The sequence below is a fragment of the Streptomyces violaceorubidus genome, from assembly GCF_000717995.1.
GTDB lineage: Bacteria > Actinomycetota > Actinomycetes > Streptomycetales > Streptomycetaceae > Streptomyces > Streptomyces violaceorubidus.
Map to the genome: position 1 here is coordinate 1 of NZ_JODM01000003.1, position 56,931 is coordinate 56,931.

At 73.5% G+C, this 56,931-nt stretch carries 48 protein-coding genes, 1 tRNA gene and 3 pseudogenes (1 of these 52 only partly in view); 25 read left to right on the top strand and 27 right to left on the bottom strand.

The window, feature by feature from the left end; all coding sequences use genetic code 11:
- Positions 1-370: 370 nt before the first annotated feature.
- Positions 371-3,094 carry an FtsX-like permease family protein gene (locus IE94_RS0106590; protein WP_078606424.1) on the top strand — a complete coding sequence of 908 codons (2,724 nt, stop codon included), beginning with the start codon at positions 371-373 and terminating at the stop codon, positions 3,092-3,094.
- 127 nt (positions 3,095-3,221) lie between these two features.
- Positions 3,222-4,181: an ABC transporter ATP-binding protein gene (locus IE94_RS0106595; protein ID WP_030179621.1), complete on the top strand. Its 960-nt coding sequence runs from the start codon at positions 3,222-3,224 to the stop codon at positions 4,179-4,181.
- A gap of 27 nt (positions 4,182-4,208) precedes the next feature.
- Here the strand turns inward: IE94_RS0106595 and IE94_RS0106600 are convergent, their stop codons facing one another.
- Genes IE94_RS0106600 through ettA form a run of 3 tightly spaced genes read right to left on the bottom strand, consistent with a single transcriptional unit; the run spans position 4,209 to position 7,020 of the window.
- The gene (locus tag IE94_RS0106600) at positions 4,209-4,946 is read right to left on the bottom strand and encodes a DUF8185 domain-containing protein (protein WP_030179622.1); all 738 of its coding nucleotides are present in this window, start codon (positions 4,944-4,946) and stop codon (positions 4,209-4,211) included.
- Positions 4,943-5,353: an acyl-CoA thioesterase gene (locus IE94_RS0106605; RefSeq protein ID WP_030179625.1), complete on the bottom strand. Its 411-nt coding sequence runs from the start codon at positions 5,351-5,353 to the stop codon at positions 4,943-4,945. The genes IE94_RS0106600 and IE94_RS0106605 overlap by 4 nt, the downstream gene beginning before the upstream one ends.
- A 2-nt stretch (positions 5,354-5,355) precedes the next feature.
- Positions 5,356-7,020 carry an energy-dependent translational throttle protein EttA gene (gene ettA, locus IE94_RS0106610; protein ID WP_030179627.1) on the bottom strand — a complete coding sequence of 555 codons (1,665 nt, stop codon included), beginning with the start codon at positions 7,018-7,020 and terminating at the stop codon, positions 5,356-5,358.
- 209 nt (positions 7,021-7,229) lie between these two features.
- Here ettA and IE94_RS35245 point away from each other — a divergent pair.
- Positions 7,230-7,559: pseudogene (locus tag IE94_RS35245) on the top strand (hypothetical protein); the annotation flags it as partial.
- Here the strand turns inward: IE94_RS35245 and IE94_RS0106620 are convergent.
- The 4 genes from IE94_RS0106620 to IE94_RS0106635 all read right to left on the bottom strand — a co-directional run bounded on the left by IE94_RS0106620 (position 7,510) and on the right by IE94_RS0106635 (position 13,630).
- The gene (locus tag IE94_RS0106620; protein ID WP_030179629.1) at positions 7,510-8,931 is read right to left on the bottom strand and encodes a Cys-Gln thioester bond-forming surface protein; all 1,422 of its coding nucleotides are present in this window, start codon (positions 8,929-8,931) and stop codon (positions 7,510-7,512) included. The pseudogene IE94_RS35245 and the gene IE94_RS0106620 overlap by 50 nt on opposite strands.
- A 283-nt stretch (positions 8,932-9,214) precedes the next feature.
- Positions 9,215-9,706 carry a single-stranded DNA-binding protein gene (locus IE94_RS0106625; protein ID WP_030179631.1) on the bottom strand — a complete coding sequence of 164 codons (492 nt, stop codon included), beginning with the start codon at positions 9,704-9,706 and terminating at the stop codon, positions 9,215-9,217.
- Between the two features lie 180 nt (positions 9,707-9,886).
- The gene (locus IE94_RS0106630) at positions 9,887-12,019 is read right to left on the bottom strand and encodes a YfjP family GTPase (RefSeq protein WP_037922020.1); all 2,133 of its coding nucleotides are present in this window, start codon (positions 12,017-12,019) and stop codon (positions 9,887-9,889) included.
- A gap of 3 nt (positions 12,020-12,022) precedes the next feature.
- A complete protein-coding gene (locus IE94_RS0106635) occupies positions 12,023-13,630 on the bottom strand; it encodes a dynamin family protein (protein ID WP_030179635.1) in 1,608 nt (535 codons plus the stop codon).
- 329 nt (positions 13,631-13,959) lie between these two features.
- On the opposite strand from IE94_RS0106635, the gene IE94_RS0106650 reads away from it, so the two are divergent.
- A tRNA-Arg gene (locus IE94_RS0106650) sits at positions 13,960-14,032 on the top strand.
- 187 nt (positions 14,033-14,219) lie between these two features.
- On the opposite strand, the pseudogene IE94_RS37715 reads toward IE94_RS0106650, so the two are convergent.
- Positions 14,220-15,440 (bottom strand): annotated as a pseudogene (locus IE94_RS37715) (RNaseH domain-containing protein).
- On the opposite strand from IE94_RS37715, the gene IE94_RS0106660 reads away from it, so the two are divergent.
- The 5 genes from IE94_RS0106660 to IE94_RS0106680 all read left to right on the top strand — a co-directional run bounded on the left by IE94_RS0106660 (position 15,424) and on the right by IE94_RS0106680 (position 20,058).
- Complete coding sequence (locus IE94_RS0106660) at positions 15,424-15,807, top strand: restriction system modified-DNA reader domain-containing protein (RefSeq protein WP_030179637.1); 384 nt, start codon at positions 15,424-15,426, stop codon at positions 15,805-15,807. The pseudogene IE94_RS37715 and the gene IE94_RS0106660 overlap by 17 nt on opposite strands.
- Positions 15,808-15,832: 25 nt before the next feature.
- Entirely contained in the window at positions 15,833-16,774 is a 942-nt protein-coding gene (locus tag IE94_RS0106665; protein ID WP_051777329.1) for an ABC-three component system protein, read from the top strand.
- Positions 16,771-17,061, top strand: coding sequence for an ABC-three component system middle component 6 (locus tag IE94_RS0106670; protein WP_030180352.1), 291 nt, complete (start codon positions 16,771-16,773; stop codon positions 17,059-17,061). Before IE94_RS0106665 ends, IE94_RS0106670 begins: the two co-directional genes overlap by 4 nt.
- A complete protein-coding gene (locus IE94_RS0106675; RefSeq protein WP_030179642.1) occupies positions 17,039-18,790 on the top strand; it encodes an ABC-three component system protein in 1,752 nt (583 codons plus the stop codon). Before IE94_RS0106670 ends, IE94_RS0106675 begins: the two co-directional genes overlap by 23 nt.
- A gap of 125 nt (positions 18,791-18,915) precedes the next feature.
- On the top strand, positions 18,916-20,058 hold the full coding sequence (locus IE94_RS0106680) for a Fic family protein (RefSeq protein ID WP_030179644.1): 1,143 nt from the start codon (positions 18,916-18,918) through the stop codon (positions 20,056-20,058).
- A gap of 13 nt (positions 20,059-20,071) precedes the next feature.
- Here IE94_RS0106680 and IE94_RS0106685 read toward each other — a convergent pair whose 3' ends face one another.
- Positions 20,072-21,454 carry a tyrosine-type recombinase/integrase gene (locus IE94_RS0106685; RefSeq protein ID WP_030179646.1) on the bottom strand — a complete coding sequence of 461 codons (1,383 nt, stop codon included), beginning with the start codon at positions 21,452-21,454 and terminating at the stop codon, positions 20,072-20,074.
- 406 nt (positions 21,455-21,860) lie between these two features.
- Here IE94_RS0106685 and IE94_RS0106690 point away from each other — a divergent pair, with 406 nt between their 5' ends.
- On the top strand, positions 21,861-22,850 hold the full coding sequence (locus IE94_RS0106690) for a D-2-hydroxyacid dehydrogenase family protein (protein ID WP_030179648.1): 990 nt from the start codon (positions 21,861-21,863) through the stop codon (positions 22,848-22,850).
- Between the two features lie 6 nt (positions 22,851-22,856).
- Here the strand turns inward: IE94_RS0106690 and IE94_RS0106695 are convergent, their stop codons facing one another.
- A complete protein-coding gene (locus tag IE94_RS0106695; protein ID WP_030179650.1) occupies positions 22,857-23,414 on the bottom strand; it encodes a DUF2087 domain-containing protein in 558 nt (185 codons plus the stop codon).
- A gap of 418 nt (positions 23,415-23,832) precedes the next feature.
- Between IE94_RS0106695 and chpF the strand changes: the two genes are divergently transcribed.
- On the top strand, positions 23,833-24,105 hold the full coding sequence (gene chpF / locus IE94_RS0106700) for a chaplin ChpF (RefSeq protein ID WP_030179652.1): 273 nt from the start codon (positions 23,833-23,835) through the stop codon (positions 24,103-24,105).
- An 86-nt stretch (positions 24,106-24,191) separates the two neighbouring features.
- Here chpF and IE94_RS0106705 read toward each other — a convergent pair whose 3' ends face one another.
- The 6 genes from IE94_RS0106705 to chpG all read right to left on the bottom strand — a co-directional run bounded on the left by IE94_RS0106705 (position 24,192) and on the right by chpG (position 28,055).
- Positions 24,192-25,058: a tyrosinase family protein gene (locus IE94_RS0106705; RefSeq protein WP_030179654.1), complete on the bottom strand. Its 867-nt coding sequence runs from the start codon at positions 25,056-25,058 to the stop codon at positions 24,192-24,194.
- Positions 25,042-25,590, bottom strand: a complete 549-nt coding sequence (locus tag IE94_RS0106710) for a tyrosinase family oxidase copper chaperone (RefSeq protein WP_030179655.1) — start codon at positions 25,588-25,590, stop codon at positions 25,042-25,044. The genes IE94_RS0106705 and IE94_RS0106710 overlap by 17 nt, the downstream gene beginning before the upstream one ends.
- Positions 25,591-25,709: 119 nt before the next feature.
- On the bottom strand, positions 25,710-26,225 hold the full coding sequence (locus IE94_RS0106715; RefSeq protein WP_030179659.1) for a hypothetical protein: 516 nt from the start codon (positions 26,223-26,225) through the stop codon (positions 25,710-25,712).
- A 98-nt stretch (positions 26,226-26,323) separates the two neighbouring features.
- Positions 26,324-26,626 (bottom strand): hypothetical protein, encoded by a 303-nt coding sequence (locus tag IE94_RS0106720; RefSeq protein ID WP_030179660.1) that lies wholly within the window; start codon positions 26,624-26,626, stop codon positions 26,324-26,326.
- 180 nt (positions 26,627-26,806) lie between these two features.
- Positions 26,807-27,541: a hypothetical protein gene (locus tag IE94_RS0106725; protein WP_030179663.1), complete on the bottom strand. Its 735-nt coding sequence runs from the start codon at positions 27,539-27,541 to the stop codon at positions 26,807-26,809.
- A gap of 274 nt (positions 27,542-27,815) precedes the next feature.
- Positions 27,816-28,055 carry a chaplin ChpG gene (gene chpG, locus IE94_RS0106730; RefSeq protein WP_030179666.1) on the bottom strand — a complete coding sequence of 80 codons (240 nt, stop codon included), beginning with the start codon at positions 28,053-28,055 and terminating at the stop codon, positions 27,816-27,818.
- 279 nt (positions 28,056-28,334) lie between these two features.
- Here chpG and IE94_RS0106735 point away from each other — a divergent pair, with 279 nt between their 5' ends.
- Genes IE94_RS0106735 through IE94_RS0106770 form a run of 8 tightly spaced genes read left to right on the top strand, consistent with a single transcriptional unit; the run spans position 28,335 to position 38,099 of the window.
- The gene (locus IE94_RS0106735; RefSeq protein WP_030179668.1) at positions 28,335-29,642 is read left to right on the top strand and encodes a glycosyltransferase; all 1,308 of its coding nucleotides are present in this window, start codon (positions 28,335-28,337) and stop codon (positions 29,640-29,642) included.
- The gene (locus tag IE94_RS0106740) at positions 29,639-31,087 is read left to right on the top strand and encodes an exopolysaccharide biosynthesis polyprenyl glycosylphosphotransferase (protein ID WP_030179672.1); all 1,449 of its coding nucleotides are present in this window, start codon (positions 29,639-29,641) and stop codon (positions 31,085-31,087) included. Before IE94_RS0106735 ends, IE94_RS0106740 begins: the two co-directional genes overlap by 4 nt.
- 5 nt (positions 31,088-31,092) lie before the next feature.
- On the top strand, positions 31,093-32,409 hold the full coding sequence (locus IE94_RS0106745; RefSeq protein ID WP_078606415.1) for an O-antigen ligase family protein: 1,317 nt from the start codon (positions 31,093-31,095) through the stop codon (positions 32,407-32,409).
- Positions 32,406-34,337, top strand: a complete 1,932-nt coding sequence (murJ, locus tag IE94_RS0106750; protein ID WP_245235191.1) for a murein biosynthesis integral membrane protein MurJ — start codon at positions 32,406-32,408, stop codon at positions 34,335-34,337. The genes IE94_RS0106745 and murJ overlap by 4 nt, the downstream gene beginning before the upstream one ends.
- Before the next feature lie 31 nt (positions 34,338-34,368).
- Positions 34,369-35,058, top strand: coding sequence for a polysaccharide deacetylase family protein (locus IE94_RS0106755; RefSeq protein WP_030179680.1), 690 nt, complete (start codon positions 34,369-34,371; stop codon positions 35,056-35,058).
- Between the two features lie 10 nt (positions 35,059-35,068).
- Positions 35,069-36,241 carry a glycosyltransferase gene (locus tag IE94_RS0106760; RefSeq protein ID WP_030179683.1) on the top strand — a complete coding sequence of 391 codons (1,173 nt, stop codon included), beginning with the start codon at positions 35,069-35,071 and terminating at the stop codon, positions 36,239-36,241.
- Positions 36,238-36,954: a YveK family protein gene (locus IE94_RS0106765; RefSeq protein ID WP_030179686.1), complete on the top strand. Its 717-nt coding sequence runs from the start codon at positions 36,238-36,240 to the stop codon at positions 36,952-36,954. The genes IE94_RS0106760 and IE94_RS0106765 overlap by 4 nt, the downstream gene beginning before the upstream one ends.
- Positions 36,951-38,099: a GNAT family N-acetyltransferase gene (locus IE94_RS0106770; protein WP_037922026.1), complete on the top strand. Its 1,149-nt coding sequence runs from the start codon at positions 36,951-36,953 to the stop codon at positions 38,097-38,099. Before IE94_RS0106765 ends, IE94_RS0106770 begins: the two co-directional genes overlap by 4 nt.
- Before the next feature lie 37 nt (positions 38,100-38,136).
- Here IE94_RS0106770 and IE94_RS0106775 read toward each other — a convergent pair whose 3' ends face one another.
- Positions 38,137-39,333 carry a glycoside hydrolase family 26 protein gene (locus IE94_RS0106775; protein ID WP_030179691.1) on the bottom strand — a complete coding sequence of 399 codons (1,197 nt, stop codon included), beginning with the start codon at positions 39,331-39,333 and terminating at the stop codon, positions 38,137-38,139.
- A gap of 193 nt (positions 39,334-39,526) precedes the next feature.
- Between IE94_RS0106775 and IE94_RS0106780 the strand changes: the two genes are divergently transcribed.
- Positions 39,527-40,837: a carboxylate--amine ligase gene (locus tag IE94_RS0106780; RefSeq protein ID WP_030179694.1), complete on the top strand. Its 1,311-nt coding sequence runs from the start codon at positions 39,527-39,529 to the stop codon at positions 40,835-40,837.
- Between the two features lie 63 nt (positions 40,838-40,900).
- Here the strand turns inward: IE94_RS0106780 and chpA are convergent, their stop codons facing one another.
- The 3 genes from chpA to rdlA all read right to left on the bottom strand — a co-directional run bounded on the left by chpA (position 40,901) and on the right by rdlA (position 42,790).
- Entirely contained in the window at positions 40,901-41,728 is an 828-nt protein-coding gene (gene chpA / locus IE94_RS0106785) for an LAXTG-anchored chaplin ChpA (RefSeq protein ID WP_030179697.1), read from the bottom strand.
- A gap of 151 nt (positions 41,729-41,879) precedes the next feature.
- Entirely contained in the window at positions 41,880-42,107 is a 228-nt protein-coding gene (gene chpD / locus IE94_RS0106790) for a chaplin ChpD (RefSeq protein ID WP_011028536.1), read from the bottom strand.
- A gap of 287 nt (positions 42,108-42,394) precedes the next feature.
- Positions 42,395-42,790 (bottom strand): rodlin RdlA, encoded by a 396-nt coding sequence (gene rdlA / locus IE94_RS0106795; RefSeq protein ID WP_030179702.1) that lies wholly within the window; start codon positions 42,788-42,790, stop codon positions 42,395-42,397.
- 262 nt (positions 42,791-43,052) lie between these two features.
- Here rdlA and rdlB point away from each other — a divergent pair, with 262 nt between their 5' ends.
- Positions 43,053-43,454: a rodlin RdlB gene (gene rdlB / locus IE94_RS0106800; protein WP_030179703.1), complete on the top strand. Its 402-nt coding sequence runs from the start codon at positions 43,053-43,055 to the stop codon at positions 43,452-43,454.
- A gap of 76 nt (positions 43,455-43,530) precedes the next feature.
- Here the strand turns inward: rdlB and IE94_RS0106805 are convergent, their stop codons facing one another.
- From IE94_RS0106805 to IE94_RS40875, 7 genes and pseudogenes are all read right to left on the bottom strand, one after another.
- Positions 43,531-45,459 carry an AMP-dependent synthetase/ligase gene (locus IE94_RS0106805; protein WP_030179707.1) on the bottom strand — a complete coding sequence of 643 codons (1,929 nt, stop codon included), beginning with the start codon at positions 45,457-45,459 and terminating at the stop codon, positions 43,531-43,533.
- Positions 45,460-45,603: 144 nt separating this feature from the next.
- On the bottom strand, positions 45,604-47,181 hold the full coding sequence (locus IE94_RS0106810; protein ID WP_030179709.1) for a vWA domain-containing protein: 1,578 nt from the start codon (positions 47,179-47,181) through the stop codon (positions 45,604-45,606).
- 146 nt (positions 47,182-47,327) lie between these two features.
- Complete coding sequence (locus IE94_RS0106815; RefSeq protein WP_030179712.1) at positions 47,328-48,227, bottom strand: ABC transporter permease; 900 nt, start codon at positions 48,225-48,227, stop codon at positions 47,328-47,330.
- On the bottom strand, positions 48,224-50,875 hold the full coding sequence (locus IE94_RS0106820) for an alpha/beta fold hydrolase (protein WP_030179715.1): 2,652 nt from the start codon (positions 50,873-50,875) through the stop codon (positions 48,224-48,226). The genes IE94_RS0106815 and IE94_RS0106820 overlap by 4 nt, the downstream gene beginning before the upstream one ends.
- A gap of 147 nt (positions 50,876-51,022) precedes the next feature.
- A complete protein-coding gene (locus IE94_RS0106825) occupies positions 51,023-52,444 on the bottom strand; it encodes an APC family permease (RefSeq protein ID WP_030179716.1) in 1,422 nt (473 codons plus the stop codon).
- A gap of 310 nt (positions 52,445-52,754) precedes the next feature.
- Positions 52,755-54,257 (bottom strand): CoA-acylating methylmalonate-semialdehyde dehydrogenase, encoded by a 1,503-nt coding sequence (gene mmsA, locus IE94_RS0106830; protein WP_030179720.1) that lies wholly within the window; start codon positions 54,255-54,257, stop codon positions 52,755-52,757.
- Between the two features lie 14 nt (positions 54,258-54,271).
- A pseudogene (locus IE94_RS40875) lies at positions 54,272-54,481 on the bottom strand (hypothetical protein); the annotation flags it as partial.
- Between the two features lie 550 nt (positions 54,482-55,031).
- Between IE94_RS40875 and IE94_RS40285 the strand changes: the two are divergent.
- From IE94_RS40285 to IE94_RS0106850, 4 genes are all read left to right on the top strand, one after another.
- Entirely contained in the window at positions 55,032-55,223 is a 192-nt protein-coding gene (locus IE94_RS40285) for a helix-turn-helix transcriptional regulator (protein WP_030179723.1), read from the top strand.
- Between the two features lie 59 nt (positions 55,224-55,282).
- Positions 55,283-55,873 (top strand): GNAT family N-acetyltransferase, encoded by a 591-nt coding sequence (locus IE94_RS0106840; RefSeq protein ID WP_209441042.1) that lies wholly within the window; start codon positions 55,283-55,285, stop codon positions 55,871-55,873.
- 78 nt (positions 55,874-55,951) lie between these two features.
- Positions 55,952-56,194: a heavy-metal-associated domain-containing protein gene (locus IE94_RS0106845; RefSeq protein WP_030179727.1), complete on the top strand. Its 243-nt coding sequence runs from the start codon at positions 55,952-55,954 to the stop codon at positions 56,192-56,194.
- A gap of 35 nt (positions 56,195-56,229) precedes the next feature.
- Positions 56,230-56,931 carry the start of a heavy metal translocating P-type ATPase gene (locus IE94_RS0106850; RefSeq protein ID WP_030179730.1) on the top strand. Its footprint extends 1,575 nt past the window's final position, so 702 of the gene's 2,277 nt are visible here — the first part of the coding sequence; the start codon lies at positions 56,230-56,232; the stop codon falls past the right edge of the window.

Consider the following 56,931-nt stretch of genomic DNA (forward strand, 5'->3'; position numbering starts at 1 on the left):
CGTGCCCCCGCCCCTACGTGCGGCCACCACCGCCGCTCCGCCCCCGGCGACCCCGCAGGACCACCGGACCACCCCGACCGCCACCCCGCCCGCGCCACCACCACACCGCACCGACACCCCGGCGAGCCTCAAGGACGGCGGCGGCAACCGACAGGTGAGCCCCGCGACCGCGTCCCCGAGACCCGCTCGCCCGCACGACCCCACCCCGCCGCACCACGGGGCCCCCGTGCCCCCGCCCCTACGTGCGGCCACCACCGCCGCTCCGCCCCCGGCGACCCCGCAGGACCACCGGACCACCCCGACCGCCACCCCGCCCGCGCCACCACACCCCGGCGCGCCCCAAGGACGGAGGCACCCCACGGTGAACCCCGTGACCGCGCCCTGGGTGCGTACCCGGCTGCGGGCCGCGCCCGGCGCCGCCGTCGCGCTGGCGGTGCTGGTGGCGCTGACCGCGTGTCTGGCCGCCGCGTTCCCCCGGGCGCTGGACCGGTACACGGACGCCGGTCTGCGCCAGGCCGTCGAGCACGCCCCGGTCGACGAGAGCAGCATCCTGGTCACCGCCGGGCCCGACCTCGACGGAGGGGTGGCCCACACGGAGGAGAGCGTCCGGCCCGGACACCTCACCGAGCTCTACGAGTCCGCCCTCGACACGGTCGGGCGGCCGCTCGTCGTCGACGCGAAGCGGTCCTCCTACGGCGTCCGCACCACCGAGACCCTGCCCTCGCCGGAGACGTGGCTGCCCCGCCCCGACGGCCTCCCCGCCCAGATGCTCCTCGCCGCCCCGAACGCTCTCGCCGACCACACCCGGCTGCGCTCCGGCCGGCTGCCCGAGGTCCCCGGCAAGGAGGCGACCGTCTCGACCACCGAGGTGCAGGCCGCGGTGACCGAGGAGACGGCCCGCACACTGCACATCGAGGTGGGCTCGGTCATCCACCTGCCCGGCCGCCAGGACCTCACCGTCCACGTCACCGGCATCGTCGCGCCCGAGGACCCCGACAGCCCCTACTGGTCCGTCGACTCCCTGCTGCGCACTCCGTCCCTGCGGCGCACACCGGGACCGATGGGAGCCTCCAACCCCACCTACTGGGTCGGCGGCCTGCTGCTCGCCCCCGAGGCGGCACCCGCGCTGCTGAGCGTGGCCCCCACGGTCCGCTACTGGCACCTGACCCCCGACCCCGACGCCCTGCACAGCCGCGACCTCGGCCCCCTCGCCTCCGCCGTGGCCTCCCTGGAGTCCGGTCCCGGCCTGGAGGAGCTGCACGCGCGGATCAGCCCGCTCACCGACGTCACGACCGGTCTCGACGCGGCCTTCACCACGTACGGGGAACTCCGCGGCGACATCGGTCCGCTGATCGTCGTCGCCGCCTCGGGCGCGGGCACGGTCGCCGCCGTCGTCCTGCTGATGGCGGGCGGCCTGGCCACCGACCGGCGCCGCGCCGAACTGGCCCTGCTGCGCGCCCGCGGCGCCTCCGTACGGGGCCTGGCGGGCCGGCTGCTGGCCGAGACGGCGGTCGTGGCCGTGCCCGCGGGCGCCCTCGGATACGGCGTGGCCCTGCTCGCCCTGCCCGGCGCCCGGCCGCTGCCCGCGCTGTGGGCCGCCGTCGCGGTCACCGCCGTGGCCTGCCTGGCGCTGCCGCTGCGGGCCGCCGCCGCGCACCGTGCCGTACGGGTCCACGACGGCCGGCGGGACGCGGCCTTCGCGCGTGCCTCCCGGCGCCGTACCGTCGCCGAACTGACCGTGGTGGTGCTGGCGCTCGGCGCGGTCGAGACACTGCGCCGGCGCGGGGCGACGAACGGCGCCGGTGACCTGGTGGCGCTGGCCCCGGTCCTGGTCGGGGTGATCGCCGCGCTGGTCCTGGTGCGCCTGTATCCGCTGCCGCTGCGCGGGCTGGCCCGCCCCGCCCGGCGGCTGCGGGGCGCCGTCGGGCCGCTCGCGCTGGCCCGGGCCGGCCGGAGCTCCGCCTCCGCGGTGCTGCCCCTGCTCGCGCTGCTGACCGCGTTCACCGTGGCGGCGTTCGGCGGCTCGGTCCTCAGCGGTGTCGCCGACGCCCGCGACCGGGCGGCGCTGGTCTCCGTCGGCGCCGACGGCCGGGTGGAGGCGGAGACCGCCCTGCCCGCCGGGCTGCCGGGCCGTCTCGGGAAGGCGCCCGGGGTGCGGGAGGTCACCGAGGTCGGCCTCGACTACCGGGCCAGAACGAACGACGGCCGCCAGTCGCTGCCGCTCGCCGCGGTGGACCCGGTCGAGTACGCGGCACTGGCCGGGCGGACGGATCTCGGCGCGTTCCCCGCGGGCGAGCTGAGACGGCCGGGCGGCGCCGAGGGCGGCTCCGAGGACGCCGTGCTGCCGGCGCTGGCCTCGCCCACGGTCGCCGAACGGTTCGGCAACGACGCCTTCCAGCTGCGCCTGGCCGACGGCAGCGTCGCCACGCTGCGGATCGTGCTGGTCCGCGACCGCACCCCGGCCGTGTACGGCGACGAATTTCTCGTCGTGGACCGCGCCGGACTGGCGCCCGGGGCGGTCCGGCCGAACGTACTGCTGCTGACCGGCGGCGACCTGGACGCGGGCGCGCTGCACCGGGCGGCGGACGACGCCGGCGCCGTCCAGCTGCGGTCCGAGAAGCGGGGCACGTACGTCGACTCCCCGCTGCAGTCGGGCGCCGAGCACATCTACACGGCCGCGGTGGCCGCGGGCGCCGGCTACGCCGCCCTGGCCCTGCTGCTGTCCCTCGCGAGCACCGCGCCCGAACGCGCCGCCCTGCTCGCCCGGCTGCGCACCATGGGCCTCACCCGCGCCCAGGGCCGCCGCCTGCTCGTCCTGGAGTCCCTGCCGCAGGCCCTGCCCGCGGCCCTGGGCGGCGTCCTGACCGGCTGGGCGGCGGTCCGGCTGCTCTCCCCCGGCATCGATCTGACGACCATCGCGGTGTCGGCGACGACGTCCCCGGCGGGGCGCGCGGAGCTGAGCGCCGACCCGTGGTCGCTGGCCGTCCCCGCGGTGGCGGTGCTGGTCCTGGCGGTGGGGGTGGCGGCGCTCCAGGCGTGGTGGTCGGGCCGGCGCACGGCGGTGGCGGAGCTGCGGGCGGGCGACGCGCGGTGAGGCCCCACCGGATGCACGGCCGACCGGTGACACCGGAGACACGGCCGACGGGAGACATGGCCGACCGGAGTCCTGGAGGGACGGGGACGGGGACGGGGACGGCGGACCAAGACACGGAGGAGACGCCATGACGACCGACCCGACCCTCGCCGACCTGGCCGACCGCGCCACGGCGTCCCGGGACCGGCCCGCGTACGGCCACGACGCCCTGATCACCTGCGACCGCCTGGTGCGGATCTTCAGCGCGGACGGGGTGGAGGTGCAGGCGTTGCAGGGGCTCGACCTGCTGGTCCGGGAGGGGGAGCTGATGGCGCTGGTCGGTGCCTCGGGCAGCGGCAAGTCCACGCTGATGAACATCCTGGCCGGTCTGGACACGCCGACCGCCGGGGCGGCCCGGGTCGCGGGGCGCGACCTGCTCACGATGACGGCGAAGGACCGCCTGGCCTACCGCCGCACAGTGGTCGGCTTCGTGTGGCAGCAGACCTCCCGCAACCTCATGCCGTACCTGACGGCCGCGCAGAACGTGGCGCTGCCCATGCAGCTGGCCGGCAGCGGCGGACGCCGGGCGGCGCGCACCGAGCGCGCGCTGGAGCTCCTGGACCTGATGGGCGTCGCGGACTGCCGCGACCGGCGCCCGCGGCAGATGTCGGGCGGGCAGCAGCAGCGGGTCGCCATCGCCGTGGCCCTCGCGGGCAACCCGTCCGTGCTGCTCGCGGACGAGCCGACGGGCGAGCTGGACTCCCACACCGCGGAACAGATCTTCGGCGCGTTCCGCACGGCCAACGAGCACCTGGGCACCACGATCGTCATCGTCACCCACGACCAGGCGGTGGCCGGTGAGGTCCGCCGCACCGTCGCCATCCGCGACGGCCGCACCTCCACGGAGGTGCTGCGCCGCAGCGAGGTGGACGCCGAGACCGGCCACGAGACGGTGGTGGCCCGCGAGTACGCCATGCTCGACCGCGCCGGGCGGCTCCAGCTGCCCGCCGACTACACCGCGGCCCTCGGCATGCGCGACCGCGTCGCCCTGGAACTGGAGTCGGACCACATCGCCGTACGTCCGGACGACAGCGAGCCCACTCGTTGAGCGAGGGCCCGGACCGCCCGGACGACCTCAGCGCACGCTGAGGCCCAGGGCCCCGGTCCCCGCCCGCCGCAGCGCGACGGACCCGAAGGGCGTGCGCAGCCGCAGCCACGCTCCGGAGGACAGAAGTTTCGGAGCGTCCTCGCCCGAACCGGAACCGGAGCCGGAGCCGGAACCCGAGCCGGAGCCGGGGGCCGAGGCCGGTGTTCCGCGGGGCCGCAGGAACCCGAGCGACTGGGCCGCGTGCACGGCCCGCACCGGCAACCCCGTGTCCCCGACGGTGCGGGACCAGATCTCGCGCCCCACCCGGTCCAGCTCGGCCCGTGTCCGCTCCTCGGGGGCCAACTCCCCCGTCCGCGCGCGAAACTCGGCCACCGCGGCGGCGACCAGTGCGCGCAGGGCGTCCGGGGCGGGCAGTCCCGCCTCGGTCCGCCAGCCACCGCGCGGGGGCAGCACCCCTGCCCAGGGCGGCCCGGTCACGGCCTCCGGCACGCCGGAGGTCGCCGCGTGCTCGTCCACGGTCTCCAGCAGTTCACCGGCGGAGACGGTCGCGTCGAGGGTGGCGTCGAGCCCGTTCTCGTACGGTTTGGCCAGCCGTACCGCGCGCACGGCCAGCACCTCGAAGGAGGGTGGCCGCCCGAAGACGGCCAGGGCCGTGCCGGCCGCCTGGAGGCGCACCGCGGCCGAACGGTCGTAGTGGAGCAGACGGGAGAGGAAGGCCGCGAGATCCGCGGCCTCCCCGTCGTCGGCCAGGTGGAGCACCGTCATGCGGCGACGGCCTCCTCCTCGGCGTCCGTGTACTCCTGGAGGAACTCCCGTTCCTCGGCGGTGAGCCGCCGGGGCCGCTGCGCCTCGAAGTCGAACGGCACGATCACCGTGGAGGCGCGGACGTAGATCTCGTCCCCGTCCTTCACCTCGTAGGTGAGGGTGAAGGAGGCGGCCCTGATCTGCGTGACCCACAGCTCGATGTCGACCGGGTGGTGCCGGTGGACGAGCTGCCGCTTGTAGTCGATCTCATGGCGGGCCACCACGGACCCCTGCTTGAAGTCCTTCTCCGGGCGGAACAGGAAGTCGATACGGGCCTCCTCCAGGTAGCGGAGGAAGACCACGTTGTTGACGTGGCCGTAGGCGTCCATGTCCGCCCAGCGCAGTGGGCAGCGGTAGATGTGCCGCAAGATCAGCCCCGGGTCAGCTTCTTGTGGGTGGCGCGGTGCGGACGGGCGGCGTCCGGCCCGAGCCGCTCGACCTTGTTCTTCTCGTAGGACTCGAAGTTGCCCTCGAACCAGAACCACTTGGACTCGCCCTCGTAGGCGAGGATGTGGGTGGCGACCCGGTCCAGGAACCACCGGTCGTGGGAGACGACCACGGCGCACCCGGGGAACTCGAGCAGCGCGTTCTCGAGGCTGCCGAGGGTCTCGACGTCGAGGTCGTTGGTCGGCTCGTCGAGCAGGAGCAGATTGCCGCCCTGCTTGAGGGTGAGCGCGAGGTTCAGCCGGTTGCGCTCACCGCCGGAGAGGACCCCGGCCGCCTTCTGCTGGTCCGGCCCCTTGAACCCGAAGGCGGACACGTAGGCGCGGGAGGGCATCTCGACCTGGCCGACGTTGATGTAGTCCAGCTCGTCGGAGACGACGGCCCACAGCGTCTTCTTCGGGTCGATGTTCTCGCGGCTCTGGTCGACGTAGGAGATCTTGACGGTCTCGCCGACCCTGATGTCGCCGGAGTCCGGCTCCTCGAGCCCCTGGATCATCTTGAACAGCGTGGTCTTGCCCGCGCCGTTGGGCCCGATGATCCCGACGATCCCGTTGCGGGGCAGCGTGAAGGACAGGTCGTCGATCAGCACCTTGTCGCCGAAGGCCTTGCTGAGGTTGTTCACCTCGACCACGACGTTGCCCAGCCGCGGGCCCGGCGGGATCTGGATCTCCTCGAAGTCCAGCTTCCGCATCTTGTCGGCCTCGGCGGCCATCTCCTCGTACCGCGCGAGACGGGCCTTGGACTTGGCCTGCCGCCCCTTGGCGTTGGAGCGCACCCACTCCAACTCGTCCTTGAGCCGCTTCTGCCGCTTGGCGTCCTTCTGCCCCTCGACCTTGAGGCGGGTGGCCTTGGTCTCCAGGTACTTGGAGTAGTTGCCCTCGTAGCCGTGCAGGCGGCCGCGGTCGACCTCGCAGATCCACCCGGCGACGTTGTCCAGGAAGTACCGGTCGTGGGTGACGGCCACGACGGTGCCCTCGTACTTGGCGAGGTGCTGCTCCAGCCAGTTCACCGACTCGGCGTCGAGGTGGTTGGTGGGCTCGTCGAGCAGCAGCAGGTCGGGGGCTTCCAGGAGCAGCTTGCACAGCGCCACACGCCGCTTCTCACCACCGGACAGATTGGACACGGGCCAGTCACCGGGCGGGCAGCCCAGCGCGTCCATGGCCTGCTCCAGCTGGGCGTCCAGGTCCCAGGCGTTGGCGTGGTCCAGCTCCTCCTGGAGCTTGCCCATCTCCTCCAGGAGCGCGTCGGAGTAGTCGGTCGCCATCTGCTCGGCGATCTCGTTGAACCGGTCGAGCTTGCCCTTGACCTCGGCGACACCCTCCTGGACGTTCTCCAGGACGGTCTTGTCCTCGTTGAGCGGGGGCTCCTGGAGCAGGATGCCGACGGTGAAGCCGGGAGACAGGAAGGCGTCCCCGTTCGAGGGCTGCTCGAGTCCCGCCATGATCTTCAGAACGGTCGACTTACCGGCACCGTTCGGTCCGACCACACCGATCTTCGCGCCGGGCAGGAAGCTCAGCGTGACGTCATCAAGGATCACCTTGTCGCCGTGCGCCTTGCGCGCCTTGCGCATGGTGTAAATGTACTCAGCCAAGAGAAACCGTCCGGCAGCTTGATCAGGCAGTGGGCAGATACACCCCATCTTGCCGCACCGCCACCCCAGGGCGGAAACCCGTGTGGCGCGACCTCTGTGACCTGGGATTTCGTGCGCCGCGTTAGCGTGCCGTCGTGACCAGCGCGACGGAGCGTCCCCTCCTGTTCCTCGACGTGGGCTGTGATCTCGTCCGGGCGACGACGTAGGGAGGGGAAGAGGCGAACGAGGCCGTCGCCCCGCGCATCGGCCTCCCGGGGCTGCCCGTGCTGGACCTGCCGGACACCGGCGGGCGGGAAGGCCCGCGCGGACTGCACTGGAAGACCCGTCCCCTGGTCGAGTGGGCCGACGGCCGCCCCTTCCTCTGGGTCGACGACGAGATCAGCGCCGTGGACCGCCAGTGGGTGGCGGCCGCTCACCCCGGCCCGTACCTGCTCCACCGTGTCGATCCGGCCGAGGGTCTCACCGACGGCGACTTCACCGCGCTCGCCGTCACTGTTCGTTCCTTCGGCGGACGAAGAGGAGGACCGCGCCGCCGATGACCACGAGGCCGATGGCCGCGCCGCCGATCAGGGGGGTCGCGTCGGAGCTGCCGGTCTCGGCGAGGTTGGGGCTGGAGGAGGGGGCGACGACCGGGGTGGGCATGGGGGCCGCTTCGCCGAGGGTGTGGGTGGTGTCGGACAGGGTGGCGCTCTGGGTGCGGCAGTCCAGGACGCCGCTGAAGCGCTGCTCGAAACCGGCCGGGCCGCGGATCGTGAAGTCGTAGGCGCGGTCCTCCGGCAGCGGGACCGGCACCATGCGGGTCTCGCCCGGCGCGATGGTGTACTCGGCGTCCAGCAGTTGGAAGGTGAAGGGCTCGTCGCCCTTGTTGAGCGCGGTGATGTCGAGGGTGCCCTCGGCGCAGTTCTTCTCGGCGGACAGGGCGGGTATCGCGCCCTCGGCGGCCCAGGTGGCGGTCGCCGTCGCCGCGACCGTCGACTCGCTGGAACCGGCCAGGATCTGCGTCTGGCTGCGGCTCTCGGAGGCGAAGGCGCGGCCGACCGGCACGGTCGTCGACGCCTGGACGGACAGCTGGGCGGTGCCGGCCTCGGCGTCCTCGGGCACGTCGAAGAAGAGCTGGGTGCCGTCGGTGACCTCGGTGACGGGCTCGCCCTTCTTGTCGACGATCCGTACGGCGTCCTCGCCGGTGGCGTCCACCGGGGGCGTCACCGTCGCGCCGCCCGCGTTGGTGTGGACCGTCACCGGGCCGAGCCGCTCACCGGGGCGGCCCGAGACGGCCGGCGGGTCGAGGGCGAGGGACGCCGCGGGCTCGGCCAGGTCGCGGGCGTTCTTCTCCAGGTAGTCGGCGAGCCGCTCGGCCTGCGGGTCGACGGCCTCGACGTCCGTGTCGTCCGAGTACCGCCAGATGGCGACCTGGGTGCCGGCCGCGGCGTCCTCTTCGGTGAGCCCGCCCCCGACGCCCGCCTTCTTCGCGAGCGCGGCCAGGTCGTTGACCTGCGGGTAGGAGTTCCCCAGGATCCAGCGGACGCGGCCGGCGTCCTTGTTGGTGCCCAGCGACGTCCCGCTCCAGGGGGTCTCCTGGTACTTCGCGTCCTTCTGCGTCGGGTTCTGGATGTCGACGCAGTACGTCTGCAGCATGCCGCCGCCCTCGACGGACATCTCGAACAGTCCGGCCGGCACCTGCTGGTCGCCGTCCTCCGTGTGGATGACCGCGGTGCCGTGCGTCTTCAGGCCGCCTATGGTCGCCGTCGCCCCGCCCTGTCCTCGCGCGCCGTCCGGTGCGCCGTCCTGGGCCGCGGCCGGTGCCGCGCCGGTCACCACACCGGCGACCGCGAGCGCGGACGCCAGCGCCCCGGCGGCGAGACGCGTCGCCCTTCGACCGGGCAGAGACGGCGCAGCGAGCGAAGAAAACACGAATTCCCCTTCGAGCAGGACCCGTTGGCGTGGGGGGTACGGTCCCACCAGCAGAATCAGCAGCCATACATGGCTTGTTCGGCATCCTAAGGACGTGACGGAGCGGGCTTGCCGGTGATCGTCGTCCCCGCGGTGATCCGAATCGGAATCGTTATCGCCGAGACCGCCCTTGAGCAGGACTTATCGACAAATCCACCCGGGCTCACTCGGACCCGTGCGTGGACGAGCCGCCGTACTCGGGACGGTTCGGGCGGGCTGACACCGGCACGGGCCGCCCGCGATGTCAGCCCACCGGGACGGGCTCCGGTCGCTGTTCGGGCACCGGACCGGCCGGCCGCCCCGCCGGCTCCCCCGTCGGTCCCCCGGGCGCCACCTCCCAGTTGGGTTCCGGCTGGGGCGGCGAGGTCGATGCCTCGGTCCTGCCGGTGCGCCGGAACGCCGCAGTGCCGCGGGCGAGGTCGTGGCCGATCGCCACCGCGTCGATGTCGGCCGAGGTCCGGCTCTGCCCGTCGCGCACATCGGTGCGCACCTTCAGCCTGCCCTGCACCACGACGGGGTCGCCGACCGTCAGCGACCCCGAGGCGTTGGTGGCGAGCTGCCGGTTGGCCCACACCGTGAAGAAGTTGGTGTGTCCGTCCGTCCACGCGCTCTTCTCGCGGTCCCAGTAGCGCGCGGTGACCGCGAGCCGGAAGCGCAGCGAGGCGCCGTTCGCCAGGTCCCGGAAGACCGGCTGGGTGGCCACGTTCCCCACCGCGCAGATCATCGTCTCGTTCATCGCGAGTCCTCCCTCCCGCACGGGCCCCTCCCGTACGGCGGCCGGGGCGACCGCGTCCCTCGCGATCGCCGTGGAGGCCAGATTGCCCGCCGTCGGCCCGGTCCGCCGGGGGCTGTGGACCGGCCGTGGCCTGTGGAGAACTCCGTCACCCGCACGGGTGGCAGCCGTGGACGGGGGCGGCTACCTCGTCACGGCCCCGACCCCCGTCCCCACCCCCGTGACCCGCGCGTACTGTTCCCGCACCTCGCGGTACCGCAGCAGTTCCGCCGCCAGCGGATCCAGCACCCTGGCCCGGCCGCACCCCGCGGCCGCCTCCCGCAGCAGGCGTTCCGCCTCGTGGCCGTAGCGTCTGGCGGGTCCGCGGGCCGCCAGGCGGCAACTCCACTCGATGAGGGGGCCGCCGACGATGCCGGCCAGCATCAGCAGCACGGGCACCCCCAGGTTCGGCGGCACGACGCCGATGATCTGGCCCAGCAGCCACAGGCCGCCCACCACCTGGAGCAGCGTCATGGTCGCCTGGGCGAGGACGGCCACCGGCCACCAGCCGGGCCGCGGCGGACGCCCCGGGGGCAGCCCCGCGCGCCCCGCCAGCTCGTCGAGGGCCTCGGGGAGCCCCTGGGCACCGCGGACGGCCGCCTCGCGCATCGCCAGCGCCCACGGCGCCGGCAGCCCGGCCGACGCCCGCTCCGAGACCGTACGCACCGCCTGTTCGACGCGCTGACGGGCCGTGGCCTCCTCGTCCGCCTGGGCGCGGGTGGACAGCCGCCCCGTGACGGGATCGCGCCGGTCGTGGTACCAGCGCCACAGGCGCAGCCAGGGAGTGCCGCACGCGCGGTTGGCGTTGCGCAGCCAGGCGCGTTCGGCCGCCTCGCCCGCAGCGGTGGCGCCCACCGCGTCGGCCAGCCGGTCCGCGAACTCCTCCCGCGCCTCCTCGCTGAGCCCGGTGCGCCGCCCCGTGACGTACACGGGACGCAGGTGCCGGGCGGCGGCGTCCACGTCGGCCGCGATGCGCCGGGCCGGGGCCTGCCGCTCGGCGACGAACTGGCCGAGCGTCTCGCGCAGTTCGCCGACGCCCTCTCCGGTGAGCGCGGACAGGGCGAGCACGGTCGCGCCCGGTTCGCCGTACTCGCCCAGCGCGATGCCGTCCTCGTCGAGCAGGCGCCGCAGGTCGTCGAGGACCTGCTCGGCGGCCTCCCCGGGCAGCCGGTCGATCTGGTTGAGGACGACGAAGGTGACCTCGGCGTGGCCCGCCATCGGCCGCAGGTAGCGCTCGTGGATCAGGGCGTCGGCGTACTTCTCCGGGTCGACGACCCAGATGACGGCGTCGACCAGCGCCAGGATGCGGTCCACCTGCTCGCGGTGCTGCACGGCCGCCGAGTCGTGGTCGGGCAGGTCGATCAGGACCAGCCCGCGCAGCGGCGACTCGGAGTCCGGGTGCTGGAGCGGACGGCGGCGCAGCCGGCCGGGGATGCCGAGCCGGTCGAGGAGGCTGGCGGCGCCGTCGCTCCAACTGCACGCGATGGGCGCGGCGGTGGTCGGCCGGCGGACGCCGGTCTCGGAGATCGTCACCCCGGCGAGGGTGTTGAACAGCTGCGACTTGCCGCTGCCGGTCGCGCCGGCGAGGGCGACGACGGTGTGCTGTCCGGAGAGCCTGCGCCGCGCGGCGGCCTCGTCCAGGACCCGGCCCGCCTCGGCCAGGGTCCCGCTGTCGAGCCGGGTCCGGGACAGGCCCACCAACTCGCGCAGCGCGTCCAGGCGCGACCTGAGGTTCCCGTCGTAGGCGAGCGGCATCAGGGCGGCCGAGGAGGCGGGGGGCCTGCTCGGGCGGACGGCGAACTGCTCGGCCCCGCCGTTCTCGTCCACCCGCCGTGCGATCAGCCCGTCGCCCCAGGCGGCCTCCCCGTCCCCGGAACCACCCGTGGCTCCCGTACCGCCCGTACCGCCGCCACCACCCGTACCGCCGCCACCGCCGGGCCCACCCGTACGACCGGTCGAGCCCTCGGTACGGTCCGCGCGGGGGCGTGCCCCGGTGGTGTCGTCCCCCGCGCGCGCGGGGGAGCCGCCCGAGCGCTCGCTCCCGCGTTCCCGCGGACGCCTCCCGCGCCCCGTGTCCTCGGCCTCGCCCACCTCCCCCGCCGCGTCCTCGCGCGGGGCGCGCTCACGGTCGGCTGCCCGCTCCGCGCGGTGCTCCGCCCGGTCCTCCCGGTCCGCGCGCTCCGCCTCCTTCGTCGCGGCGCCGGTGCGCTCGACGGGCTCGGTGCGCTCGGCGGGCTCGGTGTGCTCGGTGGGGTCCTGGTCAGTGACGGCGGTCACCGGTCACCTCTCCTTCTGCAGTACGGACAGCGCGGCGATGAGCTCTGCCTGCGGCTCGGGGTGCACTTCGAGCCCGTCGAGCGGCGCCAGCCTGCGCTCCCGCTCGAGGTGCATGACCCGGTCGACGTGTTCCTCGAGCAGCCGCCCGCCCCGGTCGCGCAGCCGCAGCGCCCCGTGGGCGCCGATCCGCTCGGCGAGCCGCTCCCCGGCGGCGCGCGCACGCCGCCCGCCCAGCAGCACCGTGGCGACGAGGCCGGCCACCACCCCCGGGTCGGGTGCCAGGTTCCGGTCCAGCTCGCGCACCTCGTCCTCGGCGTACTCCTCCAGTTCGCGCCGCCAGCGCCGTACGGCCATTCCGATGCGGTGCTCGGCGCTCTCCGGCTCGGGGGCGCGGTCCGCGAGTTCCGGGGCTGCCGCCGCCGCTTCGTGCCGCCAGGCCTCGTCGACGCGCTCCTCGGCGGCCGTGACGGCACACAGCAGCAGCGCGCTCAGGCTCTCCACCAGCGAGTCGAGGAGCTCTTCCGGCGAGCAGTCGAGAGGGAAGGCCCGCCAGCGCTTCAGCGCGTCCCCGGCGAGCACGGCGCCCGCCTGCAACCGCCCCCGTACGCGCGCGTGCTCCCCGTCGTAGGCGCTGTCGACGGCGGCGGTGAGCCGCAGCGCGGCGGCGTACTGGGCGGCGGTGGCGCCCGCCAGCTCGGGCATCCGGGACTTGAGCGAGTCGAGGATGCCGTGCGCCGTACGGGCCATGGCGTGGTGCCGGGCGTCGAGTTCCTGCGCCCGGTGGACGAGCCAGGAGCGCAGCGGCGCCACGGCGCTGGCCGGCAGCAGGCCACCGCCCCAGGCCGACTCGGGCAGTTCGGGGACCGTGAAGCGCGGGACGTCGCCGAGCCCCGCCTTCGTGAGCAGCGCCCCGTACTGCCGCGACACCTCGGACACCACCTGGTGGGGCACCCGGTCGAGCACGGTGACCAGGGTGGCGTCGTACTCCTTGGCGGTGCGCAGCAGGTGCCAGGGCACCGCGTCGGCGTACCGCGCGGCCGTGGTGACCATCACCCAGATGTCGGCGGCGCAGATCAGCTCGGCCGCCAGGACGCGGTTGTCGGCGACGAGGGAGTCGATGTCGGGCGCGTCCAGGAGGGCGATGCCGGGCGGCAGGCTGTCGGCGGTCTCGACCCGCAGCACGCGCGCGGGGTTCTCCCCGGGCAGCAGCAGGTCGTCGTCCGGGTCGCGGTGGGGCACCCACACGCGCGTGAGGTCAGGCAGCACCCGCATGCCGCTGAACCAGTGGTGGTCCTCCGGGTGGCACACCAGCACCGGCGTGCGGGTCGTGGGCCGCAGCACACCCGCCTCGCTGACCCGGCGTCCCACCAGGGAGTTCACCAGGGTCGACTTCCCGGCGCCGGTGGACCCGCCCACCACGGCCAGCAAGGGGGCTTCCGGCTCTTTCAGGCGGGGCACCAGGTAGTCGTCGAGCTGCGCAAGCAGTTCGTCGCGGTTGGCACGCGCGCGTGGGGCCCCCGCGAGAGGCAGCGGGAAGCGTGCGGCCGCGACACGGTCGCGCAGGGCGGAGAGTGCGTCGAGCAGCTGAGGCCGTACGTCCAAGGTCACCACATGTGAAGAATGCCCAATTTTGAGGGAATTCTGAAGCATATGAGCATGATGAGCATGTCTGCGCCCCGCCTGGACACTCCGGACGGAAGGGACTACTGGGGCGCGAGGACGGTCCAGGCATAACGAGTGGACAACACCCGATGCGCCGGACGCCAAAAGCGATGCACGATTCGCACCTGCCTGCGATTATCGGGATCGCTTCACCGAACCTCCACATCGAGCCACGGAGGGGAAGCATCCGGGACATGGAGCCGGGAGCCCTATCCTTGTCCCGGCAAGGTCACGGACCGGCCCACACCCGGGCACCACAACCGAGGCCACCACACCAGGCCCCCGTAGCTCAGTGGATAGAGCAGGCGCCTTCTAAGCGCTTGGCCGCAGGTTCGAGTCCTGCCGGGGGCGCACGTTTATGCAGGTCAGGGGCCATTTCGAGCCCTCCGCAAGATCACTTGCGGAGGGCTTTTTCGTTGCCCGGGAGAACGTTTTGCCCCGCTTTACCCCCTAGTTTTGAGCCGCCCGTCCCACATACATCCCCCGCTTCAGGGGACATTCCACGGTCAGCCTCCAGTCGCGAGAGAGTAATACCCGGTCAGAGCCATTCTGATGGCCCATCGGGGACACACAGAGCGAGCGTCAAAGCGGCGCCTGCCCTGTTCGTGACTGCTGACTCAAGCCGCTCCGCCTCGGCGCAACCACCCGACGTGGCACCGCCACCGGACCACGCAGATCGCGGAGCCAGCGGCTGCGTATCGGCCGCTGCCCCGAAGAACCGCTTCGCCCCAGGGCCCCGACGGAGACGAGTCTCACCCCTCGTCGCCTCCCCCTTCGGGTTCCGTAGCCAGCCCCGCAGCGTCCGTGAGGTCCGGGGCCGAATCGTTGTCCGTCGCGCTCGCCAGCTCTGCTCCGCAGTTGACCCCACCGTCGCCCCTATTGAAGCCTCATCACTCTGTACGAGCATCGGGAGGACATACGTCTGGGCCAGTCCGGCCAGGTGAAGCGGGAGCGGCAGGGGCAGCGCCGCCGCATAGTCCGGTGCCTGGCGCAGTTGGTGTACGGCGAGGGCCAGAGCCTCGGCCTCGTCCGGCTTTCCCAGCGCAAGGGTGCCTGGCTCGTCATCCCTGTGACAGCCGAGCACCGCGATCTCGAGCGAGGTCGGGTTCTAGGCACTGGTGCCCGACTGCGAGGTGCGGTTGCCCACGGCGTTGACCCTGGCGACCAGGCGGTCGAGAGCGGGTGACACGGCGTGGGTACCGGGGCGTTCCATAGTGCTGCAGAAGACCCGGCCTCCCGATGAGGTCCTGCCCTGCGACGGGATGGTCTGGGCCCGGGAGCCGGCAGGCTGGCCATGCGGCTTACCGGGGTCCGCCAGGCCGCACCACTGCGCGGCCTCCCGCCCGCCACATCCTCGGACGCGCACAGGGCGGAGTTCATCGTCGAGCCAGCACGCAGGGGCGTGCCCCTCCGGATCAGGTCCCGCTCGATCCGGCCGTCCGGCAGTCACCGTCAATACAGCCTGCTGTTCTATGCGCGAGTGATGTCGCACAACGCAACACCTGCCGCAAGGCACGCCCCCACCATGCACACAACGGCATCGGACTCGGCCGCATTCCGTCCCGTCCCCTCGTACACGGGCTACCCCCGCGAGCGGCGAGATCCTAGACCGACGGCCCGCCAGTCGCCGGAACTGCCCCATCGCCCCGCACACAGCTGTTGACAACCCAGCACGAGATCGATACAACTTTTTTTCTCGACTAAAGACGGAGAGAAAAAATTCTCCGAGGGAAGGGGGGGGCATGTCCGAGCACAGCATCACCGTTGACGCAGAAGTCTTCGCGCGCCTGCAGCGCGAGGCCAAGCCTCTGGTCGACACACCAAACAGCGTGCTACGACGCCTGCTTGCCCTGGACGAGGTGACGGTCCAGCCAGGCGCCCTCGCCAAGTTGATCGCTTCAGGACTGCTACAGCCGGGGCAGCGACTGACCTGGCGCCGCCGCAACCTAGGCCAGGAGCACCGCGCACACATCACCGCCGAAGGAAGTCTTCGGCTGGATGACGGCCGGATCTGCACCTCACCGTCCGGCGCGTGCGAGGCGGCGACCGGGGCAAAGGCCAACGGTTGGGATGCCTGGCGCACGGACGATGGCACTTCCTTGAGCACTCTTCGCGGCAGGGCCTGACCACTTCGACGGGGGGATCGACCACGTGGACTTCACTCAGCGCATGTTGGCGCAGCTCACCCTGCGCCAACAGCTCACCGACATGCCAGGCGAGAGCTTCGAGCAGCTGATCCACAAGCTGCTGAGCCTGCGGCACCCCGACTTCGTGCCCGTACGCACACACGGAAACCTCGGCGACATGGGCGCCGACGGGCTCCTCCTTTGGGACCGGGTGCTCTGGGCGTGCTATTCACCGCAGACCGACGACATCGCCCGGGTCAAGCGCAAGTTCGCCTCGGACCTGGAGAAGGCGCTCGTGAAACGGCCGGATGCCTTCGACACGTTCCGCTTCGCGGTCAACGATCTCAAGGGTGTGCACCCAGAGTTGAGCGTGATGATGTCCGAGGCTCAGGAGAAGCTGCGCCCGCGCCGAGTGGAGCACTACGGCTGGCACCGCCTATGGAACGACGTCATGCGACTGGACAGGATCGCCACGGAAGATCTCCTCGGCTGTGAGCTGCCGGTCCAGGACAAGACGTACGGCATCGGACTCACCGATCTCGAGGTGTTGCTTGCCCGGCTCGGTGAGCAGCGGCGCACGACGCAGCCGCTCGCGGCCCTCCCTGAAGTCAACAAGTACAAGATCGAGTGGAACGGTCTTTCCGGTGACGTCCGCGGCGCGCTGATCCAGGGGATCGGGCACAGCCATATCGTCGAGGGGTACTACGCCGGGCTCGGCGCACCGGACGAGGCGGACCGGGTCGCCCAGGGGCTCCGGGTGTACTACGAGCAGGTCCGGGCCAATACCGACGACCAGGACAAGCTATGGGCCGCACTGCAGGAGTACATTCTCGGAAACGCCGCACCGAGCCTGAACTCAATGTATTGCGCATGGATTGTCATCGCCCACTTCTTCCAGCGGTGCGACGTCTTCGACGTGCCACCCGACGGCTGGATCCCGGGCACAGCGGACCGGAGCGCCGCGTGATCACTCCGACGAAAGGGATCTCCCCGGACCGCTCCCTGCTCGCCATAGGTGCGCAGATCCTGCGGGTCCTCGACACGCCGGTGACCGTTACCCAGACCTGGTCGAGATTCCGCGCCGAACGTGTCCGGCTTGGCCACCATTCTCCGGTCTCTTTCCAGTGGTTCGTCCTCGGGCTCGATGTGCTGTATGCGCTCGGTGTGATCGAGTTCCGCGACGATCTGCTGACGAGAAGGCGAGCCGACTCACCGACCAGAAGGAGGGACGATGCTGCGTCGTCTGAGCGCTGACGATCCTCGGTTCCGCCCCGTTGAGTTCCGGCGCGGCCTCAATCTTCTGGTCGCCGAAACCCACCCCGGAGCAAGGAAGACGGACAGTCGCAACGGCACCGGTAAGTCCAGCCTGGTAGAGCTGCTGCACTTCACCCTGGGGGCTCAGGCCGGTAAAGGCAGCCTGCCCGGCCACACCCTGCTTCGGCGCACTCTCTTCACTCTGACCTTGGACTGGCCCGGGCGCGAGGAGCCGGTAAAGGTGAGCAGACGCGGTGCCCAGCAAGGAGTCGTCCTGACCGACGCTCCAGACGGCACCGAGGGCGAGGCCGGAGAGCTCTTCGCGTTCAACCACGCCCGTGAGATGCCTGTGACGGAGTGGAGAACACGGATCGAGACGAACCTCTTCCGGCTGCCCGCCGACCATCCCGGCATCTCGGGGCGGGCCCTGCTGTCGCTTCTCGTACGCCGCGTCGGATCACACGCCTTCAACGACCCGGTGCGGACCCATCCGCAGCAGCCGACGGCCGAGGCGGCGGCCAACCTCGCCTATCTCCTCGGCCTGGACTGGCGACTCGCCGCCGGCTACCGCGACATCGCCGCACGAGAAGCGACCCGACGGCAGCTGCGGTCGGCGATGAACGATCCGTCCTGGCACCAGGTCGTCGGCACGACGGCGGACCTGCGCGGACGGATCATTGTCGCGGAGGGCGACGTGAACCGGCTCCGCGAGCAGATCGCTTCCTTCCACGTTGTGCCCGCGTACGCAGAACTTCAGGCGCGAGCTGACGGGTTGGACAAGAGAGTCCGCTCGCTCCCGGAGCAGGACGTGATCGACCGTCGAAACCTGGCGGAACTACAGCGGGCAGTGGAGGAGGCAAACGAACAAGACACGGCATACGTGGACGCCATGTACCGGGAACTGGGCGTTGTTCTGCCCGACCGGGTACACCGCTCCTTCGAGGACGTACGTGGCTTCCACGCGTCCATCGTCCGCAACCGCCGCCGCTACCTCGCCGACGAGATCGAGGAGACGCAGGCCAGACTCACAGCTCGCGAACACGAGCGCAACCGTCTCGGTGAGGAGCTCACCGAGACACTAAGCGCATTGCGCGACGGAGGCGCCCTCGATGGCCTCACGGCGCTCCAGCAGTTGCTCGCTCAGAAGCAGGCGGCACTCGAAGCGCTGCGCAAGCAGCATGAGACGGCGCAGTTCATGGAGGCCAGCCAGCGGGAGATCACGGCGCAGCGCGTCGAACTCCAGGAGGAACTGGAGCTCGACCTGGAGGAGCGCGGCGAGCAAACCCGCGAGGCCACGTGGCTCTTCGCCCGCTTCGCTCGCCGCCTCTACGGGCAGGACCGGCAGGCATACCTCACCATCAGAGCCGGCACCAGCAGCTTGGAAATCTCTGCACATGTCGACAGCCAAGGCAGCGTCGGCATTAATAAGATGGTGATCTTCTGCCTTGATCTCACGGCCGCAGTGATCGCCCTCCGCCACGACCGTGGGCCCGGATTCCTGGTCCACGACAGCCATCTCTTCGACGGGGTGGACGACCGCCAGGTGACTGAGGCGTTGACGCTGGCGTCCGAGGTCGCCGAGGAAGAAGGTCTCCAGTACATCGTGACGTTCAACTCGGACAAGCTGGAACGCACCCGCCTGGGCGGCTTCGACCCCTCTCCCTACCTCATCGAGCCCCGCCTAACCGACGCCTACGACGAAGGCGGACTGTTCGGGTTCCGCTTCTGACTCGGCAGAGGGGAGGCTGCACGCCACAGCTAGAAGCTCACAGCAGCGACGGAGCTGCAGGCCAAGGCAAGGAATCACATCAGCGCCAGGTTGACTCCGTGACACAATTATCATGTCATTGAGTCATGCTGTACGTAACGCCCTCCCTGAACGCCGACGACCGCCGAGCCCTCGACGAGATCGAGAGCATGCGCCGCTCCCTGCGGCACATGCTCCGGGCCACCCCGCGCTGGACCCGCCAGCTGCGCCGCAACCTCACCGCCCGCGCCATCGCCGGATCGAACACCATCGAGGGGTACGCGGCGACGGTCGATGACGTGGAAGCCCTCATGTCCGGCGAGGAACCCCTGGAGACCGGAGAGAAAACCCGTGCCGAGCTGGAGGGCTACCAGCGCGGCATGACCTATATCCAGGCCCTCGCCGACGCCGGAGACGACTTCCGTTACGACGCCGGCCTGCTCAACGGCCTGCACTTCATGCTGCAGGGCCACCACCTCGACAAACGCCCCGGCCGCTGGCGCGACGGGCCCGTCTATGTCACCAGCCCCGACGACCCTCTCGTCCCGGCCTACACCGCCCCGGGCCAGACGGACGTCCCCGCTCTGATGGCGGAGTTCATCGACTGGCTCAACGAGGGCGACCTCGATGCCCCCGTCCACGTCCGCGCCTCCATGGCCCACCTCAACCTCGTCAAGATCCATCCATGGAAAGACGGCAACGGACGTATGTCCCGCGCTCTGTCCACGCTCGTGTTCTCCCGCGAGGCTCTGATGCCCCCCGAGTTCTCCTCCATCGAGGAATGGCTCGGCCGGGGACAGAACACCTACGCCTACTACCAGATTCTGGAAGAGGTGGGCGGACCGCACTGGAGTCCCGAGCGGGATACTCGCCCCTGGATCCGGTTCTGTCTGACCGCCCACCACCGCCAGGCCCAGCAGGCCCAGCGCCGCTTCGATGTCATGTCGCGGGCCTGGACCCGTCTGGTCGAATGTGTCGAGGCCGCCGGCATGGACGAGCGGGTCGTCTACGCCCTGCTGCCCGCGTTCTCGGACGCGAAGGTCCGCCGCACCGTCTACCAGCAGGACGCCGACCTCAGCGACCAGCAAGCCATCCGCGACATACGGGAGCTCGTGGCCCGCGGCTGGCTCGTCCCCCATGGAAAGGCACGCGCCCGCTACTACGCCCCCGGACCCCTCATGGACCCAGTCCGGGACGAGGTCCGCCAGTCCATGGAGCCGTACACGGACCCCTACCGACGGGAGCGGTGACCCTCACCTGCGGTCACGCGACCAGGGTGGCCGAGGCGTCCGGCATCTCGTCGAGTCGCTGCCGCAGATCCTGCTCTTGACCACTGATGCACTGCGCGTACGTGGCGAACAGCATGGCAACGCTGGTGCCGGCCCACTCGGCCACCTGAGCAGGCGGAATGCCGTTGTTCAGCCACATCGTCAGCCTGGTGTGCCGAAGGTCGTACACGCGTTGTCCTGTCGGTGACGCGTACACGTGGGGTGGCAGGGTTGCCCTGCGGGCGTGGTCCCACATTCGGCGGTAGACGGAACCGGCGAGAACTCCGCCGTGTTCCCCGGGAACGAGCCGATCGTCGGGGAGCAGGCCCGCCTCCTGGATACGCGACCGCAAGAGGGTGGACAAGGTCGGAGGGCACGGCACTATGCGCGTTTCGCCCTCTCCTCTGGTTTTCAGACGTCGCTGATCGTGCCGGGTTCCACTGTCGGTCCACGTGCGCCCGATCTCGGGCTCGGCAGTGTGGACCACGATGTCGGCCCACCGCCCTATCACCGAGGCAGGCAGGACAAGGTCCGAGACACGCAACGCGACCGCTTCTTCCGGACGTAGCCCTGTGAAGTACAACGTGGCGAAGAATGCTTGCAGTCTTTTCCCGCTGCGCGGGCGGTCGCGTATCCAGTCGAGCAGCTGCGCAGCCTGCCGCTCGTTCAGCAGATGGCGTCGGTCGATCGCACTGCCAGACCGCTGGGTGAGGCTCCGCGACTCGAGAACAGGGTCGGACGGCAGAATGCCGCGAACGATCGCATACCTCATTAGCAGATGCAGGACCCGTCGATGCCGCTTCACGGACGAAGCGGCCGCCCGTCTCCCGTCCAGCAGCGTTCCCAGTACCAGTAGCACGTCCTGGACGATGAGCGGATCGGTCCAGGCGTCCATGGTCGGAGTGTGCCGTCGCACCCAGCCGAGTACCGCGGCCACGTCATCCGGGGCCTCGTCGCGGCGGTTGGTGTTGAAAGCCCAGTCGCTCAGGGCCGTACGGACCCGGCGGGAGGGGACGCCCGGTGGATCCCGGTCCAGCAGCACAGTGGTGACGATCATCAGCGTGCGCGCCGTGTTCTTCCGGTGATTCGCCGACACACGTGGCCACTGAGCGTCCGCGAACTGGACGGCGAAGTCGTACCAGCCGACCGAGGAAGCTTTCGGCTCATGTCGGTCCGGCAGGCCGGTCGAAATGTTGAACGGCTCTCCGGCGTGCGTCGCGGTCACCAGCTCCGCTCGGAAACCGTCGGCCAGCGCGAATGTCTGGAACGTCTTGCGATGGCGCCTTCCAGCGACGGCCCAGCGGACCCCGTAGGACTCGCGCAGCTTCCCGGAGCCCCGCTCGATCTGCCAGACCCTGACGTCAAAGGTGGTATCCATGGTCGGCACCTCGATCGGTTCTCGCCCGTGGCGCCCCTCGTCAAGGAAACGGGTCCTTGAATCGCTACGGACTCTCCCTCCATGGTCCCACCAGCAGTCGGCGAGCAAGATCGTCCCACATGCGTCCCCCAAAACGGCTGACGATGCATCACTGGGTCACAAAATGCCAGGTCAGGGCGGTAGAGATAACGTTGGAGTAAGTGCCTTCTAAGCGCTTGGCCGCAGGTTCGAGTCCTGCCGGGGGCGCCGGACTCCCTCCCTCCGGGAGGGCATCTTCTCGGTGCGGACACGACCGGTCCCTTCGGCGCGGGCATCACCGGTCCCTCCGCGCGGGCCGCACGGGGTGCCGCCCGCCTCGGTAGACTCGGCGGCCGCCACTGCCCGTTCGGCGAGAGGGACCACCACCGTGCGCCTGCGCTGCGCCGTGCTCGACGACTACCAGCGGGTGGCGACCGAGGTGGCCGACTGGTCGCCGGTCTCCGACTCCGTGGACGTCATGTCCCACGACACCCACTTCCCGGACGAGGACGCCCTCGCCGCGGCGCTCGCGGACGCCGACATCGTGGTCACCCTGCGAGAACGCGTGCCGTTCCCGGGCTCGTTGCTCGCCCGGCTGCCCCGGCTGAAGCTGATCGTCGCCTCCGGCATGCGCAACAGCGTGATCGACTACGCCGCCGCCGAGGCCCACGGCGTCACGGTCTGCGGTACGGCCTCCTCCTCGACCCCGCCCGTCGAGCTGACCTGGGCGCTGCTGCTGGGGCTCGCCCGCGGCATCGTCCAGGAGGGCAACGGACTGCGCGAGGGCGGCCCCTGGCAGCAGACGGTGGGCGCCGACCTGCACGGCCGCCGGCTCGGACTGCTGGGCCTGGGCCGGATCGGCGGGCGGGTGGCCCGGGTCGGCCTGGCCTTCGGCATGCGGGTGAGCGCCTGGAGCCAGAACCTCACCCGGGAGCGCGCCGAGGAGGTCGGCGTCGAACTGGCCCCCTCAAAGGAAGAGCTCCTGCGCACCGCCGACTTCGTCTCCGTCCACCTCGCGCTGGGCGAGCGCACCCGGGGCCTGCTGGGCCCCGCCGAACTCGCCCTGCTCAAGCCGACGGCCTACGTGGTCAACACCTCGCGCGCGGCCGTCGTCGACCAGGAGGCACTGCTCGCCGCGCTGCACGAGGGCCGTATCGCCGGTGCGGGCGTGGACGTCTTCGACACCGAGCCGCTGCCCGCCGCGCACCCGATGCGCACCGCCCCGCGGTTGCTCGCCACGCCCCACCTGGGCTATGTCTCGCGCGCCAACTACGCCACGTACTACGGCCAGGCCGTCGAGGCGATCGCCGCCTACCTCGCGGGGTCCCCCGTACGGCGGCTGCCCGTGCCGGCGCCGCCAGGTCCGGGCCCGGCGTAAGGACGCTCAGGCGGTGCCGGTCCGGGGGGCGTCCGCCGGGCGCGCGTAGATTCCCTCGCTCCGGCGCAGGTGGCCGAAGTCCACCAGGTGGCGCCGGAGCGTCACATGGTCGACCTCGCCGTCCTCGCACCAGGCGCGCAGCTTCTCGTCGACGGTGCGCTCCGGGTACTCCACCCCGGGGGCGAAGGTCTGCTCGGCAATGTGCCGCAGCACCACCTTCTTGCGCGTCCAGCGTGCGGGGAGACGGACCAGCCGGCCGTCCCTGACGAAGGTCCGCACGATCATGTCGGCCCGGCCGTCGCCGCCCGCCGCGGCGGGGTCCCCGGGCGCCCGCGAGGCCGGACGGCCGGCGCGGGCCAGCTCCCTGAAACGGTCGTGGACGACGACGAGTCCGCCGTCGTCCCCGGAGGCCACCACGCCCTGCTCCCGCAGCCTGCGCAGCGCGCCGGCCGTCTCCTTCGCGGAGAGGCCGGCCGCCCGAGCCACCCGCGCGGCGTCGCCCGCGCCCAGCGCCACGGCCGCGAAGGCCCGCACCCGGCTCTCCTCGGCGAAGAGGGCGGGCAGCGCGGCAAGCGCGGCCGACGGCGACGCGGCCTCGGCGGACGAGGCGCACGAGGCGGAGGAGGCGGACGAGGCGGAGGAGGCGGACGCCTCAACCCGCTGGGGCGACAGGGGCGACAGGGGCGACAGGGACGGCTGGGACGGCTGGGACGACTCGGACAACTCGGACGACTGGGACGACTGGGACGACTCGGAATCGTCGACGGACGCGTCGACTCGGTCATTCGGCATGCCGGGAGGCTAGTGGACGCAGCGGCGCGCACGGGAGCGGTTTTCCGCGGGCCGCCGTCCCCCGCGGCCCGCGCGCTCAAAAAGGGTGATCCGTACATTCCCCCCGTGACCCGCTGCGACCAGGTGCGTTGAACCGGCAGTGCGGCGGCGCGTCCTGCCGCCGTGCTCCCCGAGTCAGAAGGAGAACGTGATGTCTCGCATCGCGAAGGCCGCGGGTGTCGCCCTCGGCGCCGGTGCCGTGGTGCTCAGCGGCACCGGCATGGCCATGGCGGACGCGGGCGCGGCGGGCGCGGCCGTCGGCTCGCCCGGTGTCCTGTCCGGCAACGTCGTCCAGATCCCGGTGCACGTCCCGGTCAACGTCTGCGGCAACACCATCGACGTGATCGGCCTGCTGAACCCGGCCTTCGGCAACTCCTGCGAAAACGGCGACGACGACGAAAAGGGCGGCGGCTACGGCGGCTGAGCCCCCAGTCAGCGAGGAGCCCCGGCCTTCCCGGCCGGGGCTCCTCGGCGTTTCCGGAGACGGACCCGCGGACGGGCCGGGTCCGCTCAGGCGTACCGGTAGATCCGCCCGACGTCCTCCAGCTCGTCCGGCGTCACGTCCCACGGCGGCAGCTTCTCGTGCCGTGCGACGATCCGCCCGCGCTGCGCGCTGCCCCGCCCGGGCGGCTGGGCGGGCAGGTAGCGGGCGCCGCGGTGGCGGGCCTGCCAGCGGGACCACTGGAGGTCGACGAAGGCGTGGTGCAGCCAGAACACCGGGTCGTTGACGGAGGCGCCGCCGACCATGGCGCCGCCCACCCAGCGGTGCACGCGGTTGTGGTTGCGCCAGGAGACGCTGCCGCGGCCGGTCCCCCACCCCTCCAGCTTGTTGCGGAAGCCCTTGCGGACCGTGGAGTCGTAGGGCGAGGTGTCGTACTTGGGATCGTCCAGCGCCCATTCCAGGTCGCTCCTGGAGGGCAGGCCGAGGGGGTCGCCCGCCCGTCCGAGGTCCCGGGTAAGGTAGTTCGTGTCGGTGACGTTCACCTTGATGGTCCAGTTGCCCCCGGAATGGGCGAAGGGACCGGTGGTGACCCGGTGGTCGGAACGCCGCCCGGTGCCGCCCAGGAGGTCCGCGGTCCAGGGCGCCGAGGTCGCGGTGCGGTCCTTGGTCCAGTCCCAGTACGGCACGGTGACCGACGAGTCGACCCGGCGCAACGCCTCCTCCAGGTCCAGCAGGAACCGGCGGTGCCAGGGCAGGAAGGACGGCGCCATGTGCGCCGTACGCAGTCCGTCCTCGCCGTCCGAGACGTAGTACTCGATGTGGGTGCGCACGAACTCGTCGTACTCGCCGCGGCGCTTGATCTCCAGCAACGCGTTGACGAACCGTCGCTTCTCGGTCCGGGTCAGGGTGCTGACGTCCTTACGCGTGTACGCCATGCCGCCCCCCGGTGTGCCGGTCGTGGTCCGTGGACGGGGTGTCGCTCAGGTGCTCGCCGGGGCCGAGTTCGTCGACGGCGCCGCGGGCCGCGGCGAGCGGGGTGGGGTACGAGCGGTAGTGGTCGACCATGCTCAGCCAGCTGCCGTCGGCCCGGCGCATCAGGTGCAGCGGACGGCCGTCCACCGTGACCTGCCAGGTGCCGGCGCCCACGGCCCGGCCCGCGGCAAAGCGGATGCCCCGGATGCGCCGACCGCGGTAGGTCTCGTCGAAGGCCGCGCTCTCGGCGCCCTCGGCGAGGTGCGGCCCGGGGTGGCCGGGCCGCGGGCCGGTGGTGGCGGCCTCGGCGGCCCAGGAGGGGCGCGAGGCGGCGATCAGGGGCGCCAGGCCGACGGCGAGGGCCGGGGCGAGCAGCCCCCGCACCACCTGCCGCCGGGTGCCGGACGCCGGCCCGCCTCTCGCCGCGTCCTTTCGCCCGCGCCCCGCGCCGCTGCCTGGCGCGCCGTTCGCTGTGGCGCCCGCGTTGCCGACCATGGCTCACTCCTCGTCCGATGCGGTTGGTCCGCACCGCTAACCGAACGGCGGGCCCGTCGGTCACCGCGCGCAGGGCCAGTCGGAGCACGGCCCTCCCGCCGGGCGGGGCCGCCAGGCGGTTACAGACCCGGTCCGACGCCCAGGTCGGCCACCGGGACCGTCTGGACCACCGGGGCGAGCACGCCGGCCTCGGGGAGCTTGGGTGCCGGCAGGCCGAGGGCCGCGGGGTCGGGCGCGGTGAGCGGAGCGTCCAGGGACAGTCCCGGCGCCAGGGTGCGCAGCTCGGCGGCGGGGGCGTCGAGGGCGGCGTGGTCGAAGTCGTCACCGAGGACGTGCGGCAGCGGCTGGCGCAGGTCGACGCCGGGCAGCCCGGCGCGCACCGGCAACTGCGGCAGCGTCCGCTCCGGCAGCAGCCGGCCCTCGACGTACCGGGGGCCCTCCGGCGCGCCCGCCGTCGGCACCGGCAGCTCGCCGGCCACCTCGGGCAGTTCCATGCCCAGGGCCGTCTCGGCGCCGCCCAGCGGCACCGGCACGGGGACAGCGCGGGCCGCGGCGGCGGGGGTCGCGGCGACACCCACGGCGGCGGCCACACCGGTGACGACGGCGGCCAGGGTTCGTCTGGTGGTCGGCTTCATGACAGGCACGGTCCCTTTCGAGCAGGCGGGAGGTACGGCTTCGGGAAGGGGGAGGTACGACCCCGCACGGCGGGGGTACGGCGGGGAGCCGGGGTGGGTCAGCCGCCCAGCGGGAGGCCGCCCAGCAGGCCGTTCGCCGAGTTCAGCTTCGTGGTCGCGCCCTTCACGGTGTGCAGCACGGAGTCCTTGTTCTCGGTGTCCAGCGCGTTGGACCGCCCTTCCGACTGGTGCTTGATCGGCATCACGTCGATGGGCTCCGCGGTCAGCGCGTTCACGGCGCCGTTGAGGCTGGTGGGCGTGAGCGCGGCGGCGTCGGCGGCGTCGTAGGCGAACGCGGGCACGGCGGAGCCGGCGGCGACCAGGGACCCGGCGACGACGGCGGCGGCCTTGAGGGACTTCATCGTGTTCCTTTCTTCGGCGACCCGTGTCACCGGAGGTATTGCTGACGCCCTCCCTAACGACCTGTGCCGGAGCCGGAAACTCCGCCGTCCGGAAGACATATGAGATCTCCGGACGCGGAAAGGGCCGTCCCGCCTCCGCGGGGGAGGCGCGACGGCCCGGGACGCCCGAAGGGCTCGGCGTCAGGAGGGGTCCGCGGGTGCCGCGGCCTCGGGTGCGGCGGCCTCCGGCGTGGTGGACTCCGGCGCGGTCGGTACGCCGGGCAGCCCGGCCAGGTCCGCGGCGGGCAGCCCGTTGCCGACCAGCGTGGCGGCGACGACGTTGACGATGCCGGTCATCACGTCCTTGACGGCCGGGCTCACCTCCTCGGCGGTACCGGAGGTGGTGGCCTTGACCAGGGCGTCGACCTGCTTCAGCAGGGCGGCGTTCGCGGTCGCGGACAGGTCGGACGCCGCGGCCGTGCCGTCCTCGTCCTGCGCCGTGACGGGCGCCGGGAGCGTGACCGGGGTGTCGCTGCCGGTCTGCGGAGCGTTCACGGCCGGCGGCTGGGCCGCGGTGCCCGCGTCGGGGGTGGTCGCCGCGGCGTCGGCGTCCGTGTCCGCCGCCTCCGCCTTGGCGAGGGCGTCCTTGGCTGCGTCGGAGAGCTTGTCCGCGTCCATGGCGGAGAGCTGGCCGTTGTCGGCCTTGAGGACGGCGCCGAGCAGGTCGGTGACGGGCGTGAGCACTCCGCCCAGGCCGGCCAGGCTGCTGACCTGGCTCTGCAGTTCCTCCGCGTCGGGGAGGGGTGCGTGGGACGCCGCGTGGGTGCGTTCCCGGACCGAGTCGCCGTCGGCCGCCATCACCGCCGGCCCGGAGAGGCCGATCAGCAGGCCGGCGCAGAGAGCGGAGGTGGCGATTCGCCGTGCGGGCAGACGCATGGGGGTTCCTTTCGGTGGTGCGTGGGACGTTGTGCCCACCGTGGAATCGCCCTCGCCGCTCTGCAACGCAGGCGCCGACCCCGCGCGCCCGCCCGTCCTCCTCGCGGGCCGCGTCCTACCTGGTGAGACGCCCTGTCAAGGTCCGTGCGCCGTGTCGCAGCCCCGGCCCCCATTCGGGGCAGCACACCGCCGTCCGCGCGGCAACGCGAACCGGCCGCCCGCTCGCGGAGGAACCGCGGTACGGACGGCCGGTGCGGCGAGTGGTGAGCCGACGTCAGTCGTTCTCGCACTCGTTGCCGAACGCCGGGTTCAGCAGGCCGATGATGTCGATGGTGTTACCGCAGACGTTGACCGGGATGTGGACCGGGACCTGCACCACGTTGCCGGACAGGACGCCCGGGGAGTGGGCGGCGGCGGCCTGCGCGCCGCTGTCGGCGGCGGCGACACCGGCGGTGCCCGCCACCGCGGCGGCGGCGACGGAGGTCAGGGCCAGGCCCTTCGCGATACGCGACATGGAGAAGTGCTCCTTGGGGTTGTACACACACCCGGGCGGCTGCCCGGCTCTGTGTCAACGCGTGGCGCGGGCGCGAGTTGTGCCGCCAAAGGGGTGATCTCGCGAGAGACAGGTGTTCACAAATCCAACACACTTATCCGGTTTCGCCGTATTAGTACGGATAGCGGCTAGAGTCCCACACCATTCGACGCGCCCGTTTACCGCGTCGCGGCCGGCGCCCCGCGGCCGGGCGCGTTCCCGCCCGTGTCCCGAGCAATCTCCGTGAGCGAGGAAACGCGCATGCATCTGCCACCGACCGGCTTACGGCCCCGGGTTCTGCACCTCACCCAACCGGTGGACGGCGGGGTCGCCCGGGTGGTGACGGATCTGACGCGGGCCCAGCTCGCCGCCGGACTGCGCGTCGCGGTCGCCTGCCCCGGCGGGGACCTCGCCGACCGGCTGCGTTCGCTGGGCGCCGACGTGCGGCACTGGCCGGCGACCCGCTCGCCGGGCCCGGCGCTGGGACCGGAGGTACGGCGGCTGCTCCGCGTGGTGGAGGACGTACGGCCCGACCTGGTGCACGCGCACAGCGCCAAGGCCGGCCTGGCCGGACGGCTCGCCGTACGGGGCCGGGTCCCGACCGTGTTCCAGCCGCACGCCTGGTCCTTCGAGGCGGTCGGCGGGGCCGCCGCGCGCCTCGCGCTGGGCTGGGAGCGGTGGTCGCAGCGGTGGACGGCACGGACGGTGTGCGTGAGCGAGGCGGAGCGGCTGCGGGGGGTGCGGGCCGGACTGCGCGGGCCCTGGGCGGTGATCCCGAACGGCGTCGACCTCGCCCGCTTCCCCGCCGACGCGACCGAGGACGCCTGCGAGGACACGGCCGACCCGCGACCGCGGCACGGTGTCGATCCGCGACCGCGGCACGGTGTCGATCCGCGTGCCCCGCTGGTGGTCTGCGTGGGACGGCTGTGCCGGCAGAAGGGGCAGGACGTCCTGCTGGACGCGTGGGAGTCGGTCCTCGCCCGGGTGCCCGGCGCCCGGCTGGCCCTGGTGGGCGAGGGTCCGGACCGCGCCCGGCTGGCCGCGCGGGCCCCGGCCTCGGTGCTGTTCCCGGGGGCCGTCGCCGACGCCGCCGCCTGGTACCGGGCCGCCGACGTGGTCGTCCTGCCGTCGCGCTGGGAGGGCATGGCGCTGGCCCCGCTGGAGGCGATGGCCTGCGGACGGCCCGTGGTGGTGACCGACGTGGACGGCGCCCGCGAGGGCCTGCCGCCCGCGCTCGCACCGCACTGCCTGGTGCCGCCGGAGGATCCCGCGGCGCTGGCCGGCGCCACCACCGCGCTGCTGCTGGACGCGCCGCTGCGCGCCTCGCTCGGTCGCCGGGGGCGGACACACGTCCGGTCCGCGCACGACGTACGGCACACGAGCGCGGCCGTCGCGGCCCTGTACCGCGACCTCCTGGACGGCGGCCCCTCGGACGGCGTACGGCCCCCGGCCGCGGCGCACACCGGCGACGGCCCCGGCGACCGCGTCGGCGTCATCGGCGACCGGCCCGCGGCCGTGGGGCGGTCGGCCGTCGTGCCCATCGAGCGCAGGGAGTCCACCCAGCCGTGACCGCCGAAAGCACCGTCCCCTCCCCCGCCGGCCAGTCGCGCGGCCTCGGCTCCTCCCCCGTCTCGGTGCTGCCGCGGCGCGAGGGCACCGCGGGCCCGCGGCTGCCCGCCCGGCGCCCCGCCCCGCGGCCGGACTCGCCGCTGCCGCTGCTCGTCGTGGACGGCACGGCGGCCCTGCCGGGCTCGCTGGTCCTCACCGGCACGCCGCACCAACCGCTGCTCATGGCCCTGCTGGTGGCCGCCTCGCTGCTGCTCGGCCCCCGGCCGCGCCCGGCCCGGCGGACCTCCGGCGCGCTGGACGACCTGCCCGCCCTGTGCGGCCGGGTCGCGGTGGTGTGGCTGGCGCTCGCGGCGCTCGTCGCGGCGTACGCCCCGGCGCACGCGCTGTCCCCGCGCACCCTGGTCGCCGGTTTCCTGCTGCACGCGGTGACGGGCTGCGCCGGCCGGGCCGCCGTGCACCGCAGACGCCGTACGGCGTTGCTGAACCACCCCCGCGCCGCCCTCGTCGTCGGACCCGCCCAGGCCGCGCAGCGCGTGGCCTCGGCGCTGCTGCGCCACCCGCGCTGCGGGGTGCGCCCCGTCGGCATCGTCACCGACGACCCGGGCGGCGCCGCGGGCCTGCCGGTGCTGTCCACGGACGAGGAGGTACGGCGGGCCGTCGTGCAGAACGGCGTACGGGACGTCCTGGCCGTGGATCCCTCCGTACGGCTGCGGCAGGCGGCGCTGCTGCGGGGGCCGGCCGAGTCGGGCTGCACGGTGTGGGAGCTGGACGCCGAGGCCCCCGCCTGCGACGACGCTCCCGCCCGCCCGGGCGGGGAGCGGATCGCCGGGTTCTCCTGCCGGCGCCTGGAACCGGCGCGGCGGCGGCCGGGCGGCGCGGGCAAGCGGGTCCTGGACGTGACGGTGTCCGGGGCGCTGTTGCTGCTGCTGAGCCCGCTGCTGCTGGCCTGTGCGGCGGTGCTGCGGGTGGTGGGCGGTCCCGGCGTGCTGTTCCGGCAGGAGCGCGTCGGGGAGGGCGGCAGACCGTTCACCCTGCTGAAGTTCCGCACCCACCGCCCGGCCGACGAGCACGAGGCGGCGACCCGGTGGAGCGTGGCGGACGAACACCGGATGCCGTGGTTCTGCCGCTTTCTGCGGCGCACCTCGCTGGACGAGCTGCTCCAGCTGTGGAACGTCTTCCGGGGCGACATGAGCCTGGTCGGCCCGCGTCCCGAACGCCCCTACTTCGTGGCCCGGTTCAGCCAGGCCCACCCCGGCTACGCGGCCCGCCACCGGATGCCGGCCGGGATCACGGGCCTGGCCCAGATCAACGGGCTGCGCGGTGACACCTCCATCGAGGACCGGGCCCGCTTCGACAACGCCTACATCGACGACTGGTCGCTGTGGCAGGACGTCTGCATCCTGCTGCGCACGGCCGCCGCGCTCGTCCGCCCCACGGGGAGCTGACCGACGTGGCCCACGCCCTGCTCCTGCGGCCGACGGCGCGCGTACGGCGGCTGCCGCCCGTGCTCGCCGTGGTCGCCGTCGTCGCGCTGCTCGCGCTGCCCCTCGCCCCGGACGACGGGGGCGGCGCGCACCCGGCCGACGCGGTCTCCGCGCTGGCGGTGCTGTACTGCGCGCTGCGGCTGGTGCGGGACCGGCGGCGCCCGCTGTCCCGCACGGCGGCGGTGGTGCTCGGTCTGCCGGTGCTCGCACTGGCCGTCGCCGCCGTGGGCGCCGTGTCGCCGGGGGCGGGGCTGGCCGGCCTCGGCCGTTACCTCCAGGTCTTCGTCCTGGTCCCGGCCGCCGTGCTGCTGCTCGTCCGCGACCGGGCCGACGTACGGCTGCTCAGCTGGTCGTTGGTGGGTTTGGCCCTGTGGCAGGGGGCGGTCGGGGTGCACCAGTACGTGACCGGCACCGGCGCCTCCTACCAGGGCGAGCGGATCCGGGCCGTGGGCACCTTCGGGCCGCAGGACGTGATGGGGATGGCGACCGTGGTCTCCCTGGGGCTGGTCTGCGCGGTGGGACTGGCCCTGGGACGGACGCCGGTGCGGCACCGGCTGCTCGCCGCCGGGTGCGCGCTCGCCCTGCTGCTGCCGCTGGCCCTGTCGTTCAGCCGCGGGGCGTGGATCGCGACGGCGGTGACGTGCGCGGTGCAGTTGCTGCTCGCGGGGGTGCGCGGGGCGGTGACGGTGGGTGCGGCCGTGGTCGCGGCGGCGGTGGTGCTGGTGGGCGGCTTCGGGATCGGTACGGCGATGCTCCAGGAGCGGGTCGGCAGCATCACGCGGGTCGCCGACGCCCCCGACCAGTCGGTGACCGACCGCTACACGATGTGGGCGGCGGCGTCCGGGATGTGGCGGGAGCGTCCGCTGACCGGCGTGGGACTGAAGGGCTTTTCCGAACACCGTGACGCGCACGCCTCGTTGGCGCTGTCCTCGGGCAGCGAGACCGACGGCGCGGGCGCCGGGTACCGCAGGCAGCCGCTGCTGTCCCCGCACAACATGTACCTGCTGGTACTGGCCGAGCAGGGTCTGATCGGGCTGCTGGCGCTGGCCGGGAGCTGGCTGGCGCTGCTCGTGCTGGGCCTGCGCCGGCTGCGTGCCCTACGGCGGGAAGGGAGCGCGGTGCCGGACTGCGCGTTCGTCGCCTGCGGGCTGCTGGTGTGGCAGCTGACCGACTTCGCGTACGCCGACATCGGCGGGCCGTCGACGGTGCTGACGGCGGTGTGCCTCGGGCTGGCGGCCTGGTGGGCGCTGGGGTCCGGCGCGCGGGAGGTGCCGAAGCGGTGACGACGACCTCGCCGCACACGGCGGGCGAAGCGGGCGCCTCCCCCGGTGCGGGCCCGGCCGGCGCCCTCGGCACGGCCCCCCGGGCCGAGACCCCGCACGCGGGGACCGCGCCCGTCGCCGAGGGAGGCTCCTCGGGACGGTTCCTCGCCCGCGCCGCCCTCGTCACGGCGGTGCTCTCGGTCGCCGGGTCGGTGCTCGGGCTGGCCCGGGACCAGGCGCTGGCCCGGCTGTTCGGGGCCGGGAGCGAGACGGACGCCTTCCTGGTGGCGTGGACGGTGCCCGAGTTCGCGGCGACGCTGCTGATCGAGGACGGGCTGGCCTTCGCGCTGGTCCCGATGTTCAGCCTCGCCCTGGCCCGCCGCGCGCAGGGCGCCCCCGGCGACCCGGTCCGCGCGCTGGTCGCCTCGACGCTCCCCCGGCTGGCCCTTGCCTTCGCCGGGGCGGGGGCGCTGGTCGCCGTCGCCGCGCCGGTGCTGGTCCGGTCGCTGGCACCGGGGCTGGCCGACCCCGCCCTCGCCGTGGACTGCACCCGGCTCACCGCCACCTGCGTCGTCAGTTTCGGGCTCGCCGGGTACTGCAGTGCCGCGCTGCGGGCGCACCGCCGGTACCCGGCACCGGCGGCGATCTACGTCGCCTACAACACCGGCATCATCACGGCGATGTTCGTACTCGGCGGGCGCTGGGGGGTGCGCTCGGCGGCGGTCGGGGTCGCGGTGGGCGGCGCGCTCATGGTGGCGGCGCAACTCCCTTCGCTGGTGTCGCAGGTGCGCCGAGGGGGCGGCGGCGAGGGTACGCCGGGCATCACGGCCGGGGCCGGAGAGCGCCTTGCGGACACCGCGGACGGCGCGCGTACGTCGAGCTCCGCGGACGGCGCCCACCCACCGGGCAGCACGAACGGCACACACCCGCTCGCCCTCGCCCTGTTCGGCACCGTCCTGCTGTTCGCGCTGTGCCGGCAGTCCCAGGTCCTCATCGAGCGGTTCCTGGCCTCCGGGCTGCCCTCCGGGGCCATCTCGCACCTGAACTACGCGCAGAAGGTCGCCCAGATCCCGATGACGCTGTCGCTGATGGTGTGCACGGTCACCTTCCCGGTGGTGGCCCGCGCGCTGGCCGACGGCGACACGGAGCGGGCCCGCGACCGGGTCGAGCGGGACGTGGCGCTGGCGGCCTGCCTGGTGCTCCTGGGCGCGGCCACCGTGATCGCCTGCGCGCCGCAGATCGTCCACCTGCTCTTCCAGCGCGGCGCGTTCACGGCGGCCGACACGGCGGCGACCGCGGACGTGATGCGCGTGTACGCGCTCGGGCTGCTCGGCCAGACCGTGGTGGGCGCGCTGGCCCGCTCGTACTTCTCGGCGGGCCGTGCCTCCTGGTACCCGTTCGGCGCGATGGCCCTCGGCGTCCTCGCCACCGGCGTCGTGGGCGCCCGCGCGGTCGGCCCGTGGGGCGTGACCGGCATCGCCGCCGCCAACGCCGCCGGCATCACCGTGACCGCCGCCCTGCTGCTCGCCGGGATGGGCCCGCGCAGCGTGCCGGTGCGGGTCCGGCGGGTCCTGGGCGACCTGGTCCGGCCGCTGCTGGCGGCGGCCGGGGCGACCGGCGCGGGCGCGCTGGCCGCGGCCCGGGTCACCGGCGCCGGGGGCCTGCCGTCCGATGTCGCGCGGGCCGCTCTCCCGCTGGCCGTCGGCGCCGCGACCGTCGGCGGCGTCTTCGTCGTCCTCGGCCTCGCCCTGGGCGTGCGGGGGCTTGGTCCCGCCCTGGGGTCGGTCCGCCCCGTCCGTTTCCTCCACCCCGTCACACGAAGGCTCCCTCATGGCCGTTCCCGCTTCCGGTTCCCCCTCCGCGACCCGTTCCGCCGCCCGTTCCGCGACCCGTTCCGCCGCCCGTTCCGCGACTCGTTCCGCGACCCGTTCCGCGACCGCGACCGTTGACGCCCGCCCCGCCCCCGTCCCCTGGGTCGCCATGTACCACTCCGTCGGTGACTGCTCGGACGACCCGTACCGCGTCACCGTCACGCCCGAGCGGCTGGACGCACAGCTGGGCTGGCTGCGGCGGCGCGGGCTGCGCGGCGTGCCGGTCGGCGAGCTGCTGGCCGCCCGCGCCCGGGGCGACGGCCGGGACCTGGTGGGGCTGACCTTCGACGACGGGTACGCCGACTTCGTCGAGCACGCGCTGCCGTGCCTGCGGCGCTGGGGCTGCGGCGCGACCCTCTTCGTGCTGCCGGGGCGGCTCGGCGGCGACAACGCCTGGGACCCGCTGGGCCCGCGCAAGCCGCTGCTGACCGCCGACGGCATCCGCCGCGCCGCCGCCGAGGGTGTCGAGATCGGCTCGCACGGTCTCACCCACGTCGACCTGACCACGGCGGACGACGCCGCGCTGAGCGCCGAGACCGCCGAGAGCAGAGCGCTGCTCTCCGAGCTGATCGGCGCCCCGGTCGGCGGGTTCTGCTACCCCTACGGCACGGTCGACGCCCGCGCCGCCGACGCCGTGCGCGCCGCCGGTTACACCTACGCCTGCGCCATCGACCCCGGCCCGCTGACCGGCCCGTACGCCCTGCCGCGGGTGCATGTGGGCCAGAACGACACCTCCGTACGGCTGCTGCTGAAGACCCGGCTGCACCGCCTGCGCCGCCGGGCCCCGGCGGGAGTGTGAGGTGACCGACGTGAAGGCCCTGCACATCATCACCGGTCTCGGCGTCGGCGGCGCCGAGCAGCAGCTGCGGCTGCTCCTGCGCCACCTGCCCGTCGACTGCGACGTCGTGACGCTCACCAACCCCGGCCCGGTCGCCGACGGGCTGCTGGCCGACGGCGTGCACGTCGTCCACCTCGGCATGACCGGCAACCGCGACCTGGCCGCGCTGCCCCGCCTGGCCCGCCTGATCCGCACCGGCGGCTACGACCTCGTGCACACCCACCTCTACCGCGCCTGCCTCTACGGCCGCCTCGCCGCCCGCCTCGCCGGGGTGCGCGCGGTCGTCGCCACCGAACACTCCCTGGGCGACTCCCAGATGGAGGGCCGCCCGCTCACCCCGGGCGTCCGCGCCCTGTACCTGGCCGGGGAGCGCCTCGGCAGCGCCACGGTGGCCGTCTCCCCCACCGTCGCCGACCGGCTGCGCCGCTGGGGCGTGCCCGCGCCCCGCATCGAGGTCGTCCCCAACGGCATCGACCTGGCCCGCTTCCGTTTCGACCCGGTCCGGCGGTTGCGCACCCGGCGCCGCCTCGGCCTGCCCGAGGGCGCCTACGTCGTGGGCGGCGTCGGCCGGCTGACATCGGCCAAACGCTTCGACGTGCTGGTCCGCGCCCTGGCCCTGCTCCCGGCGGACTGCTGGCTGCTGCTGGTCGGCGGCGGCCCCCAGGAGCACCTGCTGCGCCGCACCGCCCACGAGGCCGGGGTCGCCGACCGCGTCCTGCTCACCGGCGAACGCCCCTACCTCCCCGACGGCTCCCCCGGCCCCGACCTGCCCGCCCTCGCCGCCGCGATGGACGTCCTCGCGTCGCCCTCGCCGGAGGAGGCCTTCGGCCTGGCCGCGGTGGAGGGGCTCGCGTCCGGGCTGCCGGTGCTGTACGCCTCCTGCCCGGCGATCGAGGACCTGCCCCGCGCGTCGGCGCCCACGGCACGGCGGGTCGTCGGCGGCGCCGGGGAGTTCGCGCGCGCCCTCGCCGAGACCCGCGCGTCCCGGGGCCCGGTCCCCGGCACCCGCACCGCACCCGAGGCGGCCCGCCACTACTGCGTCACCCGCAGCGCCGCCCGGCTGATGGACGTCTACGCGACCACCCTCACGCGCCCGCTGCCCCCGTCACCGCCCCCGGCATCCCAGGGAGTCACCTCCGCATGACCGAGCCCCTCACCCAGACCCCGGCCGCGTCCGCCGCGGAGCCCGAGCCCGAACCCTCCGCCCGGCCGCGCCGTGTCCCGGCCGCCCTGCGCCGCGCCGTACTCCGCCTGCGCGCCCTGCCGCCCTGGTCGCCGCTCGCGGCCGGCGTCCTGGCCGGCGGCCTGCTCGGCGCCGGGTACGGCCTGCTCTCCACCCCGCAGTACACGGCGACCGGTTACGTCGTCGCCGTCCCCGCCGACGCGTCCGACCCGGCGTCCGCGCTGGGCTTCGCGCAGGCCTACGGCCGGGTCGCCACGCAGCTCGCGGTGCTCGGGGACGCGCAGATGTGGGCCCACGTGCCGGTGGCGACCCTGGAGCGGAGCGTGCGCACCGCGACCTCGCCGGACGCCCCGATGGTCTCCGTGACGGCCACCTCCTCGGACCCGGAGGAGGCCGCCGACATGGCCAACGCCGTCACCCGCGCCCTGACCCGGCACGCGGCGGCGTCCGCCGACGACACCCACGTGGAGCTGCGGCAGTTCGCGCGGGCGACCGAACCCACCGAGGCGTCCTCGGCCTCGGCCGCCGTGACGGGCCTGGTGGGCGCGAGCGCGGGCGGACTGCTGGGCGGGCTGGCCCTGCTGGTGGGGCCGCGCCGTGGCGCACGGGGGCCCGGCCGCGCGGCGGCGGTGCCCGGACCGGCGTCGGCCGCCGACGGCCGCGGACAGCTGTGACGTACCCGGGGCCGCCGTGCCCGCCCGCACTCCCGCCCGGCCACACGGTCGAACTGGTCACCGACGAGGCCGCCTTCGCCGAGCTGGCCCCGCAGTGGCGACGCCTGTACGACCGGTGCGCCACCGCGACCCCCTTCCAGAGCCACGCCTGGCTGCTGTCCTGGTGGCGTTCCTACGGTGCGGCCGGACGGCTGCGCCTGGTGCTGGCCCGCGCGGGCGGCGACCTGGTCGCCGCGGCGCCGCTGACCCTCGTACGACGGCCGGTTCCGGCGCTGGTGCCGCTGGGCGGGGCGATCTCGGACTACGGGGACGTCCTGCTGGACGACGAGCGGGGCCGGGACGCGGCGGGCGCGCTGGCCGCGGGCCTGGCCGCGGCGGCCCGCACCGCGCTGGTCGACCTGCGCGAGGTGCGGCCGGGCGCCGCCGCCGAACGGGTCTACGCGTGCTGGCGCGGGCCCCGGCACCGGCTCGCGGACTCGCTCTGCCTGGAACTGCCCGCCCTGCCCATGGACGACCTGGTCGCCCGGCTGCCCTCGGCCAAGGCCAGGCAGCGGATCCGCGCCCAGCTGCGCCGACTGGACGCGCTCGGCGTCAAGGCCCGCCCCGTCCTGCCCGACGAGACGGACGCGGCGCTGCGCCGGCTCCTCGACCTGCACCGCCTGCAGTGGCGGGGGCGGAAGGTGACCGGCGAGCACCTGCGGCCCCGTTTCCGCGAGCACCTGATGCGGGCGGTGGGACCGATGGTGCTAAGCGGGGACGCGCTGGTCACCGAGTTCCGGATGGGCGACGAGGTGGTGGCCGTGGACGTGACGCTGCTGTCGCACCGGCTGGCCGGGGGCTATCTGTACGGCGCGCATCCCGCGCTGCGGGAACGGAAGGCGGACGTGGCGGTGATGCTGCTGGCCGCGTGCGCCGAGTACGCCCGTGCCCCGGGACGCTCCACGCTGAGCCTGCTGCGCGGCGACGAGCCGTACAAGCACCACTGGCGCCCGGAGCCGGTGCCGAACCAGCGGCTGCTGCTGGCCCGCCGCCGCACAGCCCCGCTGCTGGCGGCGGCCCTCGCCGACGCCGCCGCACGACGGCGGGGCAAGGAGCTGCTGCGGTGGCGGGCGGAGCGGAGGGAGCGGGCCGGTGGCGGCACCTGACCGGGCCCGCCGCCACCGAGGCACCCTCCGCACTCCGCTACTTGTTCCGCGCGTACCAGTCGAGGCGCATGCACAGCTTCCCGCCGAGCCAGTACTCGACCCAGTCGCCCAGCTCCAGCGGCGAGCAGCCGGCCGGGGGCTCGGGGACCGTGGACGGAGCCGGGGGCAGGGGCGGCGCGGTGGGCGTGGCGGGCGTGCCGGGTTCCGCGGGCGTCGGGACCGTCGGCTCGGGCTCGTCGGTGCGGCCGAAGAGCACGGACCGGTAGACGGCCGTGGACCGGGGGTTGTCGTCGCACTGCCACACGCCGTGCGGGCAGTAGTCGGTGACCGTGTTGTACACGGGCTTGTGCTCGTCCATCCAGGCGAGCATGCGCCGCATGTACGCGGCGTTGTCCCCGTTGCGGAACAGCCCCCACTCCGGGTAGGAGACGGGCTTGCCGTGCGCCTTCGCGAAGTCCACGTGCGCCTGGAGCCCGTACGGCTCCTTCACCTGCTCGTCGAAGGACATCCCGCGCGGCTGGTCGTAGGCGTCCATGCCGATGATGTCGACGGTGGCGTCGCCGGGATAGCACTGCGTCCAGGGCACGGCGTCCCGGCCGCGGCTCGGCGCGAAGTCGAACCGGAACTTCTGGCCGGGCACCGCGCGCATGGTGGTGACGATCCGGTTCCAGTACGTCTTCCAGGCCTCGGGGTCCGGGCCGCAGCGGTGGGTGTAGGTGGTGCCGTTCATCTCCCAGCCCAGCACCAGGACCGTGTCCGGGACCTTGAGCGCGACCAGGTGTTCGGCGAGGGCGCGGAAGTGGTGGTCGAAGCGCCCGGCGGCGCCCTGGCGCAGCAGCTCGCGCACCTCGTCGTCGTCGACGTGCTCCTCGTTGCGCTCCATCATGGGCACGTTGAGGACGAGCATCCGGTCGGCCTCGCGGGTGCGCCAGTCGGCCCACACGTCGAGGAAGCCGGGGGCGCCCTCGATGTTGCTCCAGCGGTCGCCGGGCAGGTAGGTGTGGCCGACGCGCAGCTCGGCGCCGCCCAGCCAGTGGCTCAGCGCGGCCATCCGGGCCACACCGCGGGGGCCGTAGTCGAGGTACGCGCCGAAGGCGGGGACGGGTTCGGGCGCGGCCGGTTCGCCGGCGGCGACGCCGGGGCCCGCGGCGAGGAACGCCGCCGCCGCGATCGCCGCCGCCGCGGCGCGTGCCGGACGCCGCCTGGACCGGGCCCGTGACTGCCGTGCGGCCATGCCGCCTCCCTTGGTCTTTCGTTGGGTCTACCGACTGGTCTTCCCACTGGCCGTCCGGCTGGTCTCTCGACGCCGTGAACGACTCCCGTTACTGACACCCAGTCATATGAAATGCCATCACGCCACCGCCGTTACGGCTTTCGAGTGCGTTGATCGCCCGCACCGGTGAACCGAATCGGAAGGAAGTCCTCCCGTGTCGCTGTTCGACACCCGTGTCCCCGCCGTCGTGCTGCGGATCGACCGGAATCCCTTTCACCACGGAACGCTGGGTGCCGTGCGTTCGCTCGGCCGCGCGGGGGTGGACGTGCACGTGGTCGCCGACTGCGCGCAGAGCCCGGTCGGCGCCTCCCGTTACCTGAGCGGGCTGCACACCCCGCCGCCGCCCGGCGCGTCGCCCGCCGAGATCGCGGCGGTCCTGCACCGTGTCGCCGCGCGGATCGCCCGGCCCGCGGTGCTGATCCCGATGGACGACGCGTGCGCCGTGGCGGTGGGCCGGGCGCGGGCGGAACTGGCGCCCGCGTTCCTGCTGCCCGACCAGCCGGGCGAGTTGCCCGCGCGCGTGGCCGACAAGGCGGAACTGGCCGGTGTGTGCGCGTCCCTGGACGTCCCGCACCCCGAGACCCTGGTCCCGGACGGCGCGGCGGAGGCGGCGCGGGCGGCGTGGCGGCTGGGCCTGCCGGTGGTGGCGAAGTGGAGCAGGCCCTGGCTGGTGCCTTCGGGCGGCGGGCTGCGCAGCACGGTGCTGGTGCGCTCGGCCCAGGAAGCCGGGGAGCTGTTCCTGCGGGCCGAGGAGGCGGGCAGCCGGCTGCTGCTCCAGGCGTTCCTGCCGCCGGGTGCCGATCGGGACTGGTTCTTCCACGGGTACGCAGACCGCTCGGGCGCGGTCCGGGCGGGCGGTCCCGGCCGCAAGACGCGGGCCAGGCCGCGCGGCGCCGGTCTGACGGCGGTGGGCCGCTGGACGCCGAACCCGCAGGTGCGGGCGCTCGCCGAGCGGACCACCGCGGAGCTGGGCTACCGGGGCGTCTTCGACCTGGACTTCCGGCGCTGCGGCACGACGGGCCGCTATCACCTGCTGGACTTCAACCCGCGCCCCGGCGCCCAGTTCCGGCTCTTCACCGACACCGCCGGCCTGGACGTCGTACGCGCCCTGCACCTGGACCTGACCCACCGCCCGCTGCCCCAGGGGGCGCCGCGGTGGGGGCGGAGGTTCGTGGTGGAGAACTACGCGCCGCTGAGCGCCCTGCGTCCGGAGCGCGAGGCGCAGGGGGGCCGTGAGCTGGCCTGGCACGCCCGGGACGACCGGGCGCCGGGCCGGGCGCTGTGGGCCCTGTGGGGCCGCCACGTGGGCGCCCGGCTGCGGGACCGCGCCCACCGGGGCCGCGACGCCCGCCCTGACACCGCGCCCCCGGCCCGCGCCCGCGTCGTGCGCCAGGCGTCCGCCCCGGCCACGAACCGCACGGGCGTCCCCGACCGCCCGGACGAGGACCGAGCCGGCAGCCACTGAACCGACGGCGCCCCCGGCGGCCCGTGAGGGGGCCGCCGGGGGCGCCGGGGTGAGCGGGAGGGATCAGCGGCCGGTGAGGGCCCTGCCCCGGCGGTACAGGATGGCTCCGCCGGTGATCAGCACGGCACCGGCGGCCGCGGCGCCCAGCGTGCCCTCGCTGCCGGTCTCGGCCAGGACGGGCGGCTGCTCGGTCGGGGGAGCCGGCGGGGGGTGCTCCTCCTCGGACGGCGGCGGGGGCTCCTCCTCGTGCGAGGGCGGCGGGGGCTCCTCGTGGGTGGGGGGCGGGGGCTCCTCCTCGCCGTAGCCGGGCGGCGTGGTCGGGGGCGGCGGCTCCTCCTCGCCGTAGCCCGGGGGTTCCTCGGCGGCGTTCTCGCAGCCGTTGCCGAAGACCGGGTTCAGCGCGGCGATCACGTCGACGGTGTTGCCGCAGGCGTTCACCGGCACGTCGACCGGGACCTGCGCGTTGTTGCCGGAACCGACGCCGGGCGAGCCCTCGGTCGCGCCGTCCGCGTGGGCACCGGACGACGAGGACGAGGAGGAGGACGACGAGGAGGACGTGTCCTCGCCGTACCCGCCGCCGTCGCCCTTGTCGTTGCCGTCGCCGTCGCCCTTGCCGCTGTCCTTGCCGTTGCCGTCGGTCTGCTCGTCCGAGGTGTTCTCGCACTCGTTGCCGAAGGCCGGGTTCAGGGCGGCGATCACGTCGACGGTGTTGCCGCAGGCGTTCACCGGCACGTCGAGGGGGACCTGGAGGGCGTTGCCGGACACGGCGCCGGGCGAGTTCGTGGCGGCCCCGTCCGCATGCGAGTCGGCAAGGGCGGGGCTGCCGCACAGGGTGAGGATGCCCGTCGCGGCGGCAGCCGCGACCATCCCCCTGCTCAGGGTCTGTCGCACTCTGGTTGTCTTCCTGCTTGGAGAGATGAGAGATGAGAGATGGCCGGAGAACGCTCCGGTGGGGGCGGCTGCAGAAAGGGGAAAAGCCGGCCCCGAACCAAACGAGTTGGCCAAGGCCGGCCGTGACGCAGCCGGTCGGTGCGGAACGACGTCAGTCGTTCTCGCACTTGTTGCCGAACGCCGGGTTCAGCAGACCAACGACGTTGATGCTGTTGCCGCACACGTTGACGGGAACGTGCACGGGAACCTGGATGACGTTGCCGGACAGGACGCCCGGGGAGCCTACGGCGGCACCCTCGGCGCCGGCGTCGGCGAAGGCCGGGGCGGCCATGCCGAGGGCCATGATCGCGCCCGCGACGACAGCAGCGCTCTTCTTCATGAACTTTCCCTTCTCTGCGGTCATGCCTGAATGACGGCCGAAACCGCGCGAGCACAGCATTGACGGCTCGCACCATGACCTGCAGCCTGCAAACGAGGAATTGACGGCCGGAGAAACTACCGAACGTGGGACACCCCGGAATTCACTCGGATGCCTCACGAACCGGTCCGGCCGTTCCCCCAGGAGAGCGACGACGTCATTCCGCTCCCCGGCGAAATCCCGTCCCGTTCACGGCCGGACGGCCCGCGCGGAAGTCAGCGGGCCGCCCGTACCGGGTGGGGCTGGGCTCAGCGGCCCTCGCCGTTCGCCGACAGCACCGACAGGTCCTCGAGGACGTGCGACAGGGCGCCGTCCCGCTTGGCCTGCGTGGAGTTGTCCGCGCACTGCTGGTTCAGGTCGTCCGCCAGGACGTTGACGTCCTGGATCGGGACGAGGTTGATGACGGCGACGTTGACGTCCTCGACACCGAGGCACGGCTTGTTCAGCGTGCCCTCGACCAGCGACAGCTGGGGGCTCATGTCGCCCTTGGTGGCGGAGTTGCCGAACGCCGACTCGGCGCCGTTGCCGTTGGCCACGGCCGGCCCGTTGTCGTCCCCGATGGCCAGAGCCTGGGGGGCGGCAGCAGCGGACATGCCGATCACAGAAGCGGCAGCCGCCGCGGCGACCATTGCCTTCTTGAGCACTTCGCGTTCCTTTCGTCGTAGCGACGCACTGTCCTACGGCCTCATCAACCCGGTGCGCGGTGATTGGTTGCGGGCGTTCACCCGGTTGGCCCGCACGGCGTCACGAAAACGCCGCGAAAAGCGCCGGAATCCCGGGGGGAAACGCGAACCCGTACACATTTCCCGTTGTCCGCCGACGGAGTGAACGGGAGAAACCCGACCGGACTCACGGAGTTGACCAGAGCGCTCCGGTGGACGGGGTTTCCTCAGAAAGGACTGGCCAGTGATCAAGAAGGTAGTTGCCTACGCGGCGATCGCCGCCTCCGTCATGGGCGCCTCCGCTGCCGCGGCACCGCAGGCGATGGCGATCGGCGACGACAGCGGGCCCGTCTCGGCCAACGGGAACGGCGCCTCGCAGTACTTCGGCAACTCGATGACCACGGGCAACATGAGCCCGCAGATGGCGCTCATCCAGGGCTCGTTCAACAAGCCGTGCATCGCGGTCAGCGACATCCCGGTCAGCGTCATCGGCCTGGTGCCGATCCAGGACCTCAACGTCCTGGGCGACGACATGAACCAGCAGTGCGCGGAGAACTCCACGCAGGCCAAGCGCGACGGTGCGCTGGCCCACCTGCTGGAGGACGTCTCGATCCTGTCCTCCAACGGTGAGGGCGGCGGGCACTGACACCGCGCCGGGGGCGGGTCGCCGAGCAGATCGGCGGCCCGCCCCTTTCGCGTGCCCTGGGCGCGGTGGGGGCCGATCAGCGCCGCGGTGTCGCGTACAGCGCTTCGATCTCGTCCGCGTACGCCGCGACGGCCGCGTGCCGCTTCACCTTCAGGGACGGGGTCAGCAGCCCGTTCTCCTCGGTGAACTCGCCCTCGACCAGCCGGAAGGCGCGGATCGACTCGGCCCGGGAGACGGCCGCGTTGGCGTGGTCCACGGCCTTCTGGACCTCGGCGCGCATCCGTTCGTCCCGCACCACCTCGGACATCGGTGTGCCGGCGGGCAGCCCGCGCACCGCCAGCCAGTGGGCGACGGCGTCCGGGTCGAGGGTGACCAGGGCGGCGACGAAGGGGCGGTTGTCGCCGACGACCAGGCACTGGGCGACGGGTGGGCGGCTGCGCAGGCGGTCCTCCAGGACGGCCGGGGAGACGTTCTTGCCGCCGGAGGTGACCAGGAGGTCCTTCTTGCGGCCGGTGATGGTGAGGTAGCCGTCGGCGTCGAGGGAGCCGAGGTCGCCGGTGGCGAACCAGCCGTCGGTGAGGGCGGCGGCGGTGGCCTGCGGGTTGCCGCGGTAGGAGCCGAAGACGATGCCGCCCCTGACCAGTACCTCGCCGTCGTCCGCGATGCGCACGGCGGTGCCGGGGACCGGCGGGCCGACCGTGCCGGGGCGGGGGCCGAGGGGAGGGACGATGGTGGCGGCGGCGGTGGTCTCGGTCAGGCCGTAGCCCTCGTAGACCATGATGCCGGCGGCGTAGAAGAACAGGTTGAGGTCGCTCTCCAGCGGGGAGCCGCCGCTGATGGCGTAGCGCGTCCGGCCGCCCAGCTCCTTGCGGACCCGGCGGTAGACCAGCAGGTCGTACAGGGCCCAGCCCGCCCAGAGGCCCGGGGTGGGGCCCCTGCCGCGGCCCAGGAAGCGTTCCATGTGTGCGGCGCCGAAGCGGACGGCGAGGCGGTGGGCGCGTTCGAAGGAGGCGCCGCGGCCGATCTTCTCGGCGGTCGCCCGGCCGGTGTCGTGGATCTTCTCGAAGAGGTAGGGGACACCGACCAGGAAGGTCGGCCGGAAGGACTTGAGGGCGGGGCGCAGTTCGTCGGGCCTGATGCTCGGGAAGTGGCCGATCTCGATGCGGGCCAGCAGGCAGGAGATCTGGATGGTGCGGCCCAGGATGTGGGCGAGCGGCAGGAAGAGGAGGGTCGAGGCCTTCTGGCCGGTGACCTCCTTGAAGATCGGGTGCAGCAGCTCGACCGTGTTGGCGGCCTCGGCGTGCAGGTTGGCGTGGGTGAGGACGCAGCCCTTGGGGCGGCCGGTGGTGCCGGAGGTGTAGCAGACGGTGGCGACCGAGTCCGGGGTGAGGGCGGTGCGGCACTTGGTGACCTCGTCGTCGCCCACGCCCCGGCCGAGGGCGGTGAGGTCGGCGAGGGCACCGGCGTCCAGTTCCCAGACCTGGGGGCGCTCGGGGTGCCCGGCCGTGCCGGTCAGGACGGTGGCGGTGTTGGCGGCGGTCTCGGTGACGGCGTACCGGGCGCCGGAGTCGCGGACGATCCACTCGACCTGGTCGGCCGAGGAGGTGGCGTACACGGGGACGGTCTGTCCGCCGGCCGCCCAGATCGCGAAGTCCAGGACCGTCCACTCGTAGCGGGTGCGGGACATGACGGCGACCCGGCCGCCGGGCTCCAGGCCGGCGGCGATCAGGCCCTTGGCCACGTCGGTGACCTCGCGGGCGAACTCCGCGGCGGTGACCGGCCGCCAGGCCCCGTCCACCTCGCGGCGCAGGACCACCGCGTCGGGTGCCTCGGCCGCGTTGGCGAACGGGATGTCGGCGGTGCTGCCCTCGGTGGGGCGGGGCGCGAGGGCGGCGGTGCGGGCCTCGCGGACGGTGCCGTGCGCGTCCCGGACGGTCTCGGTCCTCGTGCGGGACGTCAGGTCACCGCGTCCCCTCGCCCGTTTCAGGTCCCTGCGTACGCCCATGACGGCTCCCGGTCGCGGTCGGACTGATGCGCTGTCGCGTGTGCTCGGCCACTAACTTACTTCAGAGTAAACTTACTCACGCGTAAGGAAACGTCAATGGGCCCCGCCGCCCGACGGCCTCCGGCCGTCGGGCGGCGGCCGGGCTCAGGCCAGCCGGTCCGCCTCCTCGATCGCCTCGGCCAGCTCGCGCAGGTCCTCGTCCTCCGTGCCGTCCGCCAGGCCGTCGGCCCGCTCGGACAGTTCGGACAGGCCGGGCGCTCCGGGCAGCAAACCTCCGTCGCCGCCCGAGGAGCGGAGCGCGTCGGCGAAGTAGGCCGCGGTCGCCGTGACCCGCAGCCCGCGGCCCGACTCCCAGACGGAGTCGTCGAGGGCGTCGCTCTCCACGTCCTCGGACTCCTCGTGCGGGGTGCGGCTGTCGGGGTCGAGCCAGCGGACGGTGGCCGTGGCGAGGTGGCCGTCGGCGCCGGGCCTGGTGCGGACCGCGTAGAGGGCGGTGACCGTGTGGCCGGGGCCGACCTCGCCGCCGTCGACGCGGTCGTCGCGGAAGTCCTCGTCGGCGACCTGGCGGTCGTCGTAGCCGACGAGGCGGAACTCGGCGACCGTCTCCGGGTCGAAGGCGACCTGGGCCCTGGCGTCGCGCGCGGTCAGCTCGATGTGGCGCGGGAGTTGCTCGCTGAAGACCTCGCGGGCGTCCTCGGGGGTGGAGACGTACGTGGTGTGGCCGTCGCCCTTGTCGGCGAGGCGTTCCATCAGGGCGTCGCCGTAGTCGCTGCCGACTCCGACGCCGAAGAGGGTGATGCCGTGCTCGCGGCGCTCGGTGGCGATGCGTTCGAGGATGGTGTCCGCGTCGGTGTCGCCGGTGTTGGCGAGGGCGTCGGAGACGAGGACGACGCGGTTGGTGACGCCCTCGCGGCGGCCTTCCACGGCGGTTTCGTAGCCGGTCTCCACGCCCGCGCCGAGGTTGGTGGAGTCGGTCGGCTCCAGGGCGTCGATCGCGTCGTGGACGCGGTCGCGGTGGTCGCCGAGCCGGGTCATGGGCAGGACCGTCTCGGCCTCGTCGCTGAAGGTGACGAGCGCCACCGAGTCGTCGTCGCGGAGCCGGTCGGTCATGGTGCCGAGGGCCTCCTGGGCGAGGTCGAGGCGGCCGGGTTCGCCCATGGAGCCGGAGATGTCGATGACGAACGTCAGGGCGGCCGGGGGTCGTTCGGCCTGCCGCCCGGCGGGGCGGGTGGCCAGGCCGACGCGGACCAGCGACCAGTCCTCGTCCTCGGTGCGGGCGCCGTCCACGGTCACCGAGAAGCCGTCGCCGTCGGGACGGTCGTGATCCTGGCGGAAGCTGTTGACGAACTCCTCGGGGCGGACCGTGGCCGGGTCGGGCAGCCGGCCCTCGGCCAGGGTGCGGCGGGCGTAGCCGTAGGAGGCGGTGTCGACGTCGAGGGCGAAGGTGGAGAGGTGGTCGGGGTCGGGTGCGATCTCGCGCGAGTCGCCGTTCTTCTCGTCCTCGCCGCCGTCGTAGCCGTGCTCGCCCCGGCCGCGCGGGCGGTCGGGTGCGGGCACCGGGGCCGAGCCGCCCCGGGAGTCGGTCGCGGTGTCCTTCGCCGCGTCCGCCGCGTCGTCCCCTCCCCCGCAGCCGGTGAGCAGCAGGCCGCCCGCCAGGGTCAGCGCGAGCAGCGCGGAAGTGCCGCGCCGTCCCCGCCCGTCCTCGGTCCGGTACCGGTTCATCGTCCGTCCCCCTGTGGCTTGTTGGCGCCGGTGTACGTGACGGTGACGGGGCGGCGGGGCGAAACGTGCGGCACGGGGTGTTACGACTGGGTCTCGAAGCGGGCACGGGGCGGGCGGCCGAGACCGGCGGGTGGTCCTCCGTCGGCCTAGGAGACGACGTCCTTGCGGGCGAAACCTCGGAAGGCCAGGGCGAACAGCACCAGCGCGTAGGTGACCGAGACCGCCGTGCCCTGGATCATGCCCGACCACTCCGGGTCCGGCTGGACGGCGTCCGCCCAGGCGAACTGCCAGTGCGCGGGCAGGAAGTCGCGCCAGTGGCCGAGCGCCGTCACGGCGTCCAGGACGTTGCCGACGATGGTGAGGCCGACGGCGCCGCCGACCGCGCCGAGCGGTGCGTCGGTCCGGGTCGACAGCCAGAACGCGAGCGCGGCGGTGACCAGTTGGGACACGAAGATGTACGCCACGACCACCACCAGGCGCTGGGCGGCCGTGCCCGGGGAGAGCGCACCGCCCGTGGGGATGGCCAGCGGCCCCCAGCCGTAGGCGACCGTGCCCACGGCCAGCGCCACCAGGGGCAGCAGCACCATCGCGGCCAGGCTCAGCCCGAGCCCGACGGCCAGCTTGGAGGCGAGCAGCCGGGCGCGCGGCACCGGCGCGGCGAGCAGGTAGCGCAGTGAGGACCAGCTCGCCTCGGAGGCCACGGTGTCCCCGCAGAAGAGGGCGACCGGGACGACCAGCAGGAAGCCCGCCGACACGAAGAGGTTGACGGCGGCGAAGTTGGCGCCGGAGGCGGTGGCGGTGTCCATCAGGGTGATGCGGTCACCGGGGCCGTCCGGCTCGCCGCCGATCGCGAAGGCGACGACCAGGACGAACGGCAGGACGGCGAGGATGGCGCCCATGACCAGGGTCCGGCGCCGCTTGAACTGGCGCACCAGCTCCACCCGCAGCGGCAGGGTGCGGCCCGCCCGGTAGCCGTACGCGGCGTCGGACGCCGGCACCGGCTCGGGTGCGGGCCCGGTCGTGGCCGGCTGGGTGGGCGTGCTCATGCGGTACCTCCGATCAGGGTGAGGAAGGCGTCCTCCAGGCGGCGGTGCGGGCCGACCGAGGCCACGGGGATCTCCAGCCGGACCAGCTCGGCGACCAGGCCGGGCGCCGTGCCGCCGGGGTCGAGGCGGACCAGGAGCCCGTCGTCGGTGTGCACGACCGAGGCCACGCCGGGCAGGGCGGCGACCTTGTCCACGAGCGGCTCGTCCACGGGCAGGCCGGTGCCGACCAGGAGGGTGTCGCCGGAGCCGATGATCTCGGCGACCGGGCCCGCCTGAACCAGCCGGCCCCGGTCCATGACCACGAGGTGGGTGCAGGACTGCTCGACCTCGGCCAGCAGGTGGCTGGAGACGATCACGGTGCGCCCGGCGGCCGCGTAGCGGATCATCACCTCGCGCATCTCGCGGATCTGGGGCGGGTCGAGGCCGTTGGTCGGCTCGTCCAAGATGAGCAGGTCGGGCAGGCCGAGCATCGCCTGGGCGAGGGCGAGGCGCTGGCGCATGCCCTGGGAGTAGGTGCGCACCGCGCGGGCCAGCGCGTCGCCGAGCCCGGCGATCTCCAGGGCCTCGTCGAGGTGGGCGTCCTCGGGCGGGCGGCCGGTCGCCCGCCAGTACAGCTCCAGGTTCTCCCGGCCGGACAGGTGCGGCAGGAAGCCCGCGCCCTCGACGAAGGCGCCGACCCGGGACAGCACCGGGGCGCCGGGCCGGATGGCGTGGCCGAAGACCCTGATCCCGCCGTCGTCCGGCTTGATCAGGCCCATCAGCATCCGCAGAGTGGTCGTCTTGCCCGCGCCGTTGGGCCCGAGCAGGCCGAGCACCTGCCCCTTCTCCACGCGGAACGACAACTCCCGCACCGCGTACCGCTCGGCGGACCCGGCGTAGCGCTTGCTCAGGCCGGTGATCTGCAGGGGTACGTCGGCGAGCGCCGGGTCGGGCGCGGGCGCGGCGGTGCGGCGCCGGCCGGTCCACAGCAGGGCCAGGGCGACGGCGGCACCGGCCGGGGGCAGCCACCACACCCAGGCGGGCAGCGGGGCGGCGGCGGTCGTCACGCCGGGGGCGGTGGGCACCTTCAGGTCGCCCTCGAGGGAGACGGTGTACGTCGCCGGGGCGGCCGGGGAGGCGTAGCCGAGGTCGGTGGAGGCGAGGACCAGGCGCAGGCGGTGGCCCTTCTCCACCTCGTGGTCGATCGCCGGGAGGGTGACCGTCACGTCCTTGCCGGCCCCGGCGCCCTCGACGCGCAGGGGGGTCACCAGCTGCGAGGGCAGCACGGGCGACGTGCCGCCGGGGCCGACGTCGTAGACCTTGGCGAACAGGACGGCGTCCTCGGCGGTGGAGCGGACGTGGACGGCGGCCGTCGGCGAGCCGGTGATCCGCAGGTCGTCGCCGACAGGGGCGGACTCGAAAGCGGCGTACTGGCCGGGGAAGTCCAGGGAGATCCCGACGCCGAGCGAGGAGAGCTGGGCGAGCCCGCCGGCGCCGCCGATGCCGGGGAGGGCGGAGACGGCCGGCGGGTTGGCCCCGGCGGGGTGGTCGACGCGCTGCTCACGGCCGCGCAGGGGCACGGACCGCTGTCCGTTCGCCAGGCCCGGGTAGCGGTCGGCGCTCGCGCCGCGCAACTGGGCCCGTCCGTCGGTGGAGTCGACGCCTCCGGTGCGGGTGACGCGGAAGGCCGGGCCGGTGTCGGCGCCCGCGTCGTCCTTGAGGTACCGGTCGAACCAGTCGTCGACGCGTGCCTGGACGCGGTCGGTCTCCATGTCGCCGCCGTCGTGCCCGCCCGCGATCCAGTCGACGTCGACGGGCGCGCCGTTCGCCCGGATCGCCTTCGCCGCGGCGTCGGCCTGGCCGAGCGGGAAGAGGGAGTCGGTCTGGCCCTGCGTCAGCAGCGTGGGCACCTTGATGCGCGCGCCCACCGCCTGGGGGCTGCGCTCCTGGAGGAGCTTCACGGCGGCGGCGTCGGGCGTGCCGGACTCGGCGACGCGCTGGTACATGCGGCACAGCTCGGCCTCGAACCGGTCGCAGCCACCGCCGGAGTTGACGAAGATGCCCGCCCACAGCTTCTTGAAGACGCCGTTCGGGAACAGCGCGTCCGCCAGGTTCCAGTACGTGATCGCCGGGGCGACGGCGTCCACCCGGGTGTCGTGCCCCGCCGCGAGCAGCGCGACCGCGCCGCCGTAGGAGCCGCCCGCCACTCCGACGCGGGGGTCGCCGTCCTTGTCCAGCTCGACCTGGGGCTGCCCGGCGAGCCAGTCGATCAGTCGGGACACGTCGGCGACCTCGCCGTCCGGCGCGTTCAGCCCGATCTTGCCGGTGGACTTCCCGAAGCCGCGCGCGGACCAGGTGAGGACCGCGTACCCGTCCCTCGCCAGGTCCTCGGCCTGCTCCCGTACGTCGTCCTTGCTGCCGCCGAAGCCGTGGGCGAGCAGGACGGCCGGGCGGCGGCCGCCGGGGCCGGCCGTGAAGTACGAGGTGTCCAGGCGCACGCCGTCGCCCACCGCCACGACCCGGTCGGCGCGCCGCACCGGGGCCGGGTCGTCACCGGCGACGGCCGTCCACGTCCCGGCGCCGGCGAGCACGACGACGGCGGCCGCGGCGGAGAGCATCCGCCGCGGCCCCCGCAGCAGCCCTCGCACGCGGGGCAGTCGAAGATCCATGGGTCAACGGTACGGGCCGCCGCCGGCGACGGGGGCCGCCCCTGGGCTGAACCGGCGGCCCTCCCACGGAGGTACGGGGCCGGCCGCGCGTACCACGGGCGCGGTAGGCCGGTCGGGGTCCGGCGGGCGGTCACGCCCCGTGGGCGGTCACGGTCCCGCGGGCTCCCGGACGTCCTGCGGGACGGTCACCAGCCAGCGGGTGGCGCGGCGCGGGCGCAGGTACAGGGCCCAGTACAGGGTGGCGACGGCCGCGATGGAGCCGGTCAGCAGCAGGTGGCCGGTCTCCTGGCGGGTCAGGATGTAGGCGAGGACCGCGATCAGCAGCAACGGCACCGCCGGCCACAGGGGCATGCGCCAGGCGTGCGCGTGCCGGTGGGCGCCGCGCCGGGACAGCAGGGCGGCGACCGCGACCAGCAGGTACATCGCGGTCACCGAGACGCCGGTGACGCCGTACAGGGTGTCGAGGTTGACGTAGCACAGCGCGGCCCCCGGCACGCCGACGGCGAGGGTGGCGACCCACGGCGAGCCGAACCGGCCGAGCCTGGCGAAGAGACCGTTGACCGGGGCGGGCCAGGCCTTGTCGCGGGCGGAGGCGAACAGCACGCGCGAGTTCTGGATGACCATGACGATGCCCGCGTTGATGATGGCGAGCGCCACGCAGAGGCTCACGAAGGTGCCGACGGCGGAGTTGGACCAGGCGGTGACCATGGCGCCGATGTCGCCGCCGGTCAGTTCCGCCAGGTCGGGGGCGCCGAGGGTGAGGGCGACGACCGGCACCAGGATGATCACCGTGGAGATGGCGAGGGTGGCCAGCACCGTGCGGGCGACGTTGCGGCGCGGGTTCTCCAGTTCCTCGGAGAGGTAGACGGCGGTGGAGAAGCCCTGCGTGACGAAGAGGGCGATGGCGAGCCCGGAGACGACCAGCATGGCCGTCACGGGGTCCGTGCCGCCGTGGGCGCCGCCCACCTCCATCGACACGAGGCTGCCGGGGCCGCGCTCGGCGTGGGCGAAGCCCAGCACCGCGACGACGGCCGCGGCGATGACCTCCAGGACCAGGAAGACGCCGGTGATCCAGGCGTTGGCGCGCAGGTCGAGCAGCCCGGCGAGGGTGGCGAGCACCATGACGCCGGCGCCCGCGAGGGAGGGGTCGAGGTGCAGGACCGGTTCGAGGTAGTCGGCCGTGCCCATGGCGATCACCGGGGGCACGATCATGACGACCAGCAGGGACAGCACGAAGACCAGCCAGCCCGCGAGGCGCCCGGCCATCGTCGACACCATGGCGTACTCGCCGCCCGCGCTGGGGACCAGGGTGCCGAGCTCCGAGTAGCAGAACGCCACGGCGACGCAGAGCACGGAGCCGATGGCGATGGTCAGCGCGGTGGCGGTGCCGAGCGAGCCGAAGAGGTCCGGGACCACCACGAACAGCGTCGAGGCGGGGGTCACGCACGACAGCGTCAGGAGGGTGCCGCCGACGACCCCGATGGAACGCTTGAGGGTCCTCGGCTTCGGCGGCGCCGGAACGTCGGGGGGCGCGGCGGCGGTCTCGACGGGGCGGAGCGTGTCGGTCATGGAGCGGTTCCGATCGACTCGTGCGGCGTGGTTCGCGAGGGAGCGCTATCGCCTCCGGCGGCTGGGTCGTACGTCGTTCTGGTTCGCTCCCGACGCCAGATGGAATCCCGACGAAAACCGCTGCGTCAATGGGTGTTTACCTACGGAAACCGTTGATCGACACCGTCCCTGCATCCGGAAACGGCAACATGCCCCTTGACGGGACGGGGCTTTGGGCCGTGCGGGAACCGTAGGGGGCGGGGCAAAAAAACCTGCCGCGCACGAGGGTGCCGTGGTCCGGGCGGGACCACGGCACCCTGGGGGGGCTGCCTCAGTGGTTGCGCGGGAAGCCCAGGTCGACGCCCGCCGGGGTGTCGGCCGGGTCCGGCCAGCGGGTGGTGACGACCTTGCCGCGGGTGTAGAAGTGCGTGCCGTCGTTGCCGTAGATGTGGTGGTCGCCGAAGAGGGAGTCCTTCCAGCCGCCGAAGGAGTGGTAGCCGACGGGGACCGGGATCGGGACGTTGACGCCGACCATGCCGGCCTCGATCTCCAGCTGGAAGCGGCGGGCCGCGCCGCCGTCCCGGGTGAAGATCGCGGTGCCGTTGCCGAACGGCGAGGCGTTGATGAGGGCCACGCCCTCCTCGTACGTCTCGGCGCGCAGCACGCACAGCACCGGGCCGAAGATCTCGTCCTGGTACGCCTTGGCGGTGGTCGGCACGCGGTCGAGCAGGGAGATGCCGATCCAGTGGCCGTCCTCGTGGCCGTCGACCGTGTAGCCGGTGCCGTCGAGGACGACCTCGCAGCCCTCGGCCGCCGCGCCCCGGACGTAGGTGGCGACCTTGTCGCGGTGGGCCTTGGTGATCAGCGGGCCCATCTCGGAGGACGGGTCGGTGCCGGGGCCGATCTTGATCTTCTCGGCGCGCTCGCGGATCTTCTCCACCAGTTCGTCGCCGACGGCGCCGACCGCGACGACCGCGGAGATCGCCATGCAGCGCTCGCCGGCCGAGCCGTAGGCGGCGCTCACGGCCGCGTCCGCCGCCGCGTCGAGGTCGGCGTCCGGCAGCACCAGCATGTGGTTCTTGGCGCCGCCGAGGGCCTGCACGCGCTTGCCGTTCGCGGTGGCGGTGGTGTGGATGTGGCGGGCGATCGGGGTGGAGCCGACGAAGGAGACCGCCTGGACGTCCGGGTGCTCCAGGAGGCGGTCCACGGCCACCTTGTCGCCGTGCACGACGTTGAAGACGCCGTCCGGCAGACCCGCCTCGGAGAGCAGCTCGGCGAGCTTCACGGCGGCCGAGGGGTCCTTCTCGCTCGGCTTGAGCACGAAGGTGTTGCCGCAGGCGACGGCGATCGGGAACATCCACAGCGGCACCATCGCCGGGAAGTTGAACGGCGTGATGCCCGCGACCACACCGAGCGGCTGCCGGATCGAGGACACGTCGACGCGGCTTGCGACCTGCGTCGACAGCTCGCCCTTGAGCTGGACGGTGATGCCGCAGGCCAGGTCGACGATCTCCAGGCCGCGCGCGACCTCGCCGAGGGCGTCGGAGTGCACCTTGCCGTGCTCGGCGGTGATCAGCTCGGCGATCTCGTCGCGGTGCGCGTCCAGCAGCGCCCGGAACCTGAAGAGGATGGAGGTCCGCTGGGCCAGGGAGGACTGACCCCAGGTCAGGTACGCCTCCTTGGCGGCGGCGACGGCGGCGTCCACCTCGTCGACGGAGGCGAAGGCGACCTCGGTGGTGACCGCGCCGGTCGCCGGGTTCGTCACCGGCCCGTACGTGCCCGAGGCGCCTTCGGCGGACTTGCCGCCGATCCAGTGGTTGACGATGTTCGTCATGACCGAGAACTCCTTCACAGATGGCGGCGACGGGTCGAGACGTGCCGTGGGCGCAGCTCGCGCTGCTCATGCTGGTCACGGGCCGGGACCGGTCCCGCTCGGGTCGCGGTCTGGGCCGTGACCCCATCCCAGCAGCCGGGCGCCGCGGGCGCGCCCGACACTGTGTCTGCGGTTCGGGTGTCCGCGTAGACACGTGGGGCAGTGTGGGCGGCCCGTGCGGGGGCGCGGTGCGGGGACCTCCGGCGCGGAGCCGGTGCGAGCGGGGAGTTGGCGCTCGTGCCTCGCTCCTGCCAGGGCGAGACCGCCTTCCCGCGCCGGAGGCGTTCGGTGGGGGAACCGGCGAGCGGGCCGCGGCCCGTCGGGTCGTGCGCCATCGCGTTCCCTTCTTGCCCGCGCCCTTGCGTCACCCCGGTTTCTAGCCCCGCGCGTGCGGCCTGTCAATGTTTTGTCCGGACATTCGGACGACTTGGATCCGGGTGGCGGCCCTAAGTCCTCCCGCAGGGTGCGCGGCGGAGCACGGCCGGCCGCCGCAGTCAACGCGCCGCGCCTGAACGACGGCCTACGACTGTGTGGCACTCGTGTCACGAAAACACCCTCCCGGTCACACATGTCACGGACGCACGGGGCTTCCGTCACACCCGGGAACGGCCCCCGACCGTCCCCCGCCCCGCGTCGTTCACCCGGAACAGGCTTGGTGATCGCCAGCGCGGCGCCCGGCTCCCCCCGGCGGCCGTCCCCGGCCGCCGCCGCGGCGCGCGCAGGGAGGTGCTTCGTGTGACCGACCGAAGGCTCTGGTCCTACAAGGACATCGCGGCCCACATCCACGTCCAGCCGGACACCGTGCGGTCGTACCGCAAGCACGGGCTGCTGCCCCCGCCGGACCACGTGGAGGGCGGGAAGCCGTACTGGTACGCGGACACGGTCCGGTCCTGGGTGGCGTCCCGGCCCAGCAACCGGAACAGGTAGCGCGGCCCCGCCGGAAAACCGTTCTGTGCCCCGCCTCCGGGTGGGGCACAGTGCCGTGCATGGACTTCTCCGTGAAACCCGTCCTCACCGGCGACAAGACCGTCCTGCGGCCGTTCACCGCGGCGGACGCCGACACGATGTGGGACATCGTCAACGACCCCGAGGTCGTGCGCTTCACCTTCGAGCCGACCGGTGAACTCACCCTCGACCGGCTGCGCTCCTGGTACGGCGTGCGCACCGCCGATCCCGACCGGCTCGACCTGGCCGTCACCGACCGGGCCACCGGCGAACTCGTGGGCGAGGTCGTGCTGTACGAGTGGGACCCGGCGGCCCGCAGCTGCACCTTCCGCACCCTGCTCGGGCCCCGGGGGCGGGACCGCGGGCTGGGCAGCGAGGCGACGCGGCTCATCGTCGGGCACGCCTTCGCACAGGTCGGCCTGCACCGCGTCCAGTTGGAGGTCTACGCCGACAACCCGCGGGCCCGGCGGGCGTACGAGAAGGCCGGTTTCGTGGTGGAGGGGGTGCGGCGGGAGGCCGCCCTGCGGGGCGGCACGCGGGTGGACGAGGTGCTGATGGCGGTGCTCGACCACGAGTGGCGCGCGCGGGGAGGTACGCAGGTGACGGCTGAACCTCGCCTTCATACCCCCTAGGGGTAAGGTGGGGGTGAAGTGGTCCGGGCCGGACCACGGGTACCCGCCCACGCGCATCCCCCGACGAGGAGTAACGACATGACCGCCCAGACCGACACCGCCCAGGACTCCGTCACCGCCGTCTACAAGGTGAGCGGGATGAGCTGCGGCCACTGCGAGGGCGCCGTCTCCGGCGAGATCTCCGAGATCCCGGGCGTCGGCTCCGTGCAGGCCGTCGCCGCCACCGGCGAGGTCACCGTCGTCTCCGAGGCCCCCCTCGACGACGCGGCCGTGCGCGCCGCCGTGGACGAGGCGGGCTTCGAGCTCGTCGGCCGGGTCTGAGCCCGCGCACCCACCCCCGTCCTGGAGTCCGGACCATGACCACCACCACCGCGGACACCCGCGCCGACACGACGGCCGCCGACCCCGGCCGGGCCGAGGTCGAGCTGCTCATCGGCGGGATGACCTGCGCCTCCTGCGCGGCCCGCGTCGAGAAGAAGCTCAACCGCATGGACGGTGTGACCGCCACGGTGAACTACGCGACGGAGAAGGCCCGGGTCAGCCACCCGGTGACCACCGAGGTCGCCGACCTGATCGCCACCGTCGTGCGGACCGGGTACACCGCCGAGGAGCCCGCGCCGCCGGTGCCGCCGACCGACGAGGCCGGCGCCGAGGAGCCCGGCGCCGGGGCCGGCGAGGACGACCCGGAGCTGTCGGCCCTGCGTCGGCGCCTGCTGGTCTCGGCCCTCCTCGCCGCCCCGGTCGTCCTCCTCGCGATGGTCCCGGCGCTCCAGTTCGACAACTGGCAGTGGCTCTCGCTCACCCTGGCCGCGCCCGTGGTGGTGTGGGGCGGGCTGCCCTTCCACCGCGCCGCCTGGACGGGCGTGCGGCACGGTGCGGCCACCATGGACACGCTGGTCTCGCTCGGCACGCTGGCGGCGTTCGGCTGGTCCCTGTGGGCGCTGTTCTTCGGCGACGCGGGCCTGCCGGGCATGCGGCACGGCTTCGACCTCACCGTCTCCCGCGCGGACGGTGCCTCCACGATCTACCTGGAGGCCGCCGCCGGGGTCACCGCCTTC

What these genes read in the sequence shown, in the direction of transcription:
- mmsA (WP_030179720.1), bottom strand. Translation starts at nt 54,257, where the DNA reads ATGACGAACATCGTCAACCACTGGATCGGCGGCAAGTCCGCCGAAGGC.
- IE94_RS0106845 (WP_030179727.1), top strand. Translation starts at nt 55,952, where the DNA reads ATGACCGCCCAGACCGACACCGCCCAGGACTCCGTCACCGCCGTCTAC.
- chpG (WP_030179666.1), bottom strand. Translation starts at nt 28,055, where the DNA reads ATGTCGCGTATCGCGAAGGGCCTGGCCCTGACCTCCGTCGCCGCCGCC.
- IE94_RS0106775 (WP_030179691.1), bottom strand. Translation starts at nt 39,333, where the DNA reads ATGGCCGCACGGCAGTCACGGGCCCGGTCCAGGCGGCGTCCGGCACGC.
- IE94_RS0106810 (WP_030179709.1), bottom strand. Translation starts at nt 47,181, where the DNA reads ATGAACCGGTACCGGACCGAGGACGGGCGGGGACGGCGCGGCACTTCC.
- IE94_RS0106765 (WP_030179686.1), top strand. Translation starts at nt 36,238, where the DNA reads ATGACCGAGCCCCTCACCCAGACCCCGGCCGCGTCCGCCGCGGAGCCC.
- IE94_RS0106725 (WP_030179663.1), bottom strand. Translation starts at nt 27,541, where the DNA reads ATGCGTCTGCCCGCACGGCGAATCGCCACCTCCGCTCTCTGCGCCGGC.
- IE94_RS0106755 (WP_030179680.1), top strand. Translation starts at nt 34,369, where the DNA reads ATGTACCACTCCGTCGGTGACTGCTCGGACGACCCGTACCGCGTCACC.
- IE94_RS0106625 (WP_030179631.1), bottom strand. Translation starts at nt 9,706, where the DNA reads ATGAACGAGACGATGATCTGCGCGGTGGGGAACGTGGCCACCCAGCCG.
- chpD (WP_011028536.1), bottom strand. Translation starts at nt 42,107, where the DNA reads ATGAAGAAGAGCGCTGCTGTCGTCGCGGGCGCGATCATGGCCCTCGGC.
- IE94_RS0106705 (WP_030179654.1), bottom strand. Translation starts at nt 25,058, where the DNA reads ATGGCGTACACGCGTAAGGACGTCAGCACCCTGACCCGGACCGAGAAG.
- IE94_RS0106660 (WP_030179637.1), top strand. Translation starts at nt 15,424, where the DNA reads ATGTCCGAGCACAGCATCACCGTTGACGCAGAAGTCTTCGCGCGCCTG.
- IE94_RS0106820 (WP_030179715.1), bottom strand. Translation starts at nt 50,875, where the DNA reads ATGGATCTTCGACTGCCCCGCGTGCGAGGGCTGCTGCGGGGGCCGCGG.
- IE94_RS0106825 (WP_030179716.1), bottom strand. Translation starts at nt 52,444, where the DNA reads ATGACCGACACGCTCCGCCCCGTCGAGACCGCCGCCGCGCCCCCCGAC.
- IE94_RS0106685 (WP_030179646.1), bottom strand. Translation starts at nt 21,454, where the DNA reads ATGGATACCACCTTTGACGTCAGGGTCTGGCAGATCGAGCGGGGCTCC.
- IE94_RS0106680 (WP_030179644.1), top strand. Translation starts at nt 18,916, where the DNA reads ATGCTGTACGTAACGCCCTCCCTGAACGCCGACGACCGCCGAGCCCTC.
- IE94_RS0106715 (WP_030179659.1), bottom strand. Translation starts at nt 26,225, where the DNA reads ATGAAGCCGACCACCAGACGAACCCTGGCCGCCGTCGTCACCGGTGTG.
- IE94_RS0106675 (WP_030179642.1), top strand. Translation starts at nt 17,039, where the DNA reads ATGCTGCGTCGTCTGAGCGCTGACGATCCTCGGTTCCGCCCCGTTGAG.
- IE94_RS0106840 (WP_209441042.1), top strand. Translation starts at nt 55,283, where the DNA reads ATGGACTTCTCCGTGAAACCCGTCCTCACCGGCGACAAGACCGTCCTG.
- IE94_RS0106600 (WP_030179622.1), bottom strand. Translation starts at nt 4,946, where the DNA reads ATGACGGTGCTCCACCTGGCCGACGACGGGGAGGCCGCGGATCTCGCG.
- IE94_RS0106595 (WP_030179621.1), top strand. Translation starts at nt 3,222, where the DNA reads ATGACGACCGACCCGACCCTCGCCGACCTGGCCGACCGCGCCACGGCG.
- IE94_RS0106805 (WP_030179707.1), bottom strand. Translation starts at nt 45,459, where the DNA reads ATGGGCGTACGCAGGGACCTGAAACGGGCGAGGGGACGCGGTGACCTG.
- IE94_RS0106815 (WP_030179712.1), bottom strand. Translation starts at nt 48,227, where the DNA reads ATGAGCACGCCCACCCAGCCGGCCACGACCGGGCCCGCACCCGAGCCG.
- IE94_RS0106735 (WP_030179668.1), top strand. Translation starts at nt 28,335, where the DNA reads ATGCATCTGCCACCGACCGGCTTACGGCCCCGGGTTCTGCACCTCACC.
- IE94_RS0106720 (WP_030179660.1), bottom strand. Translation starts at nt 26,626, where the DNA reads ATGAAGTCCCTCAAGGCCGCCGCCGTCGTCGCCGGGTCCCTGGTCGCC.
- chpF (WP_030179652.1), top strand. Translation starts at nt 23,833, where the DNA reads ATGTCTCGCATCGCGAAGGCCGCGGGTGTCGCCCTCGGCGCCGGTGCC.
- IE94_RS0106710 (WP_030179655.1), bottom strand. Translation starts at nt 25,590, where the DNA reads ATGGTCGGCAACGCGGGCGCCACAGCGAACGGCGCGCCAGGCAGCGGC.